A 54,738-nucleotide genomic window follows, 5' to 3' on the forward strand; every position below is an offset into this window, starting at 1 on the left:
CGGACGCGGCCTGTGGCCGATCAAGATTCTCGAGCAAAAACCGCCTGCCTTCGAATGGCTGGATGTCCGCAGCCGCGAGTGGCAGAAGCAGTTGCTGCGCGCCCTGCGGTTTCAGACGGCGACCGCTTCGGCCGGCACGGCGCTTTTGAACATCATCGAAGGCGAGGCCGATGCCCGCCGCCGCATGGTGTTTCTGCCTGCGCGAACGGTGCTGAAGGGAGGCGGTTCTTTCTCCGACGCCCTGAAGTCCCTGAAGCTTATGGACGCCGCGACGATGGCGATCATCGTCTCGGGCGAGCGCGCCGGAGATTTGAAGGGCGTCATCCAGCATGCCATGCAGCATGTCGAGGAGAAAGGCAAGCAGACCAAAGTGGTGCTCGCCGCGCTCAGCTGGATGGCGTTCGACATATCCAACGTCATTTCCGCGCTGTGGGGCGCGCAGTTCGGCTTCATCCCCTATTTGCGCGCCAACGCGCCCACGAACACCACGCCCGAGCAGATGCAGAAGCTGGAGACGGCCATCACGCGCGCCTCGTGGATCAATGGTTCTCTCATCGTCATCACGACCGCCGTGATCGGCGGCGCGATCGTGCTGGCCGCGGCGTTCTGGATGAACCGGCACAAAGCCGACCATCTGGCGGCGCGCCTTGTCATGAGGGTGCCGCTGTTCGGCGAGTATCTGCGGAATTCGGCGCTGTTCGACACTTGCCGCCTGATAGCCAGGCTCTTGAACGGCAAGGTGCCGCTCGATGAGGCGCTCAAGATCATCATCGAAACCACCATCGAGCCTTCGGCGCGCAGCTATTGGCGCGAATGCAGAAGCCGTATCATGAAGGGCATCGAGCCGAGCAAGGCTCTGGCGCGCTGGCCTCTCACCAAAGGCGAACGCGACCAGATTGCGACCGTGCAGTCGGTCGATCAGCTTACCGAAGTCTATGAGGCCATTGCCGCCGAACGGCAATTGATGGCGAAGGCAACGCAGCGGCGCATCGTCGTCAGCGGCGTGGCCTGCATGATGACGTTGTTCGGCGCCGTGGTTCTTACGATGATCTATCTGCTCATGATCCAGAATTCCGGGTTCATGGACAGCTTGCAGGGAATGCGCGAAGGATAAAAACAAGGATAAAAATGCTGCAGGCTCTTCTCAAAGAAAAAATGTCCCATGTCGCCGGAAAAGCGCGGCGGGTCGCGGCGTCGATCGAAACCGCCGCCGCGCCCTCGTCCGTCGAAGAGACCGCCGTCACGACCTCCGGAGGTTTCTTCGGCGGCCAGGTGGCGCTGGACGATTTCTTCATTCCCGGCGAGCTGGTCGGCGGCGCATGTCCGCGCGTGCGCGGCCAGGAACGGGAAATTGCCTGGCATGCGGCGGCGGAGGCTTGCGATAGCGAGCGCCTGCACATGGTATGGAGCGCGACCGAAGACAGGGTATGGTATCTGGCGGCGCGTTCCGCGGAATTCGCTTCCAAGCCGTTTACCTGGTGCCCGTTCGCTTCGCTGCTGCCCGGCATGAAAGACGCGACGCCGGGGATGGTTTGCTACGCGTATTATTCCGACGAAGCGGCGACGATGATGACGGTGTCGTCGGACACGCTGCAAATTCACCGCGGCACGCCCGCCGTCGTCCGCGCCAAGACCGAGCGGGTCATACGCGAACTGGGCGACGCCGCTTCCATCGAAATCGATCCTGAGATGGTCATGGGGCTTACGCCGGTCGCATGGTATTCGGTCTCGCTGTTCGAAGACCGGGCCAGGCGCTTGCTTACGCTGGTGTCCGTCGCCGCGGCGATGCTGTGCCTGACGGTCGCCTTTCTGGTCTGGCTGATTGCTTCGCTTTCCATCGTGTCCCACCGCAGCAATCTCGAGGCGGTTCAGACGCGCACCCAGGAAAGAACCATGCAGCTCATGCAATCGGTCGAAAAGCTTCGCGCCAGCGTCATGCGCGACCAGATCGCGCGTTTCACCGAGCTTAACGAAGGTTTGGTGCAGGTCGGCGGATGGCTTAAATTTTATCAGATCAAGAGCAATGCCGTGCGCTGGCGCGCTTTGCTGCCCGTCAACGTGACCGGCGACAGGATCAAGGAATTGGGCGGCAAGCTTCTGGATACCAAAGAACAGGGCGTGCTGGTCGGAACCGATAAACTGACCCCTGACGGCAAATGATGGAGTCGGCATGAAAGCCATGGGAAACATATCCGACCTGTTGTCTCCTCTCCTTATCGCCAAGGTATTGCGGTCGCTTGACCGCACGGCGATGGTGATGATGATCGTCGCCTGGTCGGCGGCGATGGGGATGATGGGAATCGCGATTTACACCGTCAAGACGGCGGGCCGCACCAGCCAGCAGGCCGAAGCCGCCGCCGCGCTGGAACCGGTGGTGCCGACTATGCAGCGGACGGCATTGCCCCGCGCCGACCTGGAAAAACTGGCCGACCGGCTTGCCTCGCGCTATCGCGGGGTATCTTTCGTGGCGACCCCGGATAACACCCTGGATATTGCGAACAGCGAGCCCAACAATTTCATGGACTGGCTGGCCTCGCTCAGTTATCTCGACACGATCGCGCCGGAGGCGCGATGGACGATCCGCGACCTGTGCATCGGCAGCGAATGCGGCCAGGCGCTCATGCGGGCCAGAATCGTGGGAGAACGGGTCACATTTAAAGCGCCCGCCCAGCCGGATCTGGAAAATATCGGTGGCGACGGGGAATCCGCTCCCGCCAAGCCATAATTGATGCTCATGCGCTAGCAATTTTGTCACACTTGCGTTCAATTCTAGATTGGCTGCGCGCGATACGATTATTTAGGGTAGTATTCCGAACAGGAGTTCTTAATGATCGTCTGGTATGATTCAACTCGGCAATTTGCTTAACTTAGTCTTAACCTAAGAACCGTAATACATGTGCGTTACGGCTTATGCGGTTTTGGCAAGGTGAGCGATTGCTGCTACTCCAGGACGATTGGTGCCTGGAACATAAGGGGAGATAAAAATGCAAAACAAGAACGTCTCGCGGCTTCCTAAGGACGCCGGTATCGCTATCGGCCCTATCCTGTTCGTGGTAGCCATCCTTGGCATTCTGGCCGCGGCGATCGCGGCGGGCAGCGGCTCCTTCACGGGAAGCAGCGCTTCAGAATCCAGCAAAACCAAGGCGGCCGCGCTGATCGACATGGGGCAAAACCTCAAGGTCGGCGTCGATAGGATGCTTGGCCTCGGTTATGACGGCGGAACCACCTCGGGCACGTCCATAGACATTAATCCGGTCAATACATCCGGCGACGACGATTTATTCTCGCCGTCAGGCGGAGGAATCAGCGCGCCATCGGTAGCCATGGCCAACACGCCATCCACCGATAGATGGAACTATTCCAGGCATATTGTCACTAATATGGGAAGTGCAACAGCCACGACCGGCCGGGATCTTACGGCGTTTATACGGATCGCGGCGACCGTGTGCAATCAAGTCAACGTCAAGGTTGTTGGCGCTCCGGCGACTTTGGATGTGACCACGAACGTCAACTATGCGGCAGACGCCGGCAATCTTGCGACGGATGAAGATGGAAATTGGGCGCCGGCGCTTGCAGGGCAGATGACGGGCTGTTTCAAGAATACCGCCTCCGCTCCTTGGGACGGATACTGGTACTATCAGGTTCTCGCCATCCAATAGGCGAAACGCGAACCCTCAGCCGCCATTCCTGCATGCAGCGGGGATGGCGGTTTCTTTTTGGGCCTGCGCTGCCTTAAGGCATGGATTAACCACAACCGCCTAATCACCCCGCAATTTACAACCAAGGCTTCGATGTGCTAACAGCATGATCGGCGCCGCCTTGTAAAATTGCGGGCGTTCGCGCCTCCGGATGATATTGACGAGTCCTGACCCTAAGTTGAGCATCATGAGCGTTTCTGCATTGAAAAAATCAGGGAAAAAATGGGGCCGCGCGGCTCTCCTGGCGGCGTTTTTTATTCTCTCGCGCGCCGCTTCCGCATTTGCCGCGCCCGAGCCGTGGGGCATCGGGATGCAGTCGGGTATCTCGCCTCTGCGCGACCGCATGGATGATTTTCATAATCTGCTGCTTTATGTCATTTTCGGCATCGTGATTTTTGTTCTGGGCCTGCTGGTTTACGTGATTTTTCGCTTCAACGCCCGCGCCAATCCGACGCCCAGCAATTTCGCCCATAACACGCCGCTTGAAATCGTTTGGACCGTCATTCCGATCATTATTCTCGCGGTTATCTCGGTGCCCTCCATTCAATTGCTGTATTTCGGCGACAAGCTTGCCAAGCCGGACATGACGCTCAAAATTACCGGGCACCAATGGTACTGGTCCTACGAATATCCCGATCACGGCAATATCGCGTTCGATGCCCGTCCGATCTGGGATAGCTCCGCGACCACCAGCGAGCAGGCGGCGGAGCTTCTCAAGGATGCCTCTCCGAAATGGCTGATCCCGACCGCCGAGCCGCTCAGAATGCTGGAGACCGACAATCGGCTGGTGCTGCCGGTAGGCGTGAATATCAGGCTATTGTTTACCGGCGCGGACGTGATCCATTCATGGCTGGTGCCGTCGCTCGGCGTGCAGGAAGCGGCCATTCCCGGCAGGCTCGGCGAACGATGGGTCAAGGCTGACCGCGAGGGCATTTATTATGGGCAGTGCACCCTCATCTGCGGCGCGGGACACGGCTATATGCCGATTGTCATCGAGGCGGTTTCGCCGGAGCGTTTCGCCGCCTGGGTCAAGACCAAGCATGATCAAGCGGACGGCGGCGCCGGGCTGGAGCCCGGCGGCATCCGGCTCGCGCGCATGAGCAAGTGATACGGAGATACGATGACGACACAAGATGCGGCGCATCACGACGGCGCGCACGACCACAAGCCGGGCTTTTTCGCCCGCTGGTTCTGCTCGACCAATCATAAGGATATCGGCACGCTTTATCTGATCTTCGCGGTGATCGCGGGATTGATCGGCGGCGGCTTTTCGGTATGGATGCGGCTTAATCTCCAGAATCCAGGCGGCCATTATGTCAGCGACGGGCAGATGTGGAACGTCATCATCACCGCGCACGGCCTGATCATGGTGTTCTTCACGGTCATGCCGGCCTTGATCGGCGGCTTCGGCAACTGGTTCGTGCCGATCATGATCGGCGCGCCGGACATGGCGTTTCCCCGGCTCAACAACATAAGCTTCTGGCTGCTGATTCCGTCTTTCGCGCTTTTGCTCGGATCGGCCTTCGTGGGGCAGGGGGCGGGAACCGGCTGGACCGTCTATCCTCCCCTGAGCACCTCCGGGCAAGGCGGACCGGCCGTCGACATGGCGATTTTCTCGCTGCATCTCGCGGGCGTCTCGTCGATCCTCGGCGCGGTCAACTTCATCACCACGATCCTCAATATGCGTGCGCCGGGCATGACGCTGCATAAAATGCCGCTGTTCGTCTGGGGGATGCTGATCACGGCGTTCCTGCTGCTGCTCGCGGTGCCGGTTCTCGGCGGCGCGATCACCATGCTGCTGACCGACCGCAATTTCGGCACCAGTTTCTTCGATCCGGCGGGAGGCGGCGATCCGCTGCTCTACCAGCATCTGTTCTGGTTTTTCGGCCATCCCGAAGTCTATATCATGATCCTGCCCGCCTTCGGGATCATCAGCCATATCGTCTCGACCTTTTCCAGGAAGCCGATCTTCGGCTACCTCGCGATGGCTTACGCGATGGTGGCGATCGGCTTTATCGGCTTCGTCGTGTGGGCGCATCATATGTACACGATGGGCCTTGACGTCGATACGAGGGCTTATTTCACCATCGCGACGCTGATCGTCGCGGTGCCGACCGGCATCAAGATTTTCTCCTGGATCGCCACCATGTGGGGAGGGTCGATTACCTTCAAGACGCCGATGCTGTGGGCGGTGGGGTTCATCTTCCTCTTTACCGTCGGCGGCGTGACCGGGGTCGTGCTGGCCAATGCGGGCCTCGACATGCCGTTGCACGATACATATTACGTCATCGCGCATTTCCATTATGTGCTGTCGCTCGGCGCGGTGTTCGCGATTTTCGCGGGCTGGTATTACTGGATCGGCAAGATGTCGGGGCGGCAATATCCGGAATGGGCGGGCAAGCTGCATTTCTGGATCACCTTCATCGGCGTCAATCTGACCTTCTTCCCGATGCATTTCCTCGGGCTGCAGGGGATGCCGCGCCGCGTGCCCGATTATCCCGATGCTTTCCATGGCTGGAACATGGTGGCGTCGATCGGGTCCTATATCTCTTTCGCGGGCGCGATCATGTTCGTGTTCATCGCGATCTACACGATCAAATTCGGCAAGCGCGTCGGAGCCAATTATTGGGAATTCGGCGAAACGCTGGAATGGACGCTGCCCTCGCCGCCGCCATTCCATCAGTTCGAGACTTTGCCGCGGATGATGTGATCGGTTGCGCAGGATATCGTGATATCGAGAAATGCCACCATATTAACCCCGCCCTTCGCCGTTGCATCCGGCGGCGAAGCGACGCTCGGCGATTATTTCGCGCTGCTCAAGCCGCGCGTCATGTCGCTGGTGGTCTTCACCGGCGTCGTGGGCATGGCGCTGGCGCCGGGCCATATCCATCCGGTGCTGGGCCTGATCGCGATCCTGTGTATCGCCATGGCTTCGGGCGGCAGCGGCGCGGTGAATATGTGGTACGACCGCGATATCGACGCGGTGATGCAGCGCACGGCGGGCCGTCCGATCCCTTCGGGAAAAATCGCGCCGCACGAGGCGATAGAAATCGGTAGCATGCTGATTTTGGCTTCGGTCGGGCTGATGGGCCTCGCCACTAATTGGGCGGCAGCGGCGCTGCTCGGCTTCGCGGCAGCTTTTTATATATTCGTTTACACCATGGGATTGAAGCGGCGGACGCCGCAGAACATCGTTATCGGCGGCGCGGCGGGCGCTTTTCCGCCGATGATCGGCTGGGTGGCGGTCACGGGCGACGTGAGCTGGATGCCGGTGATTTTGTTCCTGCTGATCTTCTTTTGGACGCCGCCGCATTTCTGGGCGCTGGCCCTTTATCGCAGCGGCGATTACGCGCGCGCAGGCGTGCCGATGCTGCCGGTCGTCGCCGGAGCGCGCGCGACGAAGCTGCAGATGCTGCTTTATACGCTGGCGCTGCTGCCGCTGGCGCTCGCGCCCGTGATGATGGGACAAGCCGGATGGATTTACGGCGGCGGCGCGGCTTTGCTCGGCGCGATGTTCGTCATTCATGCCGTGCGGGTCTGGTTCGACGAAACCGAGCGCAGCCCCCGCGCCATGTTCAAATTCTCGCTGATCTATCTGGCTGGATTATTCGCGCTGCTGCTGATCGATCATTGGATCGGAGCGGCGGCATGACGCAGGACGAAAGAAGCGTAGTTGCCGCGCGGCGCTTGCGGGCGCGCAACTGGGCGGTGCTGGGAATTCTGGCGGCGTTCGTCATCGCCATTTACGCCATCACGATCATCAGGGTTCACCATTAATGCCCGGCGATAAAAATATTCGCATGGCGATGAAGCTGACGGCGCTGGTCGTCGCGATGATCGCTCTGTCGTTCGCCGCCGTGCCGCTTTACGATGTGTTCTGCAAGGCGACGGGCCTCGGCGGCACGACGCAGCGCGCGGCGAAAGCTCCCGAGAACGCGGCTGAAACCCGGACCGTCACCGTAACCTTCAACGCCGATGTCGCGCCTGGCCTGCCTTGGGAATTCAAGCCGGAAACGGCGTCGATGCCGGTTCGAGCCGGGCAGGCGGCCATGGTAAAATTCCGCGCCAAAAACCTGTCCGACCGCCCATTGGTCGGCACGGCGGTGTATAACGTCCAGCCTGGCAAGGTGGGCCTGTATTTCAACAAGGTGGAATGCTTCTGCTTCCAGGAGCAGATGCTGCAGCCGGGGCAGGAGGCCGAATTTCCGGTGACGTTCTTCCTCGATCCCGACATGGCCAAGGATAAAAAATTGGATGATGTGCAGGTCGTCACATTGTCCTATACTTTTTTCCTGGCGAAGGATCAAAGCAAGGCCAAGCTGGCGCAGAGCAACGCGCCGGCGCAGATTAATCAGAATTGATGCGAGGTTTTCATGAGCGCAGAATCCCCTCACTATGAAGACAGCGGCCTGCCGCAGCCCTATCATTTGGTGAAGCCGTCGCCCTGGCCGATGGTCGGCGCTCTGGCCGCCGGAATGCTGGCCGCCGGCATAGTCTTGTTCATGCATAAGGTGAAGCTGGACGGATTCGAGATCGGCGCGAAGGGCATATTGGTCGGCCTCGCGGCGGTTCTGGCCGTCATGTTCGTCTGGTGGCGCGACGTGATCCGTGAGTCGGTGGTCGAACGCGCGCATTCGCCGATCGTCAAAATCGGCCTGCGTTACGGCATGGCGCTGTTCATCGCTTCCGAAGTCATGTTCTTCGCGGCCTTTTTCTGGGCCTATTTCAACAGCGCGCTATTTCCCAATGAGCATATCGGCGGCGTCTGGCCGCCCGCGAATATCAAAACCTTCAACCCGTTCGACATGCCGTTCATGATGACGCTGATCCTGCTGCTTTCGGGCACGACGGTCACCTGGGCGCACCATGCCGCCATCGAGGGCGACCAGCGCGGCATGAAGCGGGCGCTGGCCTGCACGGTCGGGCTTGGCGTGCTTTTTTCCTGCTTCCAGGCGTTCGAGTATCATCACGCCACCTTCACTATCAAGGACGGCATTTTCGGCTCGACCTTCTACATGGCGACCGGTTTCCATGGTCTGCATGTCATCATAGGAACGATTTTCCTTGCCGTATGCTGGTGGCGCGCGGCCAAGGGGCACTTCACGCCGGAAAGCCATTTCGGGCTGGAAGCCGCCGCCTGGTACTGGCATTTCGTGGACGTCGTATGGCTGTTCCTGTTCACGTCGGTTTATATTACCGACTGGTATCATCACTGAGTTTCCGGCTGAAAGTAATACGCGGCTTGCCTTTTTCCGGCCGCGTTATGTAGATTGCCGTGGTTCGTATATTAAGGAGACATAGATGAAGACGATTGCCGCCGCATTGGGTTCTTTCGTTATTGCGACAAACCAGCAATGGGATGCCTTGCCGTTAGGCGAGCGCAATGCCGTCACGTCTTCGGTTCGGGGCTTATTCCCTGAATCTTCCCGCCTTGTGGTTAAAAGGGACCATGTTTCGGCGCAGTTTCTGAAGACTGGAGTAACCTTGGCTTATGATCTGGATAACGGCATCATGACAGCCTCCACGCCCTATGCATCGCAGATTACCGTGGTGGAGCCTATAACCGAGAGACAGTACGCGGCTTTGCAGCAAGGCCGGAGGCGAGGTCGTTACCGTCGATATCGAAGGCAGCAATCTTGTCTACAGCGCCCTGCGCTCCATTCTAACGCGGCCCCATATACGGGAAGCCCTGAGAAACGATCTATAGCACGCCGAAAACGAGGTCAGAGATCCAAGCCGAGGAATTTCCTGACGTCGCCATAGGTCATGCCTATCTGCCGTGTAACGTCGGGCCGGTTCTCGCCCTCATGTGTTGCCTCGATAATGTTGAATTCGTTACCGGCGTGTGAATATTCGACGCGGGTTTCATGGGTTTTCGGTATTATGTTATAAGGATTTGGCTCCATCCGTTGGCCATCGATGATAAAATATGCCACCGAGACAACGTCGCACTTGAACCCGAGAATCTTTTCTCTCTCATGGCGGATAGGCTCGACCGTTGCGCCCCGAGCCGCCTTTGTAGCCAGTATCTCATTATACAAGGGTAGAACTTTTGTCCGCAGCGCGCGCATCATCGCGCGCGCGTTTTTATATTGCTGCAATGTTTTGCCGGTTAATGGTTCCATCGTCATAAGCTCGCTTTATATATGTGATCTTCGAAAAGATATTAATGTGCGTTTCGGGTTGAAAGCAATTACAATCAGTTCTTTACCAGTTCTCCATGGTTAAACGGCGCGACGATGACTGAAGCGGTTTCCATCAAAAATGTATTGTTTAGCCGCTGTCCCCGTTGCGGCAACGGCTCGCTGTTCGAGGGCTTTCTGAAGGTCAAGCCGTCATGCGACGAATGCGGCCTCGATTTCACCAAGGCGGATTCCGGCGACGGGGCGGCGGTGCTGCTTATCTTTCTTGTCGGCTTCCTGACCGTGCCGCCGATGGTCATTCTCGCGCTTCATGTCGACTGGCCGCTATGGGTTCATGCCATCCTGGCGAGCGTCGTGATCCTCGGCCTTGCGCTCGGCGCGATGCGCCCCGCCAAGGCGCTGATGATCGCGTTGCAGTACCGGCACCGGCGGGAGACGTTTTAATGAGGAAAGGAAGCGTTGATCGCGGCGATCCAGCTACATATATAAGTGCCAGCCACATTGCCAACAGCATTTATACTGCTCTGTTCCGCAAAATTATATATTTTTTGAAGAATTCCAGGACTTTCTTTTTTGATGGTCATTAAGGCTTGCTTTATTTCAGCCTCATCACTTTTCTGTACTCCATTTCTAATTTTAGTTTCTATAATTTTTAAGGCAGTGCTGAGGGTATTGTTATGAGATTGGGTTAAGGACTCCACTACAATTTTTAGTAATTCCAGTTCGGGGGTTGGCTTATCAAGAGCTATGGATAAGAGTGTAGTCATTTCTTGTAGTTGGCTTTGAAGACTTTTATTATGTGAGGCTAGGTGTTCGCTGTGGCGTTGCTCCACTTCTAAGAGCTCAGTCCGATTTTGAATCTGCATTTCGGCAATTCTTAACTGCTGTTTCATTTCTAAAACCTTTATTTCGTTGCCAAGAAATGTTTCGGGAGTTATCTCTCCTTTGAGAACCAAATTATAGTTGTGCAATGTTTGTTCTACCTGCTCTTTTTCTCCATCAGGTGTTTCTATTACTAAAATGACTTTTAAGCCTTCTTGCTGAATGGAAACGCGTACATCTTTGTTGGCATATTTATCTCGAACGATACTGGAAAAATTTGATAGAATGGTCATACCAGCAGCGTGATACTCTGGTGGAAATTCTATTGATCTGACAATCGATGAAAAACCTTCTTTTGTTAGCAATTCATGCCAATTTATATCGACGCCCAATCCTTTAATAAATTCTTTGGCAAAGTCATTCCGAGCTTCGGCCCCTGGTTCGCATATGAGTGCTGCACATAGAACAGTGCATTCATCACACACAAATACTGTGGGGCTTCCAGAGATAAGTTTACGAACTTCATGTTGGCTCTTTCCACAAAAGGAGCAGTAAACTATCTCGCTACGAATGCGAACAGTCTGGGCTTGATGGGCAGCTGCGTCCGCAATAGCGGACATCTGGCGGCCAGCGTCCGCCTGCATGTTTTTGAGTATTTCCGTCTGTCGATCTATCAGGTCTCTGAGAGCGGCTGCGCTTAATATAGGTGGAGATACCTGATCGTCAGACATGAATAATGCTCCAAATTATACGATACACAACGCCAATGCTTGCATTATCATTCCATTTATTCAAGTAACAATATAAGTGCAAACTTCTCTAGGAGTTCCTTTTGCCCCAATACCGCATCTTCAACGGCACATTCACCCCGCGTCCCGGTCCGGCGCTGTTCACGATATTCGGCGTCGGCGTGCTGCTGGCGCTCGGCTGGTGGCAGCTCGACCGCATGGTCTGGAAGCATGATCTGATCGCAAGGATCGAGGCGGGCTTGAAGGCCGAGCCCGTCGCGCTGCCAGGCGCGATCCCCGATCCCAAGGCGCTCGATTATGTTCGCGTGCAGGTGACGGGGGTTATGCATCACGACAAGGAATTCCATCTCGCCGCGCGCGATAAATACGGGAGCTTCGGCTATAACATCCTGATTCCGCTTGAAACCGGCAGCGGATTTATTCTGCTCAATCGCGGTTTCGTGCCGTCGAAGAAAAAGCCGCCGGAAACCCGGCCCGAAGGACAGATTCAGGGCGCGGTGACGATCACCGGCATCGCGCGGGTTCCGGGCAAGCCGTCGATTTTCATGCCGGATAACCAGCCCGAAAAGAATTTCTGGCTGTTCATCGATTTCCCGAAAATGGCTGCTGTGGCCGGGATTAAGGCATTCATGCCGGTCGTGGTCGAAGCCGACGCGGCGCCCAATCCCGGCGGCTATCCGATAGGCGGGCAGACGCGGACGGATTTTCCCGATAATCATTTGGTCTATGCGATAACCTGGTTTAGTCTGGCCGTGGCGCTGGCGGCGATATTCTTTCTCTCTCACTGGCGGCGCGAAGCATAAAGAGCGAGACGTGACGAAGTGGAATTGCTATTGCAGTTTACGTCATTCCCGACGCCCCGCAGGGGCGAGCGGGAATCCCGTTTGGTTATTCTTGAAAAAAGAAAACGGGATTCCCGTTCACGTTATGCCCGCTTGGGCGGTCATAACGCGCCGGGAATGACGGCTCTGTTTGAACTCATTAGGCTCTAAAGGGCACATAATTGCGTTATCACAGCACACGCGGGCAAGCGCCGGAGCTTGATTTTCTGGACGCCGCGATGGCGGGCCTGGCGGCGGATGGCGGCCTTTATTTGCCCAAGGCATGGCCCAAAATCGCCGAAGCGGACATGGTTTCGTGGCGGGATCAGCCATACCGGAATATTGCCTTTAACGTCTTAAAGCCTCTGATCGGTGACGCTTTAACGAATGCGGAGTTGCAAGGCCTGATCGATCGCGCGCTCGCGTATTTCGCCCATCCCGATATTGCGCCCTTACGCCAATTAGACGAACGATTGTGGCTGCTCGAATTGTTTCACGGCCCGACGCTGGCATTCAAGGATATGGCGCTGCAATTCCTGGGACAATTGTTCGATTTCATGCTGGCGCGAAGCGGCAAGCGCGCGACGGTGATCGGCGCGACATCGGGTGACACCGGCTCGGCGGCGATGGCGGGCTGCGCCGGATGCAAGAATCTCGACGTTTTTATTCTCTATCCGCATAACCGGCCCAGCGAGATTCAGCGCCGCCAGATGACAACCCACACCGCGCCGAATATTCACGCCATCGCCGTCGAAGGCAGCTTCGATGACTGCCAGGCGCTGGTGAAGGCGATCTTCAACGACCCCGCAGCGCGGGCGGCGTTCAATCCGATAGCGGTGAATTCGATCAACTGGGCGCGGATCGCGGCGCAGATCGTCTATTATTTCGTCGCGGCGATAAGGCTGGGCGCGCCGGCTGTCGCGCCGAGCTTCGTCGTGCCGACGGGCAATTTCGGCAATATCTTCGCCGGTTTCGCCGCGATGCAAATGGGACTGCCGGTTTCGCGGCTGGCGGCCGCGACCAACCGCAACGACGCGGTGCATCGCTTTTTCACCGAAGGGGAAATCATTCCCGCCGTCGTGCAGCCAAGCCTCAGCCCCAGCATGGATATTCAAGTCCCCAGCAATCTGGAGCGGTTGCTGTTCGCGCTGACGGATTATGACGGCGCGGCGACGCGCAAGATCATGGCCGCGGACCATCCGCGCCTGTCGCCGATCATGCTTGGAAAGGCGCGGCAATATTTCACGTCGGCGCGGGTCGACGATGCCGAAACCTTGAAGGCCATGACGGATATTTATGGCGGAACCGGCTATTTGCTCGATCCCCACAGCGCGGTCGGAGTCGCCGCCGCGCGGCAGCTGGCGCGCGAACTGCCGGAGCCGGTCGTCTGCCTCGCCACCGCGCATCCGGCGAAATTCCCGGAAGCCGCCGCCAGCGCCATTCACCATCCGCTCGATCCGCCGCCGGAGATCGCGGCGCTGTATGATCTGCCGGAGCGCATAACCATCTTGCCGTCCGACTACCGGCAAGTCACCGATTATATCAGGGAACACAGAACAGCATGACGGTCCGGATTTCAAAACTCGCCAATGGTTTGACGGTGGCCACCGACACCATGCCCGATTCCTACAGCGTCGCCTTCGGCGTGTGGGCGGGGGTTGGAACCCGCGACGAGCCGAAAGAGGCGCAAGGAGTCGCGCATCTGGTCGAGCATATGCTGTTCAAGGGTACGAAACGGCGCAGCGCCATCGAAATTTCCGAGGCGATGGAGGGCGTGGGCGGCTACATGAACGCCTATACCTCGCGCGAAGAGACGGCCTATCACGCGCGCATGCTGCCCGAGCATGTCGAGCGCGGCTGCGATATCATATCCGATATGCTGATGCATTCGGTGATCGATCCGGTCGAGCTTGACCGCGAACGCGCGGTCATCATCCAGGAAATCGGCCAGTCTCTCGATGCCCCCGACGATCATATTTTCGATCTGATGCAGGAAACGGCTTTTCCGGGGCAGGCAATCGTGAAAGCGCCATTATATGACGACCAAAAGGAATCATAACCGAACCCCAGCCACGGATTATGACTCATCACCGCCTTGATGACGGCAGGCCAGATGACTGTTCTGCCCGATAACGTGGCATCGCGCCCCATCATTGCGGTTGCCGATGCGAGTTCTGACGTATCGACCATGAACATCATCGGCACAATAACAACCAATATAATTACCCCCGATATATGATCCCACTCTGGTTCTTCTCATCAATTTCGTAAGATAAAAAATCCCTATCATCGACGTCAGCAAAAGCCATGCGCCGCGCGATAACGACCCAATGGCAAGAATGATTGATATAACGAACAGAAAAATCCCCATTCTGCGCGATGTTTCGGCATGCATCAGCAGGAGAGCGATCAATGTGCTGGCAACCATCGTGCTGCCCATTGTGTTCTTGTGGTTAAAATAGCCGCGAAATGCCGGATAATGCTTATCGTGATGGATGCCCTGCGCCGGGTCGAGAATGACCGCCAGCAAGGTCACTAGACAGACGGCAATCATGCAGTAGCCTAGAATCCTAAGGAATTGCGGCGACGAGTACCTGGTTACGAAATAGAAGGCCAGCATCGTACCGCCGAGCGCATTGATCGAACGCCTGAGCGTCACGGTCGGATCAATCGACCACACGACTGAAAGCACCGTCAGGACGCCGATCACCGCCAAAGGCCAGGCGGCCTTGATCACGGGAAGGCTTTTTCTCCATCTGATCACCAGATAAAGCAGCGCGTAAAAATAAATCGGCATAAGAATGATCTGGCGAATTGGATTGACGATATCGCCCTGCCCTCTTTGAGCGATCAAAGGCGAGCCTACGTGCGAGTCTTCGTCACCGCCCGTGCCGTAGAAAAGCACGCCGCATGCGCCCGTAACCATAAGAATGGCGACCAAGATAAGCAAGAATTCGAGGCTGAAAATCCTCACCCGCTTATTCTTATTCAAGCTTTCACTATACTGCGTATCCATATCTTACGCCTTCTCCAGAAATTCATGCAGCGCGCGCCACATCGGTTTGCGCCGCATATTATCATCAAGGGGCAGCCCCCGGATCCGTCGCCCTGTGGGATTGCTCTTATTCCACTTCGCATTGGACAGCCAGCTATGGCGGTCGCTGAGACCCCAGGTCAAAATTTGTTTCGGCACGGCGACCGAAGAAATAATATCCAAGAATTCCTTCGTTTTAGCCGCGACCCGCTTATCGTTTTCTTCTTGCGTAGCGCGGGCGGAATCAAAAACGTCCAGCTCGGTAATGATGACTTCCAGGCCCAGACTCTTCGCTTCCTTGCAGAAATTCTCGAGAGGATCCAGCTTCGATCCGGTATGCATGTGAGCTTGCAGCCCCACCGCATGAATGGGAACGTTTTTGTCCTTAAGGCCGCGAAGCAGCTTCAAAGCCGCCTTGGCTTTAACAGACCCCGCCTCGATCTGGTAATCATTATAGACCAATTGCGCATCAGGATCCGCCTGCGCCGCCATCCGGAAAGCTTTTTCGACATATGAATCCCCCATGGCCTCCCGCCACGGCGTATCCCGCATCTGGTCTCCAAGCCACCATGCCTCACCGGGCTTGAGAGCTTCATTGACGACATCCCAGGATAAAAATTTTCCCTTATAGCGGGACATGACGGCGCCGATATGCTCTTCCATCAAAGCCTCGGCCTTGCTTTTATCGTCTTCCAGCGCCTTCTTGGCCCAAGCGGGCAAAGCCTCGTACCAGATCAGCGTATGCCCGCGCATTTTCATGCCATGGCTCTGCGCGTATTCAAGCAGCTTGTCGGTCGGGCCGAAATTCCATTTGTCACGCTCCGGATGAATTATATCCCATTTCGTGGCGCCCTCCGCGACGACGATGTTGCACTCCCCGCGCCACCGCATCGCTGAAATCCGCTTCATAATCTTTTCCGCCCTTGGATATATCCAGCCGCGCGGCATCGGTGGCGCAGCCGAAATAAATTCCCTTCTTGGCCGCCGTTTCACGCAGGGGCGGCAGGGATTCATAATCATATCCGGCCGCAGCGGTCTGCGCCGCCGCGAATTTCGGCAGCATCGCTCCAGCCGCGACCGCTGCGGAAAGCTCGATGAAGTCGCGCCTTGTCAAATCTCCGGTTCGATTTTTCATGCGGCCTCCTCTCTTTTCCTGGATGGAATGTACTTTTCCATGGCCTGCCTTAATTCAATATCCTCGACAAAGTCTTCCGGCGAGAAGTCGCTTTCCTTATAACGCCCGTATTTCCAGTTATCGGAAATAGGCTTGAAATGGCGATAGACATACTCCTTCGCGGGCAGGAATTTGCTCGGCTGGTTGGCGATGCTGTGCACCGTCCATGTATTAAGGGCCGCAGAGCATTTGCGAGGCACCGCGCACCATTTGTTGGCGCATTTCGACGTGTCTTCTTTCTCAAAATAATAATAATGCGCATGGCGGCGCACGCCGCCCGTAATTTCGGCGGCGCTCGCATTGCTTATCCAGACTCCGCCGAAATGCGTCACGCCGAAGATCGAAGCCTCGGCGCGCTCATAGACGGATTGCGGCGATTTCGAGACGATCAGCTCGTCGATGTCGCAGTTCAGTACGCTCCGCGCCTTTTGCAGGAACCTGAAACGGGCGTGCTGAAGAACGCCAATCTGGCAGAAAACGGAATCCCACGGCGCGATCTTCCCGCCGACGCCGCCGGAAACTCCCCCCTGAGGCCCATATTTGAAGGGCCACGAAATCACCAGGATGAGAAGGCCGGGAAACGCCGACGAAAGCGCATCCTGCAGTTCGCCCGGCGAGTATTTGTCCGAATTGTTGTCGTAGAACAGGACCGCATCCGTTCCCTGGCTGTTCACGTAATATGTTATCCAGTCTATGATCCAATGGATCTCATTGTTCTTGGATAGCGTCAGCAAGACGCGCTTGCCCGCGAACAGGCCGTTCCCGTCCGGCTGGACATCAATGTCGAAAGAGCCGAGATCGCCGCGAAGGGATATTTTCTTGTCGTCGCTCTTAATCCAAATATCGTTAGCCAGTTTTCGATCATAAATCCTGTTTTGGAAATTCAAGGCTCCCAGCTTGCTCGCAAAGTATGGATATCGCGTCAGGCGCTCTTTAAGGTTAAAAAGCGGCGGCCCCTGAAAAACAACGTATTTTCCTGACGCATACACGTCATAAAACAGCGTCTTCCAATCATATTGGCCTTCGTAATTTTCATTCCTTAGGCTTAATGGCCTTGGCGCATCCCTGGCAACAGGCACGTCGTCAGGAATCGTGCAAATGCTTAGCTTTATCGTATTGGGCATAAACTTCTCCTGACGAGCCGGCCATTTATAATACTTCTCTGTAATTCCAATGCCTTTATACCCGGATTTATTACTTTCAACATATTGTTTTATCTACCTATAGGGCGGTTTTATGGCAAAAAAACCAGTCTTTGTAAATTATAGCGAGTCAGACCCTTATAGATCAGAACCGGGATGCCTATGCCCGCAACCATGCCGCTCAATAAATGAATGCCCGGCGAGACGATGCCCACTTTCAGCAGCATAACCCGCCATGCCGCCAGGAAGATGATATGCATGACGAAAACGATGAGGGAAACCTTGCCCAATGCCGCCAAAGCCCTGCCGATGGGGAACTTGCTTAACCACTGGCTCGCCAAAAACACCAAAAACATCGCGGCAAAGGTCGCCGGCAGGACGATAATGCTGAAATACGGCACATGCTCTGAAATGCCCAGGGTCAGAAATGCCGCAAAAAGCATGGGAGAAAGCGCTCCCGCGATCACGCATCGCCTGTGGGTCACGATCGCCTGAGGCCAGGATTTAGAGGCGGCATAGGCCCCCAGGAAGTAAAATACCCCGAAATCCGCGAGGCTCGCATATTCGGCGGAATCGATGTTCGCGGCCTCGGGATACGGTTCCACCGCCAGATGCCGGGCCAGATAAAGCCCGATGGCGATGATGAAGGCGAGGCCATACCGATCCTTCAAGGCCGCGGCGACAAGATGAAAAATCAGCAAGGCATACAGAAACCAGAACTGGGCGACGGGAATGTAAAACGGGGTCAACAAAGCTTCGATGCCGATGGGATTATTGACCTGCTTGGACATCACGACCTTAAGGCCGACCTGAAGAATGGCCCAAAAGAAATACATCGGCACCAGCAGCTTGGTGCGGCGCCACGCGGAAATCCTGGCCGACGACCGGCTCAGGCTGCCATGCACATTATATCCCGCCAGCAAAAGGAATAGCGGCATATGCCAAAGATAAAATGAATAATCGACGACCTCCCAAAGACTGTCAGCGGAAGAAATCCCCGCATTGACTAGCCCGCGCCAGACATGGCTATAGACCACGGCGGTGATGCCAATGCCTTTGGCGATATCCTGAGCAGCGCTTCGGTCAATGAATTTTTGCTGATTTGTTCCGGTCACGTCGTTATCGCGTCTAGAACTTTGATCCGGCGCAGAACCAGGACCTTAAGGGCAACAGGCCCCAAAATGCCCGCCGCGATCAGGATCGGGAGGAAAATCAGGAAATGATAACCATCCCAATTCATGAAACGCATCAGAACGCCCTTTGTCAGACCAATGAAGATAGTGTTGAACAGATAAATCACGAACGTATAGCCGGCAAGGAAGGCAAGGATACTGGAACGGCTGAAGACCGGCCGACGCATCACGGCATGGATCGCGGGCAAGGCAAGAAGATCAAGCGCATCCCTGCATAACTCCCAGTAGGGAAATGGGCTCATCACGGCCAAAAGCGCAAGCGATAATATGAAAACCGCCGCCAGAACCAGCCAGTGGCGGTCGAGAAACCGCCGGTAGGATTCCATATATCGAACCGTCACGCCGCCCAGTATGAAGAATACGAAGAAACCTCCCACCCGCCACAGATAGAAATACTCGGGCAGCGGCGCGTAATGCAGCGCCGCCGCCAGCGCGAGCAGAGCCCATGCCTTGCCTCTCATGAGCCACATCAGCGGCGGCACGATCGCGCAATAGACGAACATCACATAGACGTACCAGATCGACGTCGCCGGGCCGGAGTCCGTATTGATGAACATCGCCTTCAGCCCGTCCGTCAGGCCCGGCGGCTGGCGGTCGACGGTCATGAAATGGCTGAACGCCAGTTTACCGAGGATAATCGTCAGGCCGAACAGCACGAACGGCAGCAGAAAGCGGAAAGCCCGCTTTTTCAGGAAATCCCAGTATTTTCCTGGCGGCGTTTCCGCCGCGCCGGTGTAAAACATCACGATGCCGCTCAGATACATGAACAAGGGCATGTGAAACATATAGATGGCGTCGCTTAGCGACATGAACCATTCATTGCCGGCAGGCTGAGCCGCGCCACGGCTTACGATATGGCCGATCACGACCAGCAGGATGGCGAAGCCCTTGGCCTGATCGATGTCATGCAGCCTCGGCCGCGGCGGTTTTGCGGAAATCCCGGACATAACCTACGCTTTTTCCAGGAATTCATGAAGCACATGCCACATCGGCTTGCGCTTCAAGTCATCATCGAGCGGCAGGCCGCGAATATGATGCCCTTTCGGATTGCGCCACACGTTCCATTGCGCGCTGGACAGCCAGCTATGGCGATCGGTCAGGCCCCAGGCCAGGATTTGCTTGGGCACCGCGACCGTGAACACGATGTCCAGGAACTCGCGCAGTTTGGCGGCAACCAGCTCATCGGTCTTTTTCGAATCGGTATTGAAGGACGGGTCGAAAACATCGAGCTCCGTGATGATGATATCCAAACCGAGCTTCTTCGCTTCCTCGCATAAAGCCTTCAGCGGCGCGAAGTTCGTCTCAAGGTCGATATGCGCCTGCAAACCAAGGGCATGAATAGGGACATTCTTGTCTTTCAGGCCGCGCAATAATTTTATCGCCGACGCCGATTTCGCGGGCCGCTGCTCGATATCGTAATCGTTATAGACCAGTTGAACGTCCGGATCGGCCTGCGCCGCAAGCCGGAAGGCTTTTTCTATATAAGACGGCCCCAGCGCCTTCAGCCACGGCGTGTCGCGCAGTCCTTCCTCATTCCCCTCGCCCCTGCCCTTGAGGGCTTCGTTCACGACATCCCAGGAAACGAGCTTGCCTTTGTAATGGCCCGCCACTTTGGCGATATATTCCTCCATCAGGGCTTCGCCCCTGCCCTCTTTGAGAGCTTGCTCCGCCCAGGCCGGAAACGCCGCGTGCCATATCAGCGTATGGCCGCGCATCTTCATGTCGTATTTCTTCGCATATTCCAATAGCTGGTCGGCGAGCCAGAAATCCCATTTCTCCGGCGTCGGATGGAGAGCGTCCCATTTCATGATGCTCTCGGCGACCAAGAGATTGCATTCGCGGGCGATGGCGTCGTTGAAGTCCTGCTCGTAATAGGGGCTGAACGCCTTGGTAATCTCCAGACGCGCGGGCTCGACGCTCGAACCATAGAGGATGCCCTTCTTCGCCGCCGTTTCGCGCAGCGGAGGCAAGGATTCATAATCGTATTTTACGGTTTCAGTTTCCGCCATCGCAAATTTCGGAAGCATCGCGCTCGTGGCCGTCGCCGCGGATAGGGCGATAAAGTCGCGGCGAGTTAGCTCTCGTTTCATTTTTTATCCTCCTGTCGCGTTCTCCGCGATCTTCAGTACGGGCAGCATGCCAGCCTTGCGGATTTTCTCAAACACATGCGCCGAACCCTCTGCCGTCAGATGGCCGTAGTCGAACTGGATCGGGACATCTTCTCCGGCCATGGTCTCGCATGCCTGTCCGCCGGGGCACATAACGTCAAAGAAGGAGATATAGCGCACGCCGTTTTCCGCAGCGAGCTTCGCCATCTCGCCGTCAAGCTGCGCAAAAGTTTCGACGCGGTGGCGAAAGGAATAGGCGGCGTCGTTCTTTTGGGCGGAAAGCGCGAGCAGCCGGGGCAACGCCGCGTCATACTGCACCATCGGCCCGAACAGCACGACGGCGTCCGCGTATTTCTTCGCATAGGCCAGAGTCTCGGGCAAGCGCGCCACGTCCTGGCTATTCCAGCGTCCGGCGATGAGCAGGACGTTCACCCGATGAGCGGGAAGATATTCCCGAAAAACATAATCCATGAGCTTTGTGCAGCGCTCATAGGAGCTCATAGAATGATTGAGCGTCGGCTTGCAGCCTGAAGCAGCCGCCTGCATGATATTCAAATCGGGGAAAACCGCTGAAAGGCCGTGCCATAAATGAGCGGCATGGGAATCCCCCAGCAGGAGATAATCGTTATTTTTACCTTCACTGCGTTGCAGGCAGAAAGAAGGGTCATAGACCATATCTCCGCTTTCTATAAAGCAAGACGCGGCCTTACTGGTCTTTTCGCCGTCATAATTCATATATGAAGCGATCTTGATGACTTGAGGCGAGTAGCGGAATGCGAGCCCGTCGGCGACCACGATTCCGATCGCCAGCAGCGTGCAGAAGGCGGCGGCGGCTCCGGCCCAGCGGAACAGGACGGGGCGCGTGAACGATTTCCGGTCGCGGAACGGCGTCTCGACAAATTTCCATGAGGCCGCGGCCAGGACGATGGAAAGGCCGATGACATAAAACTTCTCGACGCGCGGCGGCAACCCGGCGGACATGAATCCCATGCCGTGGAACACGATCACCGGCCAATGCCAGAGATAGAGCGAATACGAGATAAGGCCGATAAATACGACTGGCGGCAGCGACAGCAGCTTGCCGCCCCAGGATTCCCCCGTCTCCCCCGCCGCGATAAACAGCGCCGCGCCCAAACAGGGCAGAAGCGCCGCAAAACCAGGAAACGGCGTGTCCGAGGAATAGAGCGGAACGCAGACGAGGATCATCGCAAGACCGGCGAGGCTGGCCAGGTTACGCCATAGCGCGCCACGGATTTCCGGCACGAGCCTCATGCCCAGGACGCAGCCGATCAGCAGCTCCCAGGCGCGGCTGTGCAGCAGATAATAAGACGCCGACGAATGCTGCGCCACGCCGTAGGCGCTGAGGCCGAGCGAAAACACGGCCAATCCCAGAACAGTCAGCTTCAAATGGCGGCGGAAGCGGCGATAGGCCAGCATGAGCAGGAGCGGAAAGAAGATATAGAACTGTTCCTCAACCGCCAGCGACCATGTATGCAGCAACGGCTTCGACATCGAAGCCCCTTCGAAATAGCCCGCCTGGCTCCAAAACAGGAAATTGGAGGCGGAAAACAGCGCCGCCGGGATGGATTTCGAGAAATCCTTCATCTCGGTCGGCATCAGATAAGCGTAGCCGATGGCCGTCGCGCCGAGCATCGTCACGACCAGCGCCGGGATGATGCGGCGGATGCGGCGCTCGTAGAAATTGACGATGGAGAAATTCCCGGCTTCGATCTCCGTGGCGATGATGCGCGAGATCAGATAGCCCGAGATGATGAAAAAAACATCCACGCCGATGAAACCGCCATGGCAGAACGGCATCTCGACATGGCAAGCGGCGACTGCCATGACCGCGACGGCGCGAAGGCCGTCTATATCCGGGCGGTATTTTGTTCCCTTATGCGCATGTCCCTGAATCATGGCGAATCAATTCCTCTTGTCTGGGGTACGGCTTGCGGAGAAGCCGAAGAGAATAATTTACGGAAAACGGCGGAGATGCGGCGGCGTCCCCGGACCTCGATCAGCGCATAGCTGGCCCAAGCGACAAGCCATGCGGCGACAATGACCGCCGGGGCAAAAACCATGTCCGCGTTCGCCAAGTCGGCAGGCAACACAATTTTAAGACACCGCTTGATCACATCCACCAGAATGCCATGCCACAGATACAGCGAATAGGAGATCAGTCCCAGGTGATAGATCACCCGGTTCCCGAACAACACGGCGCTTGCGCGGCTGTTGTAATACAGGGAGATAATCAGGAACGGGATCACCAGCACGACCGCCACATCGCTGCCCGGAATCGCCAACAGCCCTATAAGCAGAGCGAGAGTTACAAGGACGGCGCCATCGCCTGACATCAACCGGCGGCATGCGGAATTTTGCGACAGCCTATAAGCTCCCAACCCAAGGCAGAATTCTCCAAGGCAACGCAGCGCGGGCAAAAAGCTGTATTTGTGCGCGTCGAGATTGACGACATCGAGCGGGCCCATCTCCCCCTGAGAGGAAACTGCGACCATGAAAATACCCACCACCGAAGCCAAGACTTGCAGCCATACCCAGCGCGAAAAGGCGATGTATATCAAAAGCGGAAAGAGAGAATAGGCCAGCAATTCGGTGCTTACCGACCACGAATTTCCGACCATGATATGAGCGCCGAGACCCCAGCTATGAATCAGCAGGAAATTGGCGATAAGATCGTATGCGCTCAGTTCAAAGTCGTGAACGCCGGAGATATTGACCAGCCATTTCGCGTAGAAGATGGCCGTGACCACGAAATAGACCGGATAAATGCGCGCGATCCGATTGACCATGAAGGATGCATAACGAGGCCAGACGCAGCCGTTCTTGAAGTCTTCGCTATATCGAAGCGCGAGCACGAAGCCGCTGAGCACGAAGAAAAGATCGACGCACAGATATCCCCAGTTCAAGGGAAGGGTGTCGAGAAAGGTGGAATCCTGGTTTTGCCGGGCGTGCCATTGGATATGATAAAGCATAACCATAAAGGCGGCCAGCCCGCGAACGCCGGTCAACGGCTTGATTTCGTTTTTCATGGCCATGGCCCGCTTTTCATTGCCATTCCGGACGCCCCTTCATGGAGGCGATCCGGAATCCAGGGAAACAGTGCTTTGCTTGGCATGGATTCCGGTCTCGCGCCCAAGGACGCGCCGGAATGACAATTCAGCCCTGATAATAATGCTTATATTTCTCGTAACTGCCGAAACCGTATTTTCTTTGCTCGTTCATATCGACCTGAGTGAGAACAGCGCCGGCCAGCTTGACGTTGAACAGCCGGAGTTTTTTCAATCCCTCAGCCACGCTTTCGGTGGTGGTCGATCCCCAGCGCACGAGGAAGAGAGCGGTATCGACCTGCTTTGCCATCATGGCGGAGTCGGCAACGGCCATGATCGGCGGAGAGTCGATGATAACGATGTCGTACTTTTCCCGCACCGCGATCAGCAACAGCTCCATTTGATGGGAACTCAGCAGATCGTGCGGATTAGGAACCTTGGTATGGGCTACGATGACATCGGCGCCGCTGGTGTCGCGCTGGATGGCGTCTTCGAGTTTCGCATCATGTGCCAGTACCATGGCCAGATCGGGCTTAGTGATATCAAGGCCCAGCAGGCTATGCACCGAAGGGCGGCGCAAATCGGCATCGATCAGCAGCACCTTCTTGCCCGACTGGGCGATCACGCGCGTGAGCGACGTCGCGAAACAGCTCTTGCCTTCCTTCGGCAGGGAACTCGTCACCATAATGATCTTATGAGGGGCGTCCACATTCGAAAAGTGAATCGCCGTCGCGATCGCGCGTATGGATTCCGCATAGCCCGACAAAGGCTTTTCCAGGATATAGTCGCCAATCGGCTGCCCAGGCGGAGCATCGGCAACGGGTACGACGCCAAGCCCGTTGATGCCGCATAGCTCCTCGAGCTCGCCGAGAGAGCGGACGCCGCGATTAAGGTATTCAAAGCCGAAAGCCAGAATGGTCCCAAGCCCGCCGCCAAGAAAAATTCCAAGCAGCAGGAACATCCTCTTCTTGGGGAAATACGCCTCCACGGGAATGTCCGCCCGCGCCACGATGCGCGAGTCGGCCATTTGCAAGCCTTGCTGTTCGACAATTTGCTTGGACCTGCTCAGGAAGCTTTCATAAAGAGTCCGGGTCACGGCGGCCTGGCGCTGCAACTGGCGCAAAGTCACCATCGACTGATTGCCTGAAACCGTCACGCCTTCGACGTCCGCAAGCTGCTTCTCCAGCATCGTGACCTTGTTTTTGGCGACATTGTAGTCGTTTTCGATGCTGGCCGTTATCTTCTGCACTTCATCGCTGATCTTGCCGCGAATGCTGTCCAGCTGGTTGCGGATATTCACGATCGTCGGATGCAGCCTGCCATAGCGCTTGGACATATCGGCTTCCTGGCGCAGCACTTCGGCTTCCTGCTGCTTCAAGCCGCGGATCAGTTCCGAGGAAATGGCGATGGAGGATGATTCCTGCTGCCTTAGGCTCCGCCCCTTGACGCTGTTATAGCGGGCTTCGGCCTGTGCCAGTTCGCCGCGCGCGTCGAGCAATTGGGTATTGATGGCGCCCAGCTGCTGCTGCGTGAGGGTTTCATCGCCGCCCTTGCCGACAAGGTTGTTGTCTTCCTTGAAAGTTTCGACGGCTTTCTCAGCTTTTCTGACTTCTTCCTGCAGAGCTTCCAGCCGCTTGTTGAACCAGATCGTCGCTTTTTCGGACGTGTCGTATTTGACCTCGATCTGGTTCTCCAGATAAGCCTCGGCAAAGGCGTTGGCGATTCTCGCCGCCTTTTCCGGATTGACGTCGCGGTAATCGATGTTGATGCTATACGAACGGCCGTCATTGACGACATCGAGCCCCAGAAGCAAATTATTCACGACAATCGTGCGTTCTTCCTCGGCGCGCTTGCTGGCGGTTTCCCCGTCCTCGTCGCTGCCGAAAAGCTGGCTCAGCAAACCTCTCCCGCCTCCTTCGACGGCGGGGTTAAGCACGGGGTCTTTCATGAGGTCGAGTTTATCGACGACTTTATTGGCGACCGTTTTGGATTGAATCGCCGTAACGTCGCTGCGAATGGCTAAAGTATCGGGCAAAAGGCTGGACACGACTTCTTCCAGATCGGTGACGCGCGTCTTGCGCGGGTCGAGAATGACCACGGCCTCGGCCATATAGCGCTTCGGCAATATAAATCCCAGCGTGAGCATCAGAAGCGTGACGCAGCCGGCAACGGCCGAGATAAAAGCTGCATTACGACGCGCGAAGAAATATATCTTGCGGAGGTCGTTCATCAAAAAAAGATCATCTTGTTCCATAATACGCGCCTGTCACATGAGTGGTTGCATTGAAAGATCGGGTTTCTAAAATAACGTCCTGATTATTCTTTTATATTTCTGCTCCATCGCTCTCTATGCCGTCACAATGCCTTTGTCGGCGCTGACATCAACAATCCCCCACCGATTCCGAAACGGCGGAACAATTGCTGCAGTGCACCTGATTAAGGATCGCAGCTTCTAACATTTCCTTCATTCCGATAGCAACTACAAATTTAATTTCAAAGGGATAGAAATCTCAAATAATTTGCCTTAACCACGATTTGCCGGAGATTTCTCGAAAAACAGTTCATAGGGCTTCAGAAACCTGGCCGCGAAAGCAAGCGTTAGGCGCTGCCAATCCGCCTCGCCGGTCAGGTTCTCGAACTGGGATCGATGCTCCATCAATGCGGCTTTTTTACGGTCAAGATAGCCTCCGGCGTCGATTCGCTTATGAGTTAGCAAGGGCGAAACAGCCATGGCATGGCGCAGAGCGCCCATAGGCCAGAACCAGAGCGGGTATTCATAGACCGGACAGGCAATTACCCGGCTATTCACCAGCCTCATTACCGCCGCCGCCACCGCGCGATGATCCGGATGCCGGTCGATGCCGTAAGGCGAAAAAACAATCGCCGGAGCGCATAATTTGGCCTGTATTTCGATATCGCCGGCGATTTTCTCGATATGCGCGGCTGCCTTGCCATCCGGATAGGACAGAAATACGACATCGTCCGCTGTCACCCCAAGCCGTCCGGCAGCGCGGCGCGCTTCCTCCTGCCGAAGAGCGGCCAAAGCTTCGGGCGTCATGACCGTGGACTGGGTTGAAGAGCTTCCATCCGTAACGATAACGATACGAACTGGAAATCCACTGTCACGCAGCCGCAGAACAGCCGCTCCGCAGCCCAGGGTTTCGTCGTCAGGATGGGGGGCGATCACCAGCGCCGGACCGGCAGGAAGGCTTTGCGTGATGTCGACGCTTAGGAAGGCAAAGAATGCCTGAAAGACCTCAATGACCGCTCGTTTGACGGTTTCTTTTAGGGCTTGCATGGAGGCCATCGAAGCCGCTCGCGAACTTATAAGGAAATATCTGAATCAGCCCTGCTCCGCCAAGAGGCTTCGCAGGGCACTCGGTTTTTCTAAGCGCGCAAGCGCGCTAAGAAAAACCGGTGGTGGGCGGTGAGGGGATCGAACCCCCGGCAGCCTCGGTGTAAACGAGATGCTCTACCGCTGAGCTAACCGCCCACGCGCCGACATCCAACGACTGCTACGCGTTTCTGTCAAGCCAGAGAGCAATCCTTAGCCGCCGCCTGTCCGCCGGAGAGTTCCGGCCTGTCGGGCGCGGGAGGCTCCATAGTCCTGCGTGCGGAACTCAAGAGCTCATCCATGACGGCCTCTCTAACCAGGGGTTTATATCCACTGGCGACTTTGCAGCTATCGAGCATGGCGCCTTTCAGCGGATGGTGTTCCAAAGCTTCGTCGACGACATACTCTACATAGGGCCGCCGCTCTTCGACAGCGGTTTGCACGAGCACTTTTCTCACTAATTCCTCTAGCGTCATCCATTCGTCTGGCGGGAGATAAACGTCCCCAGATTCAATCCGGGCCTTAAGCCGCTTGCCGCTTCCGCTAGCCAGAGGAAAACCCTTAGAATCTGACCAAACATGACGCTTTTTCAGCTTTTTCAGCGCTTTCTCCTTGCGCTGGTCGAAATATTTGGCATCCATTTCCTGATCGAATGCCGCATTTTGCCGGACGGCTGATACGTAAGACCAGTAAGCCGGATGATGGAGGGCATGCTCCAAGACATCAGCGGCAGCCGCCTTCATTTCCTCATATCTTTGCGGACGAGTTTCTTGCACGCGCTGTAAAAAATCTTCAATTCTGGACATTATGCATCCCTCCTTAAAAATAGAATGAAATAGATATATCGGCCGATTATTGTTATTTCAAGCGGCCATCAAAAACCGCCGTAACATCACGCAATTATTCGCATCGATCCAAAATAGCCGAGACGTCTTTCTCGACCTTGTCCATATCGGCCATGCCGTCGACCTGATGCAAAATACCCTTGGCCGCGTAGTAGGGGATGATCGGTTTCGTCTGTTCCTCATAGGCCTTAAGCCGCGTCTTCATGGTTTCGGCATTGTCGTCGGCGCGGCGGGTGAATTCCGTGCCGCCGCAAGCATCGCATACGCCGGGAGTCTTCGTCGGCTTGAACTTATCGTGATAACCGGCGCCGCATTTGGCGCATGTGAAGCGTCCGCTCACGCGCTCGACGAGAGCGGGAACATCGACCTTCAATTCGATGACGGCGCATAGAGGCTTGACCTTGGCCAGCATCGCGTCGAGAGCCTCGGCCTGAGCCGTGGTGCGGGGAAATCCATCGAGAATGACGCCTCTGGCGCAATCAGGCTCGGCCATGCGCGATGCAATGAGCCGGATCATCAAATCGTCCGGCACCAGCTTTCCGGCATCCATGAGCGATTTGGCTTCGAGGCCGAGCGGCTCTCCCCGCTTGATGGCGGCACGCAGCATGTCGCCGGTGGAAAGCTGCACCATGGCGCGCGAAGTCTCGATCCTCTTGGCCTGGGTTCCCTTGCCCGCGCCCGGCGGTCCAAGCAAGATGATATTCATGCGGTTCCTCGTATTACGTCAACTTCTCTTACTTTTTGGCGCGCAGCTTCGATTTCTTGATCAATCCTTCATATTGGTGGGCGAACAGATGCGCCTGCACCCTTCCTATCGTATCGATCGTCACGCTGACCACGATCAGCAGCGACGTGCCCCCCATGTAGAACGGCACGGAATATTGCGACGACAAAAATTCCGGCAGCAGGCAAACGACCGTCAGATAGGCGGCGCCCAGAACCGTGATCCGCGTCAGTACGAAATCGAGATACTTGGCGGTATTGGCCCCGGGGCGAATCCCCGGTACCGAGCCGCCGTATTTCCTGAGATTGTCGGCGGTTTCGTCGGGATTGAACACGATGGCCGTATAGAAGAAGGCAAAGAAAATGATCATCCCCGCATACAGGATCATGAACAGCGGCTTGCCGTGCCCCAGTTCGGCCACGACATCCGCGAGCCAGCCGGTATGCCCCACATCGGTGAAACTGGCCAAAGTCAGCGGGAACAGCAGCAGCGAGCTGGCAAAAATCGGCGGAATAACGCCGGCGGTATTGATCTTGAGCGGCATGTGCGAAGCTTCGCCGCCGAACATCTTGTTGCCGACCTGGCGCTTCGGATACTGCACCAGAATGCGCCGTGTCGCTCTTTCGCAGGCGACGCACAGAGCCAGCACGGCCACCAGCAGCGCGATCAGCACCACCAGGAACCAGCCGGAAATCGCGCCGGTGCGGGCAAGCTCGAACGTATTGCTGAGAGAAACCGGCAGGTTGGCGACGATGCCGGTATAGATAATCAGCGATGTGCCGTTGCCGATGCCGCGCGCGCTGATCTGCTCGCCGAGCCACATCAGGAACACGGTGCCCCCCGTCAAGGTGACGACGGTCGTAAGCCTGAAAAAGAATCCGGGGTCGATCACCGCACTACCTGCGGTGCCCGCCATATTTTCAAGCCCGACGGCTAGCGCATAGGACTGCACCAGCGCGAAACCGACCGTCATGTAGCGGGAATATTGAGTGAGCTTCAACCGGCCCTGCTCGCCTTCTTTCTTGAGCGCCTCAAGGCTGGGCACGATGGCGCTGAGAAGCTGGATGATGATCGAGGCCGTGATATAGGGCATGACGTTGAGGGCGAAGACCGTCATGCGGAACAGCGCGCCGCCCGCCAGCATATCGAACATGCCGAGAATGCCGCCGGAATGCTGCGCAAAAATCTGCGAGAGAACATTGGGATCGATACCCGGTATCGGCACATGGGTGCCGATCCGGTAGACGATCAGCGCACCCAGCGTGAACCAGATGCGCGTCTTGAGCTCGCTGGCCTTGCCGAACGCAGACCAGTCCATATTCGCGGCGAGATTTTCAGCAGTGGAGGCCATTATCGGGATTCCGGAAACAAGAGGGGCAAATCAAATCGTTAAGGATTTATGCCCTGTTCATCAAGCTCGCGCAAGCAAGAAGCCTGCTTCGCACTGCATCATCGCAATTGAGCGGCACCGGCCATCCCAAAAGAAAATTCCAGCCGTATTAAGCTGCGGCTTCTTCCGCCGCCGGCGTGGTGACGGTGACTTTGCCGCCGGCCTTTTCGATGGCCTCGATGGCGGTCTTGGAAGCGCCGGCCACGGTGAGATTCACCTTGGCCTTGATCGCGCCCTTGCCGAGCAAGCGAACGCCGTCGCGGGCCTGCTTGACCAAGCCGAGCTTGATCAGCATGTCGCCGGTGATTTCCTTGGCGGCGTCGAGCTGGCCCGCCTCGATGGCTTTCTGCAGGCGGTCGAGATTGATGACCGAGCAGTCGCGCGCGAAGATATTATTGAAGCCGCGCTTCGGGATACGGCGATGCAATGGCATCTGGCCGCCTTCGAAGGATTTCAGCGCCACGCCGGTGCGAGCCTTCTGGCCCTTGACGCCACGGCCGCAGGTCTTGCCCTTGCCGGAGCCGATGCCGCGCCCGACGGTCATCTTGCGCTTGCGCGCGCCCGGATTGTCGCGGAGTTCATTGAGTTTCATAGCCTGTATTCCTCATTCATAAAAACAACGGAATGCGCTGTTATATATTATTTCTTTTCAGTCACTTCAACCAAATGCTGAACCTTGCGGATCATACCGCGCGTTTCCGGCGTGTCCGCCAGCTCGCGCGAGGAGTGGCGCCCGCGCAGGCCGAGCCCGATCAGCGTTTCGCGCATGCCGGGCTTCTTGCGGAATCCCGAGCCTTTTTGCGTGACGGTCAGAGTCTTCGTTGTCGTTTTAGTCATGATTTCACCAGTTTCCTATCAGGCATCCGTCGCGGCATCGCCCGCTTTGTCGGCTTTCTTGCCCAAAATCTCGTTGACCTTCTTGCCGCGGCGGCTTGCGACCGAACGCGGGCTGGACAATGACGTCAGCGCCGCAAAGGTCGCCTTGACCATGTTATGCGGATTGGATGTGCCGACCGACTTCGCCACCACGTCCTGAACGCCCAGAGCCTCGAATACGGCGCGCATCGGACCGCCGGCGATGATGCCGGTGCCGGGAGGCGCGGCGCGCACGACGACTTCGCCCGCGCCGAAGATGCCGCGGCTGTCATGATGCAGCGTCCGTCCTTCGCGCAGCGGAATGCGAACCAGATTGCGCTTGGCGGCTTCGGTCGCCTTGCGGATCGCTTCCGGAACTTCGCGCGCCTTGCCGGAGCCGTAGCCGACGCGGCCTTTGCCGTCGCCCATGACGAGCAGAGCGGCGAAGCCGAACCGCTTGCCTCCCTTGACCACCTTGGCGACACGATTAATGGCGACGAGCTTGTCGATAAACTCGCCACGATCGGAATCGCCGCCACCTTGGCCCTCGTCGCGCCGCTTCTTGCCGCGACGGCGTCCGCCTTCTTCCGATTCCGGGGTCTTCTCGTCTGCTTTCGCCATTATTTCTTTGTCCTTATGTTAAAACGACAAGCCTGCTTCGCGGGCGGCATCCGCGAGCGCCTTGATGCGCCCGTGGAACTGGTCGCCGCCGCGATCGAAGGCAACCTCTTTGACATTCTGTTTCAGCGCGCGCTCGGCGATTAGCTTGCCGATTACTGCCGCCGCATCCTTATTGGCGCCGGTCTTGCCTTCTTTACGCAAATCTTTTTCCAGCGACGACGCGGCCGCCAAGGTGCGGCCCGCCCTGTCGTCGATGACCTGGGCATAGATGTGCTTCTCGGAACGAAACACCGACAGCCTCGGCCGGTCGGAGATCTGCCGCAGCTTGTGACGCACCCGCTTGGCTCTGCGTTCCTTTAATTGTTTTACTTTTTCCATGACCCTATACCCTATTTCTTTTTGCCTTCTTTGCGGCGAACGCGCTCGCCCTCATACTTGATGCCCTTGCCCTTGTAAGGCTCCGGCTTTTTCAGCGCGCGAATTTCCGAGGCCACCTGCCCCACTTTCTGCTTGTCGAATCCGCTGACGGAAATAACGGTCGGCTTTTCCGCCTTGATCGCGATGCCTTCCGGGATCGCGTATTTGACTTCATGGCTGAAGCCGAGCTGCATCACCAAATCCTTGCCCTGGACGGCGGCGCGGAAACCCACGCCTTCGATTTCCAGCACCTTGCGATAGCCCTCGGAAACGCCCTTGACCATATTCTGCAGATTGTTGCGCGCGGTGCCCCACAGCGTCCGCGAACGCTGCGTCATCTGGCGCGGCGTGACGGCAATGGTTCCGCCTTCGACCTTGATCTCCAGTTCGCCCGGCACATCCAGGCTCAGGCTGCCCAGCTTGCCCTTGGCCGCAACCATCTGTCCCTTGACGTCAAGGGTTACCCCGGAGGGAACGACGACTGCATGTTTACCTATACGCGACATCTTTTACTCCAATTAGAATACCCGGCAAAGCACTTCGCCGCCGACATTGGCCGCGCGCGCTTCGTTATCCGACATCACGCCGCGCGGAGTCGAAAGAATCGAAATGCCGAGGCCGTTGTAAAACCGGGCGAGGTCCTTGATCTTCGCATAGACCCGGCGGCCCGGCTTGGACACGCGGTCGATGCGGCGGATCACGGCGTCGCCTTCATGATACTTCAGCTCGATTTCCAGGATCGGCAGCCCATCGGCCTTTTGCGTCTCGCTGAAGCCGCGGATGAAGCCTTCCTTCTGCAAGACTTCAAGAACGTGCTTGCGGAAGTTCGACGACGGGCATTCGATAACGGCAAGCCTTGCAGCCTGGCCGTTGCGAATGCGCGTCAGCATATCGCCAAGGGGATCGGTCATTGCCATACGCTAAAACTCCTTACCAGCTCGATTTCACAATGCCCGGAATCTGCCCCGTCGAGGCCAGATCGCGCAGCTTGATACGGCACAATTTGAATTTGCGGTAAACGCCGCGCGGCCTGCCGGTCAGTTCGCAGCGGTTGCGAATCCGCACCGCCGACGAATTGCGCGGCATTTTCGCCAGACGCAAGACCGCGTCGAAACGCTCTTCCATCGTCGCATCCTTGTCGCGGATAATCGCCTTGAACTTGGCGCGCGAAGCGGCTTTCTGCTTCGTCATCTTCGTCCGGCGCTTGTTCTTTTCGACCATGCTTGTCTTGGCCATCTTCGGTACTCCTTAAGAATTAAACGGTATCTGGAAGCCGCGCAGCAATTCCTTGGCTTCGGCATCGGTTTTCGCCGTGGTGCAGATCACGATATCCATGCCGCGAACTTCATCCATCTTGTCGTAGTCGATTTCGGGGAACACCAGCTGTTCCTTGAGGCCCATCGCATAATTGCCGTTGCCGTCAAAACTTTTGCCGGAAACGCCCCGGAAATCGCGGACGCGCGGCAGCGCGATATTGACCAGCCGGTCGAGGAACTCATACATCTTGTCGCGGCGCAACGTCACCTTGCAGCCGATGCCGAGTCCGCCGCGCAGCTTAAAGGTCGCGATGGCTTTTTTCGACTTGGTAATCACCGGCTTCTGGCCCGCGATCAGCGCCAATTGCTCGGCAGCGACCTTGCTCTTCTTGCTGTCGTTGACGGCTTCGCCCACGCCCATATTGATGACGATCTTGTCCAGCTTCGGAACCTCGAAACGGTTCTTGTAGCCGAACTTAGCGATCATCGCCGAACGGACGGTCTCTTCGTAATGCTTCTGTAAACGCGCTGCCATAATCTTTATCCTTTAACGATCAATCTGCTCGCCGGAACGCTTGGCGACACGCACCTTGCGTCCGTCGCTCAGCGTCTTGTATCCGACACGCACCGCCTTGTTATCCTTCGGATCGACATGCGCCACGTTGGACACATGGATCAAGGCTTCTTTCTTCTCGATCCCGCCGCCGGACTTCGCGTCCTGGCGCTTATGCTTGGTGACAAGATTCACGCCCTGCACCAGCACGCGGTTTTCCTGGGGCAGAACGCGCAGGACCGTTCCGGTCTTGCCCTTGTCCTTGCCCGCGATCACGATGACGCGGTCATCCTTCTTGATTTTAAGCTTCGCGGCCATCACAGCACCTCTTCCGCCAGCGAGATAATTTTCATAAAGCCCAGATTGCGCAATTCGCGCGTCACCGGCCCGAACACGCGGGTGCCGATGGGCTCCTTGTCCTTGTTCACCAGCACCGCGGCGTTGGTGTCGAAGCGGATCGAGGTTCCGTCGTCGCGGCGCACTTCCTTGCGGGTGCGCACGATGACGGCCTTATGCACGTCGCCCTTCTTCACGCGGCCGCGCGGGATCGCGTCCTTGACAGACACGACGATGACATCGCCGACCGAAGCGAATTTGCGCTTTGAGCCGCCGAGCACCTTGATGCAGGCGACGAGTTTCGCCCCGCTGTTATCCGCGACCTGTAAGGTCGATTCCATTTGAATCATAACTTCATTCCTTAACTACAAATCTTTATTGATGCCGGGAGGTGTTATTTCTTCCCTGCGGTCTTTTTCTCCGCGACGCCCTCTTCCACCACCGTCCAGCGCTTGCGCTTGCTGATCGGGCGGCATTCGATGATCGAGACGGCGTCGCCGGTCTTGAACTTGTTCAATTCGTCATGCGCGGCGTACTTCTTCGACCGCGTGATGAACTTCTTATAGATCGGATGCATGACGCGCCGGGACACCAGGACCGTAATGGTCTTGTCGCCCTTGTCGCTGGTCACTGTTCCCTGCAATACGCGCCTTGGCATTATCTTTCCCCCTTAAGCGGCCGACTTAGCCTTGCGGCTACGCTCGGTCAGAATGGTTTCGATCTTGGCAATCTCGCGCCGCGCCTGACGCTGACGGTCGGTATGCGTGAGCTGGCCCGTGGCCTTCTGGAAACGCAGGTTAAAGCGCTCTTTCTTCAGTCCGATGCGCTGCTCTTCAAGCTCCTTGTCGGTCTTGAGGCGCAAGTCCTTCGATTTCACCGTAGCCATGTTATGCCCCCTCGCCCGTGCGCTGGATGAATTTGGTCTTGAGCGGCAGCTTGGCCGCGGCCAAGGCAAACGCTTCTTTAGCAACTGCCGCCGTCACGCCGTCCAGTTCGAACATGATCCGCCCCGGATGAACGCGAGCGGCCCAGAATTCCACCGATCCCTTGCCCGAACCCATGCGGACTTCGGCGGGCTTCTTGGTGATCGAAAGGTCCGGGAAAATGGTGATCCATAGCCTTCCCTGGCGCTTGATGGCGCGGGTGATGGCGCGGCGGGCGGCTTCGATCTGGCGCGCGCTCACGCGCTCCGGCTCCATGGCCTTCAGGCCGAAGGCGCCGAAATTCAGGCGCGTCCAGCCCTTGGAAGCGCCATGAATGCGGCCCTTGTGCATCTTGCGGTATTTTGGACGTTTCGGTTCCAACATCTTACATTACCTTCGTCATATCTTATGAATGCTGCGTTACTTGGTCGCCCGAACGGGCGTCGATCGCCATCGGATCGTGTTCCAGAATTTCACCCTTGAAAATCCAGACTTTGACGCCGCAGGTTCCCATCGTCGTGTGCGCCGTCGCCGAGCCGTAGTCGATATCCGCGCGTAAGGTATGCAGCGGCACGCGGCCTTCGCGATACCATTCGACGCGGGCAATTTCAGCGCCGCCGAGCCGTCCGCTGCAATTGATACGGATGCCGAGCGCGCCGAGCCGCATCGCGGACTGCACCGCGCGCTTCATCGCGCGGCGGAAAGCCACGCGGCGCTCAAGCTGGCTGGCGATATTTTCAGCCACCAGCTTCGAGTCGATTTCCGGCTTGCGGATTTCGGTGATGTTAAGGCTGACTTCCGCGTTGGTCATCTCGCCGAGTTCGCTGCGCAGCTTTTCGATATCCGCGCCCTTCTTGCCGATGACCACGCCGGGACGCGCCGACTGAATCGTAATCCGCGCCTTCTTGGCCGTGCGTTCGATGATGATGCGCGAAACGCCCGCGGCCTTCAGCTTTTCTTCGAGCAAGGCGCGGATGTTAATGTCTTCGTGCAGCAGATTGCCATAGTCCTTGCCCGCGAACCACCGGCTGTCCCAGGTACGGATAATGCCTAAACGAAAACCGATTGGATTGATTTTCTGACCCATGGACTATGCTCCTGCCTGCGCTTGCGCGGCTTGCTGTTTCTTCGGCTTCGGCTTCGCGGCCTCGGCGGACTTCTTCTTTCCGGCTCCCGCTTGGCGCTTCGGCTTATCAGCCTCGGTCGTTTCGCGCACGATGACGGTCAGGTTGCTGAACGGCTTTTCAATGCCGGCGCTCTTGCCGCGTCCGCGCGCATGCCAGCGCTTCATGACGAAAGAGCGGCCCACGCTGGCTTCGGCGACAATCAGCTTGTCGACATCCAGCGAATGATTGTTCTCGGCGTTGGCGACTGCGGCCTGCAGCACGCGCTTCACGTCATGCGCCACGCGGCGCTTGGTGAAGTCCAGCGCCACGACGGCCTCGGCGACTCTCTTGCCGCGAATGGTCGCCGCGACGACATTCAGCTTGCGCGCCGACGTGCGGATGGCGATGGCCACCGCCTTCGCGCTATCCGGTCCCAAACGACGCTCTGTCTTTTGCTTGCCCATAACCTGTTACTCCTAAGCGGCCTTCTCGGACTTCTTATCGCCGGGCGTATGCCCCTTGAAATTCCGCGTCGGCGCGAATTCGCCGAACTTGTGGCCGATCATGTTTTCCGTGACCGACACCGGAAGAAATTTGTGGCCGTTATAAACGCCGAAGGTCAGACCCACGAATTGCGGCAGGATCGTCGAGCGGCGCGACCATATCTTGATGATCTCGTTGCGGCCCGAAGCCCGCGCCTTCTCCGCCTTCGCCAGCAGATAACCGTCGATGAACGGTCCTTTCCAAATTGAACGTGCCATAGTCTATTCCCTGCCTTACCTGTTGCTTCCCTGCGCGTCGCGGCGCTTGTTCGTGCGGCGGATGATCATGCCGTCGGTGCGCTTGTTGTTGCGCGTCTTGGTGCCCTTGGTGCCCTTGCCCCACGGCGTGACCGGATGGCGTCCGCCCGAAGTGCGGCCTTCGCCGCCGCCGTGCGGATGGTCGATCGGGTTCATCGAGACGCCGCGCACGGTCGGGCGGATGCCCTTCCAGCGATTGCGTCCGGCTTTGCCGATCTGGATGTTGCCGTGATCGGCGTTCGATACCGCGCCGATGGTCGCCATGCATTCCTGCGACACCTTGCGGAGTTCGCCCGAGCTGAGCTTGATCTGCGCAAAGCCGGAGTCGCGCGCGACGAGCTGGACATAAGTTCCGGCGGAACGCGCGAGCTGGCCGCCCTTGCCGGGCTTCATTTCGACGTTATGGATGATCGTACCGACCGGAATGCTCTTAAGCAGCATCGCGTTGCCGGGCTTGACGTCGACCTTGACGCCGCTTTCGACCACATCGCCCTTGGTGACGCGTTGCGGCGCGAGAATATAGGCCAGCGTGCCGTCCTGGTATTTGATCAGCGCGATGAAGGCCGTGCGGTTGGGATCGTATTCCAGCCGCTCGATGGTCGCGGGCATCCCATGCTTGGTGCGCTTGAAATCGATCAGGCGATAACGGCGCGCGTGACCGCCGCCCTGATGGCGCACGGTGATGCGTCCGGTATTGTTGCGTCCGCCCTTGCTGTGCAGGCCCTCGGTCAGCGCCTTGACCGGCTTGCCCTTCCACAGCTCGCGGCGGTCGATTTGCACCAACTGCCGCATGCCGGGCGTGATCGGATTATATTTCTTGAGTGCCATGTTCTAGATTCCCGTAGCCATGTCGATCGTTTGCCCCTCTTTGAGCGTCACGATCGCTTTCTTGTAGTCCGAACGCTGGCCGAGACGGCCCTTGAACCGCTTCAGCTTGCCCTTGACCCGCAGCGTGTTGACGCCCTTCACCTCGACCTTGAACAGGCCTTCGATGGCCGCCTTGATCTGCGGCTTGGTGGCGCCCAGCGCAACGCGGAACGTCACCTGGCTATGCTCGGAACCGGCAGTCGCCTTTTCGGTGATGTGCGGCGCGAGGATGATGTCGTAATGCGCGGGTAAAATCTCCGCCACTTTCGCCTTCGCCTTAGTCTTGGTTTTCTTCTCAGCCATCATCATTCCCCTATGCCGCCTCTTGGCCGGCATCTTGTCCGGTCAGGCGCGCCTGCAATTGCTCTACCGCATTCCTGGTCAGAACCAGAGTCTCATGCCGCAGAATGTCATATACGTTCGCGCCCTGCTCCGGCAGCAAATCGACGAAAGGCATGTTGCGGATCGCGAGCGCGAAATTCTTGTCTAGGTTCGCGCCGTCGATGATGAGCGCCGAACTCGCGCCGAGCGAACCAAGCCTGGCGATCATATCCTTGGTCTTGGGGCTGTCCGACTTCGCGGCGTCCAGCACGATCAATTTGCCCGCTTTTAGTTTTCCGGCCAGCGCCATGCACAGCGCCAGGCGGCGGAATTTCTTCGGCAGGTCATGAGCATGGCTGCGCACGACGGGGCCGAAAATCACCGCGCCTTTGCGGAACTGCGGCGAGCGCAGGCTGCCTTGACGGGCGCGGCCCGAACCCTTTTGCGCCCATGGCTTGCGGGTCGTGCCGCTGATCTCGGAAATGCCCTTGGTCTTGTGCGTGCCGGCGCGCTTCTTCGCCTGCTGCCAATAGACCGCGCGCGCCAGAACGTCGCTCCGCTCCTCGACACCGAAGACGGCGTCGAGCAAGTCGACTTCGCCGACCTTCTTGTTATCCAAATTCACCACAGTGGCTTTCATTATCTTTCCCCAATTTCCCTTAAGCAGCCGTCTCGGCTTGCGCCGCTTGCTTCAAACCCGCCGGAAACGGCGCGTCCTTGTGCAAAGGCCGCTTGACCGCATCGCGCACTTCCAGATAACCGCCGTCGGATCCCGGAACGGCGCCTCTCACCATGATAAGTCCCCGCGCTTCATCGACCGCGACCACGGTCAGATTCTGCTGCGTCGCGCGGACATCGCCCATGTGTCCGGCCATCTTCTTGTTCTTGAACACGCGGCCAGGGTCCTGGCGTCCGCCGGTGGAACCATGGCTGCGATGCGAGACCGAAACGCCGTGCGTGGCGCGCAAGCCGCCGAAATTATGGCGCTTCATGACGCCGGCGAAGCCCTTGCCGATGGTGGTGCCGGAGACATCGACATATTGTCCCGGCACGAAATGCGCCGCGGAGATTTCCGCGCCGAGTTCCAGAACGGCGTCCGGCGTGACGCGGAATTCGATCAGCCTCTTCTTCGGCTCGACCTTGGCCTTGGCGAAATGGCCGCGCAGCGGCTTGGTCACGCGGCTCAGCTTCGCCTTATCGACGCCAAGCTGCACGGCGACATAGCCGTCGCGCTCGAGCGTCTTGACCGCCACCACCTGGCAGCCGTCGACCTGCAGCACGGTGACGGGGATATGCTCGCCCTTTTCGCTGAAAAGGCGCGTCATGCCGATCTTCCGGGCCAATAATCCTGTGCGCAACTTCGTCGTCATGTTCGTATTCCCTAAACCTTGATCTCGACATCGACGCCAGCCGCCAGATCGAGCTTCATCAGCGCGTCGATCGTCTGCGGCGTCGGGTCAAGAATATCCAGCAGACGCTTATGCGTGCGTATCTCGAACTGCTCGCGCGACTTCTTGTCGATATGCGGACCGCGGTTGACGGTAAACTTCTCGATCAAGGTCGGCAGCGGAATCGGTCCCAGCACCCGCGCGCCCGTGCGCTTGGCGGTATTGACGATTTCCTCGACAGACTTGTCGAGAATCCCGTGGTCAAACGCCTTCAGGCGGATGCGGATCGTTTGCGTGTCCATTTTACTTTCTCTTTCCAGTTAGGACAGAAGCCCGATGATTGTCATGCCGGGACGCGCCTTCTTCAGACGCAACACCGGGATGGCAAATTTCCGACTTCTGCCCTCCGTTCTTTGTCTTCTGTACTCTATCTTACTCAATCACCTTCGCCACGACGCCGGCGCCGACGGTGCGGCCGCCTTCGCGGATCGCGAAGCGCAGGCCTTCATCCATGGCGATCGGCGCGATCAGCTTGACCTCGACCGAGATATTGTCGCCCGGCATCACCATTTCCGTGCCGTCGGGAAGCATCATTTCGCCGGTCACGTCCGTCGTGCGGAAGTAGAATTGCGGGCGATAGTTGGTGAAGAACGGCGTATGACGGCCACCTTCGTCCTTGGTGAGAATGTAGCATTCCGCCTTGAACTTGGTGTGCGGCGTGATCGAGCCGGGCTTGGCCAGCACTTGGCCGCGCTCGACTTCTTCGCGCTTGGTGCCGCGCAGCAGCGCGCCGATATTGTCGCCCGCTTCTCCCTGATCGAGCAGCTTGCGGAACATTTCGACGCCGGTGACGACCGTCTTGGTCGTCGGCTTCAGGCCGACGATCTCGACTTCTTCGTTGACCTTGACGATACCGCGTTCGACACGGCCCGTGACCACGGTGCCGCGGCCGCTGATCGAGAACACGTCTTCGATCGGCATCAGGAACGGCCTGTCCTTCGGGCGCTCCGGCTGCGGGATATAGCTGTCGACGGCTTCCATCAGCTTGAGGACCGCCTGCTCGCCGAGTTCCGGCTGCTTGTCTTCGAGCGCGCATACCGCCGAACCCTTGACGATCGGGGTCGCGTCGCCGGGGAAGTTGTACTTGGTCAGCAGGTCGCGGATTTCCATCTCGACCAGCTCGGCCAGTTCCGGATCGGCAATGTCCATCTTGTTCATGAAGACGACGATCGCCGGGACGCCGACCTGACGCGCGAGCAGGATGTGCTCGCGGGTCTGCGGCATCGGGCCGTCGGCAGCCGACACGACCAGGATCGCGCCATCCATCTGCGCCGCGCCGGTGATCATGTTCTTGACGTAATCGGCGTGGCCGGGGCAATCGACGTGAGCATAGTGACGGTTCGCGGTTTCGTATTCCACGTGCGCCGTCGAGATCGTGATGCCGCGCGCTTTTTCTTCAGGCGCCTTGTCGATCTGGTCATAGGCGGTGAAGGTCGCGCCGCCGCTCTTCGCCAAAATCTTGGTGATCGCAGCCGTCAGCGAGGTCTTGCCGTGATCGACGTGACCGATAGTGCCGATGTTACAGTGCGGCTTGTTGCGATTGAATTTCTCTTTTCCCATTTTCTACTCCATCCTCTTCGTTAAGCTAACAAGTTAACTTTCCAACTTTACCGGCGACTAGCCGGCTGATTTTCCCGCCGGCATTAGCCAGCCAACTTCAGTTTGACTTCCTGCGCCACCTGGGTCGGCACCGGCTCATAGTGATCGAACTGCATCGAGTAGGACGCGCGGCCCTGGGTCATCGAACGCAGATTGTTCACGTAGCTGAACATCTCCGCGAGCGGCACCATGGCTTCGACCACGCGCGCGTTACCGCGCTGATCCATGCCGGTTACCTGACCGCGGCGGCTGTTCAAGTCGCCGATGACGTCGCCCATGAAATCTTCAGGGGTCACGACCTCGACTTTCATCATGGGCTCGAGCAAAATCGGCCCGGCTTTCGGCATGCCTTCGCGGAAAGCCGCGCGCGCCGCGATTTCAAACGCCATCGTCGACGAATCGACATCGTGATAAGCGCCATCAGTCAAAGTCACCTTAAAGTCGATGCACGGGAAACCGGCGTAAACCCCTGTTTCCTTTATGCTATCCAGGCCCTTTTCAACGCCGGGAATATATTCCCTCGGCACCGAGCCGCCGACAACTTTCGATTCGAACACATAACCGGAACCCGGCGGCAGCGGCTCGATTTCGAGATTGATGCGCGCGAACTGGCCCGAACCGCCCGACTGCTTCTTGTGCGTATAATCGATGCTGGTCTTCTTGGTGATCGTCTCGCGATAGGCGACCTGGGGCTTGCCGACATTGGCCTCGACCTTGAATTCGCGCTTCATGCGATCGACGAGGATTTCGAGATGCAATTCGCCCATGCCCTTGAGGATGGTCTGGCCGGTTTCGTGATCCACCGACACGCGGAACGAAGGGTCTTCGTCGGCGAGGCGCTGTAAGGCAACACCCATCTTTTCCTGGTCGGCCTTGGTCTTCGGCTCGACCGCGATCTCGATGACCGGCATGGGGAATTCCATGCGTTCGAGGATGATCGGGTGAGCGGTGTCGCAAAGCGTGTCGCCGGTCTTGGTATTCTTCAGCGACGCCAAAGCGACGATGTCGCCCGCAAAAGCTTCCTTCGCTTCTTCGCGGTTGTTGGCATGCATCAGCAGGATACGGCCGATGCGCTCGCGGTCTTCCTTGACCGTGTTCTGCGCATAGCTGCCCGACGACAATGTGCCGGAATAAATCCGCACGAAGGTCAGCGTGCCGACGAAAGGATCGTTCATGATCTTGAAAGCGAGGCCCGAAAACGGAGCGTCGTCTTTCGGCTCGCGCTCGTCAGGCTCGGTGCTGTCGACCTTGAAGCCCTTGACGTTGCCGATATCGACAGGAGAAGGCAGGTAATCGACCACGGCGTCCAGCATCGGCTGCACGCCCTTGTTCTTGAAAGATGCGCCGCACAGAACGGGGAAGAACTTCCGCGCCAGCGTGCCTTTGCGAATGCATGCTTTCAGCACTTCGACCGCAGGCTCTTCGCCGCCGAGATATTGCTCCATCGCCGCGTCGTCCATTTCGACGGCGGTTTCGATCATCTGCTGGCGGTATTCCTTGGCCTTGTCGACCAGATCGGCGGGGATTTCCACTTCGCGGAATTTCGCGCCGAGGGATTCGTCTTCCCAGACGATCGCCTTCATCTTGATGAGATCGACGAGGCCCTTATGCTCGGATTCGGTGCCGATCGGCAGCTGAATCACCAGGGGCACCGCGCCGAGGCGGTCCTTGATCATCGCCACGGTGCGGTAGAAGTTCGCGCCGATGCGGTCCATTTTGTTGATGAAGCAAATGCGCGGCACGCCATACTTGTCGGCCTGGCGCCACACGGTTTCGGATTGCGGCTCAACGCCGGCGACACTGTCATAGACGGCGATGGCGCCGTCGAGAACGCGCAGCGAGCGCTCGACTTCAATCGTGAAATCGACGTGGCCGGGCGTGTCGATGATGTTGAAGCGGTAAGGCTTCTCGCCGACTTTCCAGAAGCAGGTCGTCGCGGCGGACGTGATCGTGATGCCGCGCTCTTGCTCCTGCTCCATCCAGTCCATCGTCGCGGTGCCTTCATGCACTTCGCCGATTTTATAGGACTTGCCGGTATAGTACAGAATCCGCTCGGTGGTCGTGGTTTTCCCGGCGTCGATATGCGCCATGATGCCGAAATTGCGATAATCTTCGATAGGAGTCGTACGAGGCATAACCAGAAATCCCTTACCAGCGATAATGAGCGAAAGCCTTATTGGCCTCCGCCATGCGATGCGTGTCTTCCTTCTTCTTGACGGCGGCGCCGTTGTCGTTGGCGGCGGCCATCAATTCTCCGGCCAGCTTCTCCGACGAAGTCTTTTCGGCGCGCTTGTGCATCGCCTCGATGATCCAGCGCATGGCCAGCGCCATGCCGCGCTCGGGGCGCACATCGGTCGGCACCTGATAGGTCGCGCCGCCGACGCGGCGGGAGCGCACTTCAAGATGCGGCCGCACTTTATGCAGCGCTTCCTTGAAGATATCGAGCGGGTCTTTTTTGGCCTTGGCGCGGATGATGTCGAATGCGCCATAGACGATGCCTTCGGCGACCGACTTCTTGCCCTCTTCCATGAGGCAATTCATGAATTTCGACACGGCGATTTCCCCGAATTTAGGATCGGGTAAAACCGTGCGTTTATCTGCGCGATGGCGACGAGACATGTTTCAATCCCCTATTTCGGACGCTTGGCGCCGTATTTCGACCGGCGCTGCTTGCGGTTTTTGACACCCTGGGTATCCAGCGTGCCGCGAATGATGTGATAACGGACGCCGGGCAAATCCTTCACGCGGCCGCCGCGGATCATGACCGCGGAATGCTCTTGAAGATTGTGGCCTTCGCCGGGAATGTAGCTGATGACCTCGAAGCCGTTCGTCAGGCGAACGCGCGCAACCTTGCGCAGCGCCGAGTTCGGCTTTTTCGGGGTCGTCGTATAGACGCGCGTGCAGACGCCGCGCTTTTGCGGGCATTCCTTCAGCGCCGGAACCTTGTCCCGGTACTTCGGAACTTTGCGTCCCTTGCGAACCAACTGGTTAATCGTTGCCATCGATCTCAATTCCCTAGCCGAAAGGCCCATAAGGCCAGTTTAACAAACGTAAAAGCCACCGCGAAGCCGGCTGTCGCCGCTCCGTGAAGGCCAAACCCGCGCCGGACAACCTGCCGAAAGATATGCCGCTTAGAGGCATCCCCGACCGTTCATTGTCTTGGCTATGTTTTATTCGCTGCAATCACGACCGCGTCTAGATCGCGCCACCTTAGTTAATGGCGGAACTACCACCGGCCCTAAAAGGCAGGCGGAATATAGACATGTGCATAACTCCCCGTCAAGGAAGTTTATCACTTTCCTTATGGCTTTCTTAAAAGAAAGCTTTTTCCTTTGCGGGCTTTTGCATAGGCTAAAAGAAAACAGGAACGGCGGGCATGAAATTTCTTCAAAAACCCATCTGGCTTTTCGTGCTGGGCACGTTTTTTACGTTGCTTGGCATTGCCGCCGAACGCTATGGAAATCGCCCGGAAAGAGAGGTGGTTCTTATAGCCAACGCACAGCTTCTGCCGCCATTCGATCAGAGCCTGGTGCTGGTCAAGCACGGATGGCTCGGCGCAAGGGGCGTTATCCTGAACAAACCCCTTTCCGGCAACCAGAAATCGCAACTTCCCGGCATATTCGCGAACGGCGATATTGAGGTTTCTTACGGCGGCCCGGTCGAGTTTCCCGAAAAAATCTATGTGCTCAAATGGGTAAAAGCGGAACAGGCGGGAGAGACCGATCACTTCGTCATAGGGGAATGGGAAACGGTATTAAAACAAGATTCCGCCCTTCCCGATAAAATTCGTCAGGACCAAAAGAACGGCGCTCTTATATACCGCGTATTCGCCGGTTGCGCAGGATGGGGCATTCAGCAGTTGGAGGGAGAACTCGCCGGTTACGGCTGGTTTACCGCCGCGCCCACCCATGATTTGATTTTTCAAAAAGGCAACGGCGTCGATTGGGATACGCTTTATCAGCAGCAGCCCTATAAGCCGCTTCCGGGGCAGAAGGCCTAATCATATCTCATATATAATGCCTCTCGCGAACGCGTGGCCGTAGATTTGATGATATTTTCTTTCAAGAACTCCACATTCCGCTTTAAGAGGCCGGGACTGTTTGGCCGCTGCGGCGAATTGCTTGGCATTCTGAGTGAATTCAGAGGAGATAATGGGTTCTTCGCAAGCCAAGGAGACATGGCCTGCTCTATTCTGGTCAATGCCAGCATTTCTTTTTGCTCGATATCCAGTTCCCGGCCAGCAAATCCCTGCTCCAGCGTGGTAGCTAACTGCGTCATGACCCTGGGATGGTCGGCGGCCCAAGCATTAATAATCGGCCTTAAAATCGCTCTTGCCTGCGCTTTTTGATCTTCCAGAAGATCTTGCCGCGCCATCAGAAGTTTTATTCTGGTTTCCCGCTTTATCTTTCGCAGTTCCCCGACGGAACGATTTTTTTGCCAAGACTTGGTCATGGAAAATTTTTTGGACATCAACGGCTCCTTGCAAAACACATCTTCGATAATTCCGGGCGGAAAATATCACATGCGCCTTATTTACGGCAAGAAATTCCGGTAGACATAGAACCATGCCTTTCTCGATTCTAAACCCCTCCCCGCCCAGGATTCTGCCGCGCGTCGTCGCGAGCGAATTGCCCGCCCGGCTATGGCCGATGCTTTGGCTGTTCATCAAGCCTCGCTGGCTCTGGGTGCTGGCCGCCAGCATTCCGCCCATGCTCAACCGCGCGCTGTTCGTATCCGGCAGCTATGCGGCGAAACTTATAGCCGACGCCGCGCTGGCGGCGGAAGCGGCGCATCAGGACATCTGGACGCAGGTTTTTCCTTTCCTGCTGCTCTTCATCGGCCTGATGACCGGGGTATTCGTCGTGCAAGGCATCGGCTGGGCGATTACCTACCGCACACGCTTTCCGCTGCTGGCCGATATGCGGCAAACGGTCTTCTCCTTCGTGCAGCGGCACTCGGCGATCTATTTCGATAATAACCTTTCCGGAAAGATTGCCTATAAGACCGCCGTCCTTCCGGAACAGATGATATGGCTTCTTGAATGGTGGTGGTTCCAGTTGATGCCCGCGCTGGGAATATTCCTGACCGCCGCCCTGTACCTGACCACCGTGAGCGCCGTTTTCGGCCTGCCCATGCTGGGCTGGCTGGCGATGTATTTCGGCGTCTGCATGATGTCGGGGCGGCTCTGCGCCAAACGCGCGGGCGAGCATAACGAGGCCAAGACCCAACTGACCGGGCGCGTCGTCGATATCATCATCAACATCAAGAACGTGATCTTCTTCGCCGCGCATGAACGCGAGGACGCGACGGTGAATCGCAACGTAACCGCGACGCTGGCCGCGCAGCGGCGGCTGTTCCTGAACGTCATTTTCCTCATGCGCTCCGCGCAGCATATCATGACGCTGCTGATGTGGACGGGGCTCTATACCGGCCTGGTCTATGCCTGGTCGCGGCATATCATCACGCCGGGCGATTTCGTGATGATGTCCACGCTGGGCACGATGATCGCCGCGCGCTCGCAGGAACTCGGCGACACGCTGCCCGATCTTTTTCGATTATCTCGGCTCGGCCGAGGAGAGCATCGAAACGCTGGTCGTGCCGCGCGCGATCATCGATGAACCCGATGCCGGAAAATTGCTGGTGCCACGCGGCGAAATCCACTTCGCCGGAGTCGATTTCGCCTATGACGGCAAGCAGAGCGTCATCCGCAATCTCGACCTGACCATCGCGCCGGGGCAGCGGGTCGGCCTGATCGGCCAGAGCGGCGCGGGGAAAAGCACGCTCGTCTCGCTGCTGCTGCGCCTGCATGACATTCAGCACGGCAGCATCGCCATCGACGGGCAGGATTTGCGGCGCGTCACGCAAGACAGCCTGCACAGCGCCATCGGCGTCATTCCGCAGGATACGGTGCTGTTCCACCGCAACCTGATGGATAATATCCGCTATGGCCGCCAGAACGCGACCGATGCCGAAGTCGTGGAAGCGGCGCGCCAGGCTCACGCGGATGACTTCATCCAACTGCTGCCGAAGGGCTATGACACGCTGGTCGGCGAGCGCGGCGTCAAACTGTCGGGCGGCCAGCGGCAGCGTATCGCCATCGCCCGCGCGCTGTTGAAAAACGCGCCGATCCTGATCCTGGACGAAGCGACTTCGGCGCTCGACAGCGAATCAGAAGCCGCGATTCAGGCCGCCATGCGTCTCGCCATGAAGGATCGCACCGTCATCGCCATCGCGCACCGGCTTAGCACGATCTATCATCTCGACCGCCTGATCGTGCTGGACGGCGGCACGGTCGTGGAAGACGGATCGCATACCGAACTGCTGGCAAAGAACGGCCTCTATGCTTCGCTCTGGCGCAAGCAGAGCGGCGGATTTTTGCCCGGCAACGGAAAAATCGTAGACGAGTTGGAGCAGGAAACCCCCGCCCCCGTTATGGATAAAGCTCGCGCGACGCTGGACGGCGAAGCAGCCAGGGAAGAATAAGGGCCGTTATCCGCGCACGAAATCGAAAATGGCGACGCCTTCGGAGCTTTTGGGGCGCTGGAAGATTTCCTTGTGGCGCAGCGCGCGAACGGTATCGTCATAACCGGCGCGCCAGTGATCCTGCATGGACAGCCGCGAGAATTCGTAATCCTTGGAATCGCCCTCGTAGTTCTTGGCGCGATAGATCAAATGAACGATGTTATACGCTTTATGATCCGAGACATCATGCAGCATCTTTGCCTCAGGCGATTTCTTAAGATTTTCCGGCAACTGATTGTATAAAGTAGAGAAAGCATGCCGTGCTTTCTGCGCTTCCTTAAAGCGATCTGTGCTGGCGCGGGTACGGCTCGAATACTGGATTTCCTTCTGGCGGGTCATCACATCGGTCATGTTGCGCGGCAGCCCGCCCCGCGCGCTCCACAGATCGACCTGGAACGCCAGCGTATCGTGGCGCGGCGTGCTGTCCATGATTAATTGCAGCGGCGTATTCGACACCAGGCCGCCGTCCCAGTAATACTCGCCGTCGATCTCGACCGCCGGAAAGCCGGGCGGCAGCGCGCCGCTCGCCATGATATGCTCGACGCGAATCTTTTCCGACGTCGAGTCGAAATACACGTAGTTGCCGCTTCTGACATTGACGGCCTCGACGCTCAGGCGGGTTTCTCCGGCATTGATGCGGTCGAAATCGATCAGCTGCTCGAGGGTGGATTTCAGCGGCGATGGATCGCAATAGCTGGTCGCGTCCAGCGAGCCGGTCGGCAGCAGCCACGGCCCTGGAACTCGCGGCGAGAAAAATCCCGGCACGCCGTTAAGAAGCGTATAGGCGGCGCTCATCTGATTGATGACCCCGCGCGAAATATCCCCTTTCACCACGAAGCTTTCCATCTCGCACAGCAAATGCTCGAAAGGCTTTTTGGCCATTCGTTCCCAGAATTCATGCAGCTTCTGGGTATAGGCGCCGGGCCAATGGCTGAACATAAACTCCGACGCTTCCGCCCCAGCGGCGGCGGCGGCGGAGCCGGTTTGATCGAACAACGCAAAAAGAGGATAGTTTTTCGCGGCGTCTCTGAATTGCCCGACGCTCGTGCCCAGCGAATTAGCCGTCAGGCCCTCCCAGAATTGGCGCAGCTTATCGATCCGCTGTTCCGGCGAGTTACCCGCGATGATGGCGGAATTGATCGCGCCGATGGAGATGCCCGCCACCCAATCGGGGTGCAGGTCGGCTTCCGCCAGCGCTTCGTACACGCCGGCCTGATACGCCCCAAGCGCGCCGCCGCCCTGAAGCAATAGCGCCACGGAGCCGAAAGGAAGCGCGCGCCTTGATGGAGGTTCCGGTTTTTTGGTTTTCTTGGAGGGCATGTCGACTCCGCAAATGAGCCGCGATAATAAGCCCTATTCCGCTCATCGGGAAGCATGAATTTTCGCGGAGTTTCTTATTGCTCCGCATCGGCGTGCTTGGCGTCGTGCCAAAGGATGATCTTGGATTCCAGATCGTCCGCCCGGAACGGCTTTGAAATATAATCGTCCATTCCCGCTGCGAGGCAGCGCTCTCTGTCTCCGGCCAGCGCGTAGGCCGTGACGCCGACGATAGGAATGCGGCTGAAGCCATGCCGCTCTTCATAGTCGCGGATCATGCGGGTAGCCGTGAAGCCATCCATCTCCGGCATCTGAACATCCATAAGGATGACATCGAAACCGCCGCCCCTCGCCTTCTCGAATGCCTCCTGGCCATTGCAAGCCGTTTCATGGCGAATGCCCAGCATCTCGAGCAGCGACGTCGCCACCAGCATATTGTCCGCGTTATCTTCGACAAGAAGCACGAGAGGATTTATTTCGCTATGGGCAACCGCAGAAGACGCATCCGCCGTATCGAAGGCGCTCATTGTTCTTTTCATAATCGCGGCCCTTCCTGTATGTCTGCACGGGCATTTTCACAGACGCCAGCATGGAGCCTATTTATTGATAAAGTTTCAGCACTTTTGGTAAAATGCGTTAAATTAGACGAAATCACATGAAAAATTTATCAGCATCGCGGAATATGCAAGGCACAGTCAGGCTATTATGTAATTTTTATTATTCGATCGCGTGTCACGCTCGTTTGCTTATGAGCAGCCTAGTATTCATAAATCCGTCGCGACCTAGTCTCGACAGATGTGAGCCAGGGAAATTAGCCTTTCAGTGCAGACTGCGAGGAAATTATATTCCCTGGCTCCGCTGTCTTAGCGCCGCTTATCCCCTGATATTGAATCCGCTATCGACATAAATCACCTGGCCGGTGATATGCCGGGCGCTGGGAGAAGCGAGGAAAGCCGCCATAGCGCCGACATCCTCTATCGCGGCCAAGCCGACAATCAATCCCTTCATGCCGTTCAGATTAAACATACTTTTGTCCTTCTGTTGCTTATATGCTGAGGGGCGAGAGACGATTCGGCATATGCATAATATTCAAGCACGGGCGCGGAGGGAAAGAGATGGAGCTAGCCGAAATTATTGGTTGGATTATCGCCACTTCGCTCGTCGCCATTACGGTTCTCATTCATTATGAGATCATGTTGATCACCTCCGACAAAATCCTTCCATGGGGGATCAAGCGGTTTCACGATCGCCGCGTCATGCTGATGACGATCACCATGCTGATGATAGCGCATATCATCGAAATATGGGTTTTCGCGTTCGTTGTCTATTTCATGTATCTGACGCCCAAGCTCGGCTATTTGTCCGGCGAATTCGACGGCAGCCTGAGCGCCTGCGTATATTTCTCCGCCGTCAGCTACACATCGCTGGGCTACGGCGAAATAATCCCGCGCGGCGCTATCCGCAATATAGCCGTATCCGAAGCGCTGATCGGACTTTTGATGATCGCCTGGTCTGCTTCCTTTACTTATATTAAAATGGAACAGACCTGGAACGAACGCAGAAAAAAAATCAGACATCCTTCTGCTGAATAACCCGATATTTATGGAGTTCGTATTCTTTCTTTATGCCTTCCTTGTCAACGTAACCGCCAATAGCCGTCAAAGCGGCAATGGTCGTCACACTTTGAGATGGAGGAAATCATGCAAACGAAACAGCAGAACCCAAATCCAGCCAAAGCCCAAACTCAGAGCCAGGGACAGGGCCGTCCGCCGCAGGTGAAAGACCTGATGACCAGGAATCCCGTCTTCATTTCTTCCAACGCCACCGTGCAAGACGCGGCGCGAAAAATGGAAAACGTCGATTGCGGCATTCTGCCGGTCGGCACGCCGGAGAAAATCGAAGGCGTGATTACCGACCGTGATATCGTGATCCGCGTCATAGCCTTAGGCAAGGATGCGAACACCGAGAAAGTGCGGGATTACATGACGCCCGGCGTCGTCTCCTGCCGCGAAGACGACACGGTCGATAGAGCCGCCGACATGATGCGCGAGAATAACGTCAACCGGCTCATCGTCAAAAATCAGACCGGCAAACCCTCAGGCATTCTCAGTTTTGGCCGCCTCCTCCGCGAAGAGGTCAATATGAGCGAAATAGCGAGCGTCATCGAGCGCGCCGTTGGCCCGAAAGCGGCTTGAACCGGCAAACGTAAAAGGATACCCTTGATCGCAAGGAGTATCCCCAGCCATGCTGCTTTATATCGTCGGAATCCTGGCCGTCGTCGCCGCCGCTCTTGCTATCGCGATTGCCTTGCAACCCAATGAATTCAGGGTCACGCGCTCGGCGTCCATGACGGCCCCGCCGGAAAAGATTTTCGCTCAAGTGAATGATTTTTATAAATGGGCGGCTTGGTCGCCATGGGTCAAGCTCGACCCAAACGCCAAAATGTCCTTTGACGGCCCTCCGGCGGGAGCCGGCGCGATTACGCGCTGGGACGGCAATCGTCAAGTCGGCGCAGGCAGCATGACGATCCTCGAGAGCCGTCCGGCCGAACTGGTCAAACTGCGGCTTGATTTCCTGAAGCCGATGCAGGGCACGAGCATCGCGGAATTCACCTTCAAGCCTGAAGGCGCCGAGACCGTCGTGTCATGGAGCATGCATGGCAAAAACAATTTCGTCGCCAAAGCGATGGGGCTTATCTTCAACTGCGATAAAATGGTCGGCGGCCAGTTCGATCAGGGCCTGGCGAATTTGAAGGCGGTAGTGGAAGCGGGCCGGGAGTAAACGGGAAACTCATGCGCTATCTCTTGATCCTATCCCTGGCTTTCTTCAGCGGCACGATCGCCGCTTTCGCCCAATCTTCACCGGAGGTTAATAGTCAAACCATGTCCGACCCGACCAAAAACCTTACGCCGATGCAAAGCTATGTGACGCAGCAAAACGGCACCGAACCGCCCTTTAACAACGCCTATTGGAACAACCACGAGGACGGCATTTATGTCGATGTCGTGTCGGGAGAGCCACTGTTCTCGTCCACCGACAAATATGATTCCGGCACCGGCTGGCCGAGTTTCACCAAGCCCATCGATCAATCCAAGGTGCTGCAGCAAAGCACGCCTGCGGACAGCCGCATGGAGGTGCGCTCATCCGCCGATTCGCATCTGGGTCATGTCTTCGACGACGGCCCGGCCGACAAAGGCGGCAAACGCTTTTGCATCAATTCCGCGGCGCTGCGCTTTGTCCCGAAAAACCGGCTGGAAGCGGAAGGATATGGAAAATATCTGACGCTGTTCGAGAAAAAATAACTCTCCGCGTCAGCCGCAGGAAATCCTTACGACAACGCCCCTGTCGTCAAGCTCGATATTGATCCGCGCCGGAGAATAATCCTGCGTGACCGGCACGCCAGGCCCGATGATGCGATAGGGCCGTCCCGTTGCATGCGCTTCTCTTTCCGCAAAACCCGCGCTTGCGCCTACCCATTGGCTGAAATCGCATGGCGGAAGGTCTCCCGCGTAGGGCTGCTGATCCGGATAGTAAGGCTGCTGCTGTTGCGGAGGCGGATACGGCTGCTGCGCGGCCATATTCGATGGCGGCGCGGTGGGATAAGGCGGCGCAGGCGGCTGCCGTGATGCCGCGGGATAGGACGGTTGCTGCGCCGGATAAGGCTGGGGCGGCACCGGCTGTAGCTCGGTGGGATATGGCTGCTGCGATGGCGGATAGGGCTGCGGCGGCACATCGGGATAGCCTGAAGCGCTATTCCCCATCGGCGGCTCCAAAGCTGAGGCATCCGGATAGTCCTGCACCGGGAGAGGCTGCGGCGGCGCCAAGACTTCCGAATTGTCTTGCGCCAAGGCTGAACCGCCCGGCGCGGCCAGCAGTACGAGCGAAAAAACGGCCGCGGCCAGAATTTTCAAGACAGGCATGCTCATTGCGATCTCCCAACACGATCCACGGTTCGGCCTTAGTCGTTCTCTATCTCTATGAGTATTTTTTCGATGCGCCGATCCGGCAAAAGCCACATAAGCGCGACTAAAACATATAATATCTGGGAAATCCATTCGTCATAGAACGCTGCCAGCATCGCGATAAGATATATCAACGGAGAAATCATTCCTTTAATATCTTTTTTGCCGACCGCCTTGGCCAACAGCGATCCGGACCCATCCCCGCGCAAAATGGCTTTCTGCAGCAATAAATAGGCGATGGCGCACATGAACAGCACGAAACCATAAAACGCCGTCGGCAGCGGCGCGAAGTTATTCTCCCCCATCCAGCCGGTCACGAAGGGAATAAGGGAAAGCCAGAACAGCAAATGGGCGTTTGCCCATAGCACCATGCCGTTAACATGCTGGGCCGCTTGAAACATGTGATGGTGATTATTCCAGTATATCGCCAGATAGATGAAGCTGAGCACATAAGACAGGAAAACCGGGATCAGCGGTAGAAGGTCTCTCCCGCCCGCGCCATGCGGCACCTTCATCTCCAGCACCATGATGGTGATGATGATGGCGATCACACCGTCGCTGAAGGCTTCTAGGCGGGAGGTATTCATCGCGGCTTACCCGTCATATAAAAGGATCATAGGCCCACTGAAGCAAAGCCTGCTGGTATGCGGAACATGGGTGCTTTTATCGGAACAAAGAGAACTTCTTGGTAATTTCGCTAACGGACATAATCTCGCCGTAAAATACGGCGCCATAAAACTCTAAATCCTGATTATTGGTCGCTTTTGTGCGCTCAAGCTGTTCGGTATAGGAACCGACCGTCATCGTGTTGATAAAATCGATAGCGCGGATGTTTCTTGCTTTTGCCAGATCAACGGCTTCACGAATTTTATTCGGGCGGCCCTTAAGGATAATAAAAGGATAGGCGGAGATGGCGGGATGGGTTATGCCGCTGCCGTCTTTATAATCGCACATCAGCGCCTCATCAGGGCCGAGTAACGTCCCAAGCCCCAAGGACATATGCGCCAAGGCATTCATCGCCGTTCCAGCTTCCAGTTTGTCACTGATTACAGCGACCAACTTATTCGCCAGTACTATGGGAGCATCTTCTGCAACGATCATTTTCGCCCTTTGGAAGAACTGGCCTGCCGAGCCGTAGCCCCGAAGAGGCGAAGGCTGGCGGAGGGGGAGGGATTCGAACCCTCGATGGACTTGCATCCATAACGGTTTTCGAGACCGCCGCATTCAACCGCTCTGCCACCTCTCCGTGCCTTGGAAATAAACAGTTTTTTCCGCTTTGGGGCAAGAGAAAACCATTCGTGACCCCCAAATTGACCCCCAAACTTTATCGACTCTGAACCTAGCCTAGTTGAAGGCAGACCTTTATAACAGAACGGAAGGTAGAGTCGAGGTTCGCTACCGGCTCGTTTTGCATAATAGTGCAGTTGAGGCTGTGATCAACGAGGGCGAATATGTCATATCTTGCTGCTGTTTTTGCATCCCTGCTCGCATTGCTTACTGTCTACATAAGGCTATATCCGCCACAAGACGAACACCGGAGAAGATGGTTTCTCGGGTTTGGGGCTTTTGGATTCATATCATGTGTTGCCGCCT

At 57.2% G+C, this 54,738-nt stretch carries 68 protein-coding genes, 2 tRNA genes and 2 pseudogenes (2 of these 72 only partly in view); 22 read left to right on the top strand and 50 right to left on the bottom strand.

All coding sequences use genetic code 11. The features are described from left to right. The 10 genes from WDO70_04585 to WDO70_04630 all read left to right on the top strand — a co-directional run. Positions 1-1,114: the 3' portion of a type II secretion system F family protein gene (locus tag WDO70_04585; protein MEJ0062478.1), read on the top strand. The gene continues 110 nt to the left of window position 1, outside the view; only the last 1,114 of its 1,224 coding nucleotides appear in the window; its start codon lies beyond the left edge, outside the window; it ends in the stop codon at positions 1,112-1,114. Between the two features lie 14 nt (positions 1,115-1,128). Then, positions 1,129-2,160: a hypothetical protein gene (locus tag WDO70_04590; protein MEJ0062479.1), complete on the top strand. Its 1,032-nt coding sequence runs from the start codon at positions 1,129-1,131 to the stop codon at positions 2,158-2,160. A 10-nt stretch (positions 2,161-2,170) separates the two neighbouring features. Further along, complete coding sequence (locus WDO70_04595; protein MEJ0062480.1) at positions 2,171-2,725, top strand: hypothetical protein; 555 nt, start codon at positions 2,171-2,173, stop codon at positions 2,723-2,725. Between the two features lie 259 nt (positions 2,726-2,984). Continuing rightward, positions 2,985-3,659 (top strand): hypothetical protein, encoded by a 675-nt coding sequence (locus WDO70_04600; GenBank protein MEJ0062481.1) that lies wholly within the window; start codon positions 2,985-2,987, stop codon positions 3,657-3,659. 226 nt (positions 3,660-3,885) lie between these two features. Then, positions 3,886-4,806 (top strand): cytochrome c oxidase subunit II, encoded by a 921-nt coding sequence (coxB, locus tag WDO70_04605; protein ID MEJ0062482.1) that lies wholly within the window; start codon positions 3,886-3,888, stop codon positions 4,804-4,806. A gap of 12 nt (positions 4,807-4,818) precedes the next feature. Continuing rightward, on the top strand, positions 4,819-6,408 hold the full coding sequence (gene ctaD / locus WDO70_04610) for a cytochrome c oxidase subunit I (protein ID MEJ0062483.1): 1,590 nt from the start codon (positions 4,819-4,821) through the stop codon (positions 6,406-6,408). Between the two features lie 18 nt (positions 6,409-6,426). Continuing rightward, positions 6,427-7,350, top strand: coding sequence for a heme o synthase (locus tag WDO70_04615; GenBank protein ID MEJ0062484.1), 924 nt, complete (start codon positions 6,427-6,429; stop codon positions 7,348-7,350). Next, positions 7,347-7,475 carry a hypothetical protein gene (locus WDO70_04620; protein MEJ0062485.1) on the top strand — a complete coding sequence of 43 codons (129 nt, stop codon included), beginning with the start codon at positions 7,347-7,349 and terminating at the stop codon, positions 7,473-7,475. The genes WDO70_04615 and WDO70_04620 overlap by 4 nt, the downstream gene beginning before the upstream one ends. Next, complete coding sequence (locus tag WDO70_04625) at positions 7,475-8,059, top strand: cytochrome c oxidase assembly protein (protein MEJ0062486.1); 585 nt, start codon at positions 7,475-7,477, stop codon at positions 8,057-8,059. The genes WDO70_04620 and WDO70_04625 overlap by 1 nt, the downstream gene beginning before the upstream one ends. Positions 8,060-8,071: 12 nt before the next feature. After that, complete coding sequence (locus tag WDO70_04630; GenBank protein ID MEJ0062487.1) at positions 8,072-8,914, top strand: cytochrome c oxidase subunit 3; 843 nt, start codon at positions 8,072-8,074, stop codon at positions 8,912-8,914. 507 nt (positions 8,915-9,421) lie between these two features. Here the strand turns inward: WDO70_04630 and WDO70_04635 are convergent. Further along, a complete protein-coding gene (locus tag WDO70_04635; GenBank protein ID MEJ0062488.1) occupies positions 9,422-9,829 on the bottom strand; it encodes a hypothetical protein in 408 nt (135 codons plus the stop codon). Positions 9,830-9,937: 108 nt separating this feature from the next. Between WDO70_04635 and WDO70_04640 the strand changes: the two genes are divergently transcribed. Next, positions 9,938-10,285 (top strand): DUF983 domain-containing protein, encoded by a 348-nt coding sequence (locus tag WDO70_04640; GenBank protein MEJ0062489.1) that lies wholly within the window; start codon positions 9,938-9,940, stop codon positions 10,283-10,285. Between the two features lie 836 nt (positions 10,286-11,121). Here the strand turns inward: WDO70_04640 and WDO70_04645 are convergent. Next, a pseudogene (locus WDO70_04645) lies at positions 11,122-11,283 on the bottom strand (ClpX C4-type zinc finger protein). 212 nt (positions 11,284-11,495) lie between these two features. Between WDO70_04645 and WDO70_04650 the strand changes: the two are divergent. The 3 genes from WDO70_04650 (at position 11,496) to WDO70_04660 (ending at position 14,292) form a co-directional block, all read left to right on the top strand. Further along, positions 11,496-12,215, top strand: coding sequence for an SURF1 family protein (locus WDO70_04650; GenBank protein ID MEJ0062490.1), 720 nt, complete (start codon positions 11,496-11,498; stop codon positions 12,213-12,215). 200 nt (positions 12,216-12,415) lie between these two features. Then, positions 12,416-13,798, top strand: coding sequence for a threonine synthase (gene thrC / locus WDO70_04655; GenBank protein ID MEJ0062491.1), 1,383 nt, complete (start codon positions 12,416-12,418; stop codon positions 13,796-13,798). Then, positions 13,795-14,292, top strand: a complete 498-nt coding sequence (locus WDO70_04660; GenBank protein MEJ0062492.1) for a pitrilysin family protein — start codon at positions 13,795-13,797, stop codon at positions 14,290-14,292. Before thrC ends, WDO70_04660 begins: the two co-directional genes overlap by 4 nt. A gap of 18 nt (positions 14,293-14,310) precedes the next feature. Here WDO70_04660 and WDO70_04665 read toward each other — a convergent pair whose 3' ends face one another. The 40 genes and pseudogenes from WDO70_04665 to rpsL form a co-directional block, all read right to left on the bottom strand. Further along, positions 14,311-15,249 (bottom strand): hypothetical protein, encoded by a 939-nt coding sequence (locus tag WDO70_04665; protein MEJ0062493.1) that lies wholly within the window; start codon positions 15,247-15,249, stop codon positions 14,311-14,313. A 3-nt stretch (positions 15,250-15,252) separates the two neighbouring features. Further along, the gene (locus WDO70_04670) at positions 15,253-16,176 is read right to left on the bottom strand and encodes an endo-1,4-beta-xylanase (protein ID MEJ0062494.1); all 924 of its coding nucleotides are present in this window, start codon (positions 16,174-16,176) and stop codon (positions 15,253-15,255) included. Continuing rightward, a complete protein-coding gene (locus tag WDO70_04675) occupies positions 16,082-16,402 on the bottom strand; it encodes a twin-arginine translocation signal domain-containing protein (protein MEJ0062495.1) in 321 nt (106 codons plus the stop codon). The genes WDO70_04670 and WDO70_04675 overlap by 95 nt, the downstream gene beginning before the upstream one ends. Further along, positions 16,399-17,565 carry a glycosyltransferase family 92 protein gene (locus WDO70_04680; GenBank protein ID MEJ0062496.1) on the bottom strand — a complete coding sequence of 389 codons (1,167 nt, stop codon included), beginning with the start codon at positions 17,563-17,565 and terminating at the stop codon, positions 16,399-16,401. Before WDO70_04680 ends, WDO70_04675 begins: the two co-directional genes overlap by 4 nt. A gap of 110 nt (positions 17,566-17,675) precedes the next feature. Continuing rightward, positions 17,676-18,698: an acyltransferase gene (locus tag WDO70_04685; GenBank protein ID MEJ0062497.1), complete on the bottom strand. Its 1,023-nt coding sequence runs from the start codon at positions 18,696-18,698 to the stop codon at positions 17,676-17,678. Next, entirely contained in the window at positions 18,695-19,723 is a 1,029-nt protein-coding gene (locus tag WDO70_04690) for an acyltransferase (GenBank protein ID MEJ0062498.1), read from the bottom strand. Before WDO70_04690 ends, WDO70_04685 begins: the two co-directional genes overlap by 4 nt. 3 nt (positions 19,724-19,726) lie before the next feature. Continuing rightward, positions 19,727-20,866, bottom strand: coding sequence for an endo-1,4-beta-xylanase (locus WDO70_04695; GenBank protein ID MEJ0062499.1), 1,140 nt, complete (start codon positions 20,864-20,866; stop codon positions 19,727-19,729). 3 nt (positions 20,867-20,869) lie between these two features. Continuing rightward, positions 20,870-22,801: an acyltransferase family protein gene (locus WDO70_04700; GenBank protein ID MEJ0062500.1), complete on the bottom strand. Its 1,932-nt coding sequence runs from the start codon at positions 22,799-22,801 to the stop codon at positions 20,870-20,872. Further along, a complete protein-coding gene (locus WDO70_04705) occupies positions 22,798-23,937 on the bottom strand; it encodes an acyltransferase (protein ID MEJ0062501.1) in 1,140 nt (379 codons plus the stop codon). Before WDO70_04705 ends, WDO70_04700 begins: the two co-directional genes overlap by 4 nt. Before the next feature lie 121 nt (positions 23,938-24,058). Next, positions 24,059-26,203, bottom strand: coding sequence for a polysaccharide biosynthesis tyrosine autokinase (locus tag WDO70_04710; protein ID MEJ0062502.1), 2,145 nt, complete (start codon positions 26,201-26,203; stop codon positions 24,059-24,061). Positions 26,204-26,473: 270 nt separating this feature from the next. Then, on the bottom strand, positions 26,474-27,247 hold the full coding sequence (locus WDO70_04715; protein MEJ0062503.1) for a PIG-L deacetylase family protein: 774 nt from the start codon (positions 27,245-27,247) through the stop codon (positions 26,474-26,476). A gap of 120 nt (positions 27,248-27,367) precedes the next feature. Further along, a tRNA-Val gene (locus tag WDO70_04720) sits at positions 27,368-27,442 on the bottom strand. A 35-nt stretch (positions 27,443-27,477) separates the two neighbouring features. Next, on the bottom strand, positions 27,478-28,089 hold the full coding sequence (locus WDO70_04725; GenBank protein MEJ0062504.1) for a hypothetical protein: 612 nt from the start codon (positions 28,087-28,089) through the stop codon (positions 27,478-27,480). 94 nt (positions 28,090-28,183) lie between these two features. Then, complete coding sequence (locus tag WDO70_04730; GenBank protein MEJ0062505.1) at positions 28,184-28,834, bottom strand: adenylate kinase; 651 nt, start codon at positions 28,832-28,834, stop codon at positions 28,184-28,186. A 28-nt stretch (positions 28,835-28,862) separates the two neighbouring features. Then, the gene (secY, locus tag WDO70_04735; protein MEJ0062506.1) at positions 28,863-30,203 is read right to left on the bottom strand and encodes a preprotein translocase subunit SecY; all 1,341 of its coding nucleotides are present in this window, start codon (positions 30,201-30,203) and stop codon (positions 28,863-28,865) included. 148 nt (positions 30,204-30,351) lie between these two features. Continuing rightward, positions 30,352-30,834: a 50S ribosomal protein L15 gene (rplO, locus tag WDO70_04740; protein ID MEJ0062507.1), complete on the bottom strand. Its 483-nt coding sequence runs from the start codon at positions 30,832-30,834 to the stop codon at positions 30,352-30,354. A gap of 47 nt (positions 30,835-30,881) precedes the next feature. Continuing rightward, the gene (rpmD, locus tag WDO70_04745) at positions 30,882-31,079 is read right to left on the bottom strand and encodes a 50S ribosomal protein L30 (GenBank protein ID MEJ0062508.1); all 198 of its coding nucleotides are present in this window, start codon (positions 31,077-31,079) and stop codon (positions 30,882-30,884) included. An 18-nt stretch (positions 31,080-31,097) separates the two neighbouring features. After that, positions 31,098-31,718 carry a 30S ribosomal protein S5 gene (gene rpsE, locus WDO70_04750; protein ID MEJ0062509.1) on the bottom strand — a complete coding sequence of 207 codons (621 nt, stop codon included), beginning with the start codon at positions 31,716-31,718 and terminating at the stop codon, positions 31,098-31,100. A gap of 18 nt (positions 31,719-31,736) precedes the next feature. After that, positions 31,737-32,096, bottom strand: coding sequence for a 50S ribosomal protein L18 (gene rplR / locus WDO70_04755; GenBank protein ID MEJ0062510.1), 360 nt, complete (start codon positions 32,094-32,096; stop codon positions 31,737-31,739). Positions 32,097-32,107: 11 nt separating this feature from the next. Next, positions 32,108-32,641, bottom strand: coding sequence for a 50S ribosomal protein L6 (rplF, locus tag WDO70_04760; protein ID MEJ0062511.1), 534 nt, complete (start codon positions 32,639-32,641; stop codon positions 32,108-32,110). A gap of 12 nt (positions 32,642-32,653) precedes the next feature. Next, on the bottom strand, positions 32,654-33,052 hold the full coding sequence (rpsH, locus tag WDO70_04765) for a 30S ribosomal protein S8 (protein ID MEJ0062512.1): 399 nt from the start codon (positions 33,050-33,052) through the stop codon (positions 32,654-32,656). Positions 33,053-33,065: 13 nt separating this feature from the next. After that, complete coding sequence (rpsN, locus tag WDO70_04770; GenBank protein MEJ0062513.1) at positions 33,066-33,371, bottom strand: 30S ribosomal protein S14; 306 nt, start codon at positions 33,369-33,371, stop codon at positions 33,066-33,068. 12 nt (positions 33,372-33,383) lie between these two features. Then, positions 33,384-33,926, bottom strand: coding sequence for a 50S ribosomal protein L5 (gene rplE, locus WDO70_04775; protein MEJ0062514.1), 543 nt, complete (start codon positions 33,924-33,926; stop codon positions 33,384-33,386). A 12-nt stretch (positions 33,927-33,938) separates the two neighbouring features. Beyond that, positions 33,939-34,262, bottom strand: coding sequence for a 50S ribosomal protein L24 (gene rplX, locus WDO70_04780; protein MEJ0062515.1), 324 nt, complete (start codon positions 34,260-34,262; stop codon positions 33,939-33,941). Beyond that, on the bottom strand, positions 34,262-34,630 hold the full coding sequence (gene rplN / locus WDO70_04785; protein ID MEJ0062516.1) for a 50S ribosomal protein L14: 369 nt from the start codon (positions 34,628-34,630) through the stop codon (positions 34,262-34,264). The genes rplX and rplN overlap by 1 nt, the downstream gene beginning before the upstream one ends. Before the next feature lie 44 nt (positions 34,631-34,674). Then, positions 34,675-34,938 (bottom strand): 30S ribosomal protein S17, encoded by a 264-nt coding sequence (gene rpsQ / locus WDO70_04790; GenBank protein MEJ0062517.1) that lies wholly within the window; start codon positions 34,936-34,938, stop codon positions 34,675-34,677. Between the two features lie 12 nt (positions 34,939-34,950). Then, a complete protein-coding gene (gene rpmC / locus WDO70_04795) occupies positions 34,951-35,166 on the bottom strand; it encodes a 50S ribosomal protein L29 (protein ID MEJ0062518.1) in 216 nt (71 codons plus the stop codon). Position 35,167: 1 nt separating this feature from the next. Further along, positions 35,168-35,587 (bottom strand): 50S ribosomal protein L16, encoded by a 420-nt coding sequence (gene rplP / locus WDO70_04800; protein ID MEJ0062519.1) that lies wholly within the window; start codon positions 35,585-35,587, stop codon positions 35,168-35,170. A gap of 22 nt (positions 35,588-35,609) precedes the next feature. Beyond that, positions 35,610-36,290, bottom strand: a complete 681-nt coding sequence (gene rpsC / locus WDO70_04805) for a 30S ribosomal protein S3 (GenBank protein MEJ0062520.1) — start codon at positions 36,288-36,290, stop codon at positions 35,610-35,612. A 120-nt stretch (positions 36,291-36,410) separates the two neighbouring features. Continuing rightward, positions 36,411-36,773, bottom strand: a pseudogene (gene rplV / locus WDO70_04810) (50S ribosomal protein L22). 12 nt (positions 36,774-36,785) lie between these two features. After that, positions 36,786-37,070: a 30S ribosomal protein S19 gene (rpsS, locus tag WDO70_04815; protein ID MEJ0062521.1), complete on the bottom strand. Its 285-nt coding sequence runs from the start codon at positions 37,068-37,070 to the stop codon at positions 36,786-36,788. A 15-nt stretch (positions 37,071-37,085) separates the two neighbouring features. Further along, the gene (gene rplB, locus WDO70_04820) at positions 37,086-37,937 is read right to left on the bottom strand and encodes a 50S ribosomal protein L2 (GenBank protein MEJ0062522.1); all 852 of its coding nucleotides are present in this window, start codon (positions 37,935-37,937) and stop codon (positions 37,086-37,088) included. 3 nt (positions 37,938-37,940) lie between these two features. Then, the gene (locus WDO70_04825; GenBank protein ID MEJ0062523.1) at positions 37,941-38,279 is read right to left on the bottom strand and encodes a 50S ribosomal protein L23; all 339 of its coding nucleotides are present in this window, start codon (positions 38,277-38,279) and stop codon (positions 37,941-37,943) included. Positions 38,280-38,289: 10 nt separating this feature from the next. Beyond that, on the bottom strand, positions 38,290-38,937 hold the full coding sequence (gene rplD, locus WDO70_04830) for a 50S ribosomal protein L4 (GenBank protein MEJ0062524.1): 648 nt from the start codon (positions 38,935-38,937) through the stop codon (positions 38,290-38,292). Positions 38,938-38,956: 19 nt separating this feature from the next. After that, positions 38,957-39,655, bottom strand: a complete 699-nt coding sequence (rplC, locus tag WDO70_04835) for a 50S ribosomal protein L3 (GenBank protein ID MEJ0062525.1) — start codon at positions 39,653-39,655, stop codon at positions 38,957-38,959. A gap of 23 nt (positions 39,656-39,678) precedes the next feature. Continuing rightward, entirely contained in the window at positions 39,679-39,987 is a 309-nt protein-coding gene (rpsJ, locus tag WDO70_04840; protein MEJ0062526.1) for a 30S ribosomal protein S10, read from the bottom strand. A gap of 130 nt (positions 39,988-40,117) precedes the next feature. Further along, positions 40,118-41,305, bottom strand: a complete 1,188-nt coding sequence (tuf, locus tag WDO70_04845) for an elongation factor Tu (GenBank protein ID MEJ0062527.1) — start codon at positions 41,303-41,305, stop codon at positions 40,118-40,120. Between the two features lie 83 nt (positions 41,306-41,388). Then, entirely contained in the window at positions 41,389-43,479 is a 2,091-nt protein-coding gene (fusA, locus tag WDO70_04850; protein ID MEJ0062528.1) for an elongation factor G, read from the bottom strand. A gap of 13 nt (positions 43,480-43,492) precedes the next feature. Continuing rightward, positions 43,493-43,963: a 30S ribosomal protein S7 gene (rpsG, locus tag WDO70_04855; GenBank protein ID MEJ0062529.1), complete on the bottom strand. Its 471-nt coding sequence runs from the start codon at positions 43,961-43,963 to the stop codon at positions 43,493-43,495. A gap of 11 nt (positions 43,964-43,974) precedes the next feature. Then, a complete protein-coding gene (gene rpsL / locus WDO70_04860) occupies positions 43,975-44,346 on the bottom strand; it encodes a 30S ribosomal protein S12 (GenBank protein ID MEJ0062530.1) in 372 nt (123 codons plus the stop codon). A 374-nt stretch (positions 44,347-44,720) separates the two neighbouring features. Between rpsL and WDO70_04865 the strand changes: the two genes are divergently transcribed. Next, the gene (locus WDO70_04865) at positions 44,721-45,344 is read left to right on the top strand and encodes a YqgE/AlgH family protein (protein MEJ0062531.1); all 624 of its coding nucleotides are present in this window, start codon (positions 44,721-44,723) and stop codon (positions 45,342-45,344) included. Here WDO70_04865 and WDO70_04870 read toward each other — a convergent pair. Then, a complete protein-coding gene (locus WDO70_04870; protein ID MEJ0062532.1) occupies positions 45,341-45,814 on the bottom strand; it encodes a hypothetical protein in 474 nt (157 codons plus the stop codon). The genes WDO70_04865 and WDO70_04870 overlap by 4 nt on opposite strands. 95 nt (positions 45,815-45,909) lie before the next feature. Here WDO70_04870 and WDO70_04875 point away from each other — a divergent pair, with 95 nt between their 5' ends. Beyond that, entirely contained in the window at positions 45,910-46,962 is a 1,053-nt protein-coding gene (locus WDO70_04875; GenBank protein ID MEJ0062533.1) for an ABC transporter transmembrane domain-containing protein, read from the top strand. Further along, positions 46,940-47,827: an ATP-binding cassette domain-containing protein gene (locus tag WDO70_04880; GenBank protein MEJ0062534.1), complete on the top strand. Its 888-nt coding sequence runs from the start codon at positions 46,940-46,942 to the stop codon at positions 47,825-47,827. The genes WDO70_04875 and WDO70_04880 overlap by 23 nt, the downstream gene beginning before the upstream one ends. 6 nt (positions 47,828-47,833) lie before the next feature. Here the strand turns inward: WDO70_04880 and WDO70_04885 are convergent, their stop codons facing one another. The 3 genes from WDO70_04885 to WDO70_04895 all read right to left on the bottom strand — a co-directional run bounded on the left by WDO70_04885 (position 47,834) and on the right by WDO70_04895 (position 50,272). Next, on the bottom strand, positions 47,834-49,186 hold the full coding sequence (locus WDO70_04885) for a patatin-like phospholipase family protein (GenBank protein MEJ0062535.1): 1,353 nt from the start codon (positions 49,184-49,186) through the stop codon (positions 47,834-47,836). 74 nt (positions 49,187-49,260) lie between these two features. After that, positions 49,261-49,722, bottom strand: coding sequence for a response regulator (locus tag WDO70_04890; protein MEJ0062536.1), 462 nt, complete (start codon positions 49,720-49,722; stop codon positions 49,261-49,263). Between the two features lie 334 nt (positions 49,723-50,056). After that, positions 50,057-50,272 (bottom strand): SDR family oxidoreductase, encoded by a 216-nt coding sequence (locus WDO70_04895; protein ID MEJ0062537.1) that lies wholly within the window; start codon positions 50,270-50,272, stop codon positions 50,057-50,059. A 26-nt stretch (positions 50,273-50,298) separates the two neighbouring features. On the opposite strand from WDO70_04895, the gene WDO70_04900 reads away from it, so the two are divergent. From WDO70_04900 to msrB, 4 genes are all read left to right on the top strand, one after another. Continuing rightward, positions 50,299-50,775, top strand: coding sequence for a potassium channel family protein (locus WDO70_04900; protein ID MEJ0062538.1), 477 nt, complete (start codon positions 50,299-50,301; stop codon positions 50,773-50,775). A 108-nt stretch (positions 50,776-50,883) separates the two neighbouring features. Then, entirely contained in the window at positions 50,884-51,378 is a 495-nt protein-coding gene (locus WDO70_04905; protein ID MEJ0062539.1) for a CBS domain-containing protein, read from the top strand. 49 nt (positions 51,379-51,427) lie between these two features. Then, on the top strand, positions 51,428-51,964 hold the full coding sequence (locus WDO70_04910) for an SRPBCC family protein (GenBank protein MEJ0062540.1): 537 nt from the start codon (positions 51,428-51,430) through the stop codon (positions 51,962-51,964). A gap of 101 nt (positions 51,965-52,065) precedes the next feature. Then, positions 52,066-52,485 (top strand): peptide-methionine (R)-S-oxide reductase MsrB, encoded by a 420-nt coding sequence (gene msrB, locus WDO70_04915; GenBank protein ID MEJ0062541.1) that lies wholly within the window; start codon positions 52,066-52,068, stop codon positions 52,483-52,485. Positions 52,486-52,494: 9 nt separating this feature from the next. Here msrB and WDO70_04920 read toward each other — a convergent pair whose 3' ends face one another. The 4 genes from WDO70_04920 to WDO70_04935 form a co-directional block, all read right to left on the bottom strand. Beyond that, entirely contained in the window at positions 52,495-53,109 is a 615-nt protein-coding gene (locus WDO70_04920) for an I78 family peptidase inhibitor (GenBank protein MEJ0062542.1), read from the bottom strand. A gap of 32 nt (positions 53,110-53,141) precedes the next feature. Beyond that, positions 53,142-53,732, bottom strand: a complete 591-nt coding sequence (locus WDO70_04925) for a TMEM175 family protein (protein ID MEJ0062543.1) — start codon at positions 53,730-53,732, stop codon at positions 53,142-53,144. A gap of 76 nt (positions 53,733-53,808) precedes the next feature. Continuing rightward, a complete protein-coding gene (locus WDO70_04930) occupies positions 53,809-54,246 on the bottom strand; it encodes a DUF2000 domain-containing protein (GenBank protein ID MEJ0062544.1) in 438 nt (145 codons plus the stop codon). Between the two features lie 55 nt (positions 54,247-54,301). After that, positions 54,302-54,391: transfer RNA gene (locus tag WDO70_04935), tRNA-Ser, on the bottom strand. A gap of 205 nt (positions 54,392-54,596) precedes the next feature. Between WDO70_04935 and WDO70_04940 the strand changes: the two genes are divergently transcribed. Further along, positions 54,597-54,738, top strand: the beginning of a protein-coding gene (locus WDO70_04940; GenBank protein ID MEJ0062545.1) for a hypothetical protein. 509 nt of this gene lie beyond the right edge of the window; the window shows 142 of its 651 coding nt (coding positions 1-142); the start codon lies at positions 54,597-54,599; its stop codon lies beyond the right edge, outside the window.

This window comes from Alphaproteobacteria bacterium (genome assembly GCA_037200005.1).
Taxonomy (GTDB): Bacteria; Pseudomonadota; Alphaproteobacteria; order UBA9219; family RFNS01; genus JBBCGY01.

Coding starts and splice junctions, on each gene's coding strand:
- WDO70_04590 (MEJ0062479.1), top strand. CDS start 1,129: ATGCTGCAGGCTCTTCTCAAAGAAAAAATGTCCCATGTCGCCGGAAAA.
- WDO70_04595 (MEJ0062480.1), top strand. CDS start 2,171: ATGAAAGCCATGGGAAACATATCCGACCTGTTGTCTCCTCTCCTTATC.
- WDO70_04600 (MEJ0062481.1), top strand. CDS start 2,985: ATGCAAAACAAGAACGTCTCGCGGCTTCCTAAGGACGCCGGTATCGCT.
- coxB (MEJ0062482.1), top strand. CDS start 3,886: ATGAGCGTTTCTGCATTGAAAAAATCAGGGAAAAAATGGGGCCGCGCG.
- ctaD (MEJ0062483.1), top strand. CDS start 4,819: ATGACGACACAAGATGCGGCGCATCACGACGGCGCGCACGACCACAAG.
- WDO70_04620 (MEJ0062485.1), top strand. CDS start 7,347: ATGACGCAGGACGAAAGAAGCGTAGTTGCCGCGCGGCGCTTGCGGGCG.
- WDO70_04625 (MEJ0062486.1), top strand. CDS start 7,475: ATGCCCGGCGATAAAAATATTCGCATGGCGATGAAGCTGACGGCGCTG.
- WDO70_04630 (MEJ0062487.1), top strand. CDS start 8,072: ATGAGCGCAGAATCCCCTCACTATGAAGACAGCGGCCTGCCGCAGCCC.
- WDO70_04635 (MEJ0062488.1), bottom strand. CDS start 9,829: ATGACGATGGAACCATTAACCGGCAAAACATTGCAGCAATATAAAAAC.
- WDO70_04640 (MEJ0062489.1), top strand. CDS start 9,938: ATGACTGAAGCGGTTTCCATCAAAAATGTATTGTTTAGCCGCTGTCCC.
- WDO70_04660 (MEJ0062492.1), top strand. CDS start 13,795: ATGACGGTCCGGATTTCAAAACTCGCCAATGGTTTGACGGTGGCCACC.
- WDO70_04665 (MEJ0062493.1), bottom strand. CDS start 15,249: ATGGATACGCAGTATAGTGAAAGCTTGAATAAGAATAAGCGGGTGAGG.
- WDO70_04670 (MEJ0062494.1), bottom strand. CDS start 16,176: ATGAAGCGGATTTCAGCGATGCGGTGGCGCGGGGAGTGCAACATCGTC.
- WDO70_04675 (MEJ0062495.1), bottom strand. CDS start 16,402: ATGAAAAATCGAACCGGAGATTTGACAAGGCGCGACTTCATCGAGCTT.
- WDO70_04680 (MEJ0062496.1), bottom strand. CDS start 17,565: ATGCCCAATACGATAAAGCTAAGCATTTGCACGATTCCTGACGACGTG.
- WDO70_04690 (MEJ0062498.1), bottom strand. CDS start 19,723: ATGTCCGGGATTTCCGCAAAACCGCCGCGGCCGAGGCTGCATGACATC.
- WDO70_04695 (MEJ0062499.1), bottom strand. CDS start 20,866: ATGAAACGAGAGCTAACTCGCCGCGACTTTATCGCCCTATCCGCGGCG.
- WDO70_04700 (MEJ0062500.1), bottom strand. CDS start 22,801: ATGATTCAGGGACATGCGCATAAGGGAACAAAATACCGCCCGGATATA.
- WDO70_04705 (MEJ0062501.1), bottom strand. CDS start 23,937: ATGGCCATGAAAAACGAAATCAAGCCGTTGACCGGCGTTCGCGGGCTG.
- WDO70_04710 (MEJ0062502.1), bottom strand. CDS start 26,203: ATGGAACAAGATGATCTTTTTTTGATGAACGACCTCCGCAAGATATAT.
- WDO70_04715 (MEJ0062503.1), bottom strand. CDS start 27,247: ATGCAAGCCCTAAAAGAAACCGTCAAACGAGCGGTCATTGAGGTCTTT.
- WDO70_04725 (MEJ0062504.1), bottom strand. CDS start 28,089: ATGTCCAGAATTGAAGATTTTTTACAGCGCGTGCAAGAAACTCGTCCG.
- WDO70_04730 (MEJ0062505.1), bottom strand. CDS start 28,834: ATGAATATCATCTTGCTTGGACCGCCGGGCGCGGGCAAGGGAACCCAG.
- secY (MEJ0062506.1), bottom strand. CDS start 30,203: ATGGCCTCCACTGCTGAAAATCTCGCCGCGAATATGGACTGGTCTGCG.
- rplO (MEJ0062507.1), bottom strand. CDS start 30,834: ATGAAACTCAATGAACTCCGCGACAATCCGGGCGCGCGCAAGCGCAAG.
- rpmD (MEJ0062508.1), bottom strand. CDS start 31,079: ATGACTAAAACGACAACGAAGACTCTGACCGTCACGCAAAAAGGCTCG.
- rpsE (MEJ0062509.1), bottom strand. CDS start 31,718: ATGGCGAAAGCAGACGAGAAGACCCCGGAATCGGAAGAAGGCGGACGC.
- rplR (MEJ0062510.1), bottom strand. CDS start 32,096: ATGGAAAAAGTAAAACAATTAAAGGAACGCAGAGCCAAGCGGGTGCGT.
- rplF (MEJ0062511.1), bottom strand. CDS start 32,641: ATGTCGCGTATAGGTAAACATGCAGTCGTCGTTCCCTCCGGGGTAACC.
- rpsH (MEJ0062512.1), bottom strand. CDS start 33,052: ATGGCAATGACCGATCCCCTTGGCGATATGCTGACGCGCATTCGCAAC.
- rpsN (MEJ0062513.1), bottom strand. CDS start 33,371: ATGGCCAAGACAAGCATGGTCGAAAAGAACAAGCGCCGGACGAAGATG.
- rplE (MEJ0062514.1), bottom strand. CDS start 33,926: ATGGCAGCGCGTTTACAGAAGCATTACGAAGAGACCGTCCGTTCGGCG.
- rplX (MEJ0062515.1), bottom strand. CDS start 34,262: ATGGCCGCGAAGCTTAAAATCAAGAAGGATGACCGCGTCATCGTGATC.
- rplN (MEJ0062516.1), bottom strand. CDS start 34,630: ATGATTCAAATGGAATCGACCTTACAGGTCGCGGATAACAGCGGGGCG.
- rpsQ (MEJ0062517.1), bottom strand. CDS start 34,938: ATGCCAAGGCGCGTATTGCAGGGAACAGTGACCAGCGACAAGGGCGAC.
- rpmC (MEJ0062518.1), bottom strand. CDS start 35,166: ATGGCTACGGTGAAATCGAAGGACTTGCGCCTCAAGACCGACAAGGAG.
- rplP (MEJ0062519.1), bottom strand. CDS start 35,587: ATGTTGGAACCGAAACGTCCAAAATACCGCAAGATGCACAAGGGCCGC.
- rpsC (MEJ0062520.1), bottom strand. CDS start 36,290: ATGGGTCAGAAAATCAATCCAATCGGTTTTCGTTTAGGCATTATCCGT.
- rpsS (MEJ0062521.1), bottom strand. CDS start 37,070: ATGGCACGTTCAATTTGGAAAGGACCGTTCATCGACGGTTATCTGCTG.
- rplB (MEJ0062522.1), bottom strand. CDS start 37,937: ATGGCACTCAAGAAATATAATCCGATCACGCCCGGCATGCGGCAGTTG.
- WDO70_04825 (MEJ0062523.1), bottom strand. CDS start 38,279: ATGGCTGAGAAGAAAACCAAGACTAAGGCGAAGGCGAAAGTGGCGGAG.
- rplD (MEJ0062524.1), bottom strand. CDS start 38,937: ATGAAAGCCACTGTGGTGAATTTGGATAACAAGAAGGTCGGCGAAGTC.
- rpsJ (MEJ0062526.1), bottom strand. CDS start 39,987: ATGGACACGCAAACGATCCGCATCCGCCTGAAGGCGTTTGACCACGGG.
- tuf (MEJ0062527.1), bottom strand. CDS start 41,305: ATGGGAAAAGAGAAATTCAATCGCAACAAGCCGCACTGTAACATCGGC.
- fusA (MEJ0062528.1), bottom strand. CDS start 43,479: ATGCCTCGTACGACTCCTATCGAAGATTATCGCAATTTCGGCATCATG.
- rpsG (MEJ0062529.1), bottom strand. CDS start 43,963: ATGTCTCGTCGCCATCGCGCAGATAAACGCACGGTTTTACCCGATCCT.
- rpsL (MEJ0062530.1), bottom strand. CDS start 44,346: ATGGCAACGATTAACCAGTTGGTTCGCAAGGGACGCAAAGTTCCGAAG.
- WDO70_04865 (MEJ0062531.1), top strand. CDS start 44,721: ATGAAATTTCTTCAAAAACCCATCTGGCTTTTCGTGCTGGGCACGTTT.
- WDO70_04870 (MEJ0062532.1), bottom strand. CDS start 45,814: ATGTCCAAAAAATTTTCCATGACCAAGTCTTGGCAAAAAAATCGTTCC.
- WDO70_04875 (MEJ0062533.1), top strand. CDS start 45,910: ATGCCTTTCTCGATTCTAAACCCCTCCCCGCCCAGGATTCTGCCGCGC.
- WDO70_04885 (MEJ0062535.1), bottom strand. CDS start 49,186: ATGCCCTCCAAGAAAACCAAAAAACCGGAACCTCCATCAAGGCGCGCG.
- WDO70_04890 (MEJ0062536.1), bottom strand. CDS start 49,722: ATGAAAAGAACAATGAGCGCCTTCGATACGGCGGATGCGTCTTCTGCG.
- WDO70_04900 (MEJ0062538.1), top strand. CDS start 50,299: ATGGAGCTAGCCGAAATTATTGGTTGGATTATCGCCACTTCGCTCGTC.
- WDO70_04905 (MEJ0062539.1), top strand. CDS start 50,884: ATGCAAACGAAACAGCAGAACCCAAATCCAGCCAAAGCCCAAACTCAG.
- WDO70_04910 (MEJ0062540.1), top strand. CDS start 51,428: ATGCTGCTTTATATCGTCGGAATCCTGGCCGTCGTCGCCGCCGCTCTT.
- msrB (MEJ0062541.1), top strand. CDS start 52,066: ATGTCCGACCCGACCAAAAACCTTACGCCGATGCAAAGCTATGTGACG.
- WDO70_04920 (MEJ0062542.1), bottom strand. CDS start 53,109: ATGAGCATGCCTGTCTTGAAAATTCTGGCCGCGGCCGTTTTTTCGCTC.
- WDO70_04925 (MEJ0062543.1), bottom strand. CDS start 53,732: ATGAATACCTCCCGCCTAGAAGCCTTCAGCGACGGTGTGATCGCCATC.
- WDO70_04930 (MEJ0062544.1), bottom strand. CDS start 54,246: ATGATCGTTGCAGAAGATGCTCCCATAGTACTGGCGAATAAGTTGGTC.